Source organism: Syntrophorhabdaceae bacterium, from assembly GCA_035541755.1.
Classification (GTDB): domain Bacteria; phylum Desulfobacterota; class Syntrophorhabdia; order Syntrophorhabdales; family Syntrophorhabdaceae; genus PNOF01.
Genome location: DATKMQ010000080.1, coordinates 1 through 57,671, shown reverse-complemented (window position 1 = coordinate 57,671; position 57,671 = coordinate 1). Strand labels below are relative to the sequence as shown.

The 57,671-nt window shown below is 50.4% G+C and carries 49 protein-coding genes (1 of these 49 running past the window's edge); 19 read left to right on the top strand and 30 right to left on the bottom strand.

Annotation, left to right across the window (positions count from 1 at the left end):
* Positions 1-253, top strand: the 3' end of a protein-coding gene (locus VMT62_07960) for an iron ABC transporter permease (protein ID HVN96347.1). 758 nt of this gene lie to the left of the window's left edge; only the last 253 of its 1,011 coding nucleotides appear in the window; its start codon lies off the left edge, out of view; its stop codon occupies positions 251-253.
* Positions 253-1,050, top strand: coding sequence for an ABC transporter ATP-binding protein (locus VMT62_07955; protein HVN96346.1), 798 nt, complete (start codon positions 253-255; stop codon positions 1,048-1,050). The genes VMT62_07960 and VMT62_07955 overlap by 1 nt, the downstream gene beginning before the upstream one ends.
* Here VMT62_07955 and VMT62_07950 read toward each other — a convergent pair.
* Positions 1,047-1,238 carry a hypothetical protein gene (locus tag VMT62_07950; protein HVN96345.1) on the bottom strand — a complete coding sequence of 64 codons (192 nt, stop codon included), beginning with the start codon at positions 1,236-1,238 and terminating at the stop codon, positions 1,047-1,049. The two genes, VMT62_07955 and VMT62_07950, sit on opposite strands and share 4 nt — an antisense overlap.
* Before the next feature lie 309 nt (positions 1,239-1,547).
* On the opposite strand from VMT62_07950, the gene VMT62_07945 reads away from it, so the two are divergent.
* Complete coding sequence (locus VMT62_07945; GenBank protein HVN96344.1) at positions 1,548-1,883, top strand: energy transducer TonB; 336 nt, start codon at positions 1,548-1,550, stop codon at positions 1,881-1,883.
* A gap of 1,339 nt (positions 1,884-3,222) precedes the next feature.
* Here VMT62_07945 and VMT62_07940 read toward each other — a convergent pair.
* From VMT62_07940 to VMT62_07860, 17 genes are all read right to left on the bottom strand, one after another.
* On the bottom strand, positions 3,223-6,207 hold the full coding sequence (locus VMT62_07940; protein ID HVN96343.1) for a DEAD/DEAH box helicase family protein: 2,985 nt from the start codon (positions 6,205-6,207) through the stop codon (positions 3,223-3,225).
* A 175-nt stretch (positions 6,208-6,382) separates the two neighbouring features.
* Positions 6,383-8,275, bottom strand: coding sequence for a site-specific DNA-methyltransferase (locus tag VMT62_07935; GenBank protein ID HVN96342.1), 1,893 nt, complete (start codon positions 8,273-8,275; stop codon positions 6,383-6,385).
* Between the two features lie 517 nt (positions 8,276-8,792).
* Positions 8,793-9,560, bottom strand: a complete 768-nt coding sequence (locus tag VMT62_07930; GenBank protein HVN96341.1) for a pseudouridine synthase — start codon at positions 9,558-9,560, stop codon at positions 8,793-8,795.
* Positions 9,561-9,582: 22 nt separating this feature from the next.
* Positions 9,583-10,881, bottom strand: a complete 1,299-nt coding sequence (locus VMT62_07925) for a hypothetical protein (GenBank protein HVN96340.1) — start codon at positions 10,879-10,881, stop codon at positions 9,583-9,585.
* Positions 10,882-12,345 (bottom strand): type IV pilus secretin PilQ, encoded by a 1,464-nt coding sequence (gene pilQ / locus VMT62_07920; GenBank protein HVN96339.1) that lies wholly within the window; start codon positions 12,343-12,345, stop codon positions 10,882-10,884.
* A 13-nt stretch (positions 12,346-12,358) separates the two neighbouring features.
* On the bottom strand, positions 12,359-12,850 hold the full coding sequence (locus VMT62_07915) for a pilus assembly protein PilP (GenBank protein ID HVN96338.1): 492 nt from the start codon (positions 12,848-12,850) through the stop codon (positions 12,359-12,361).
* Complete coding sequence (gene pilO / locus VMT62_07910) at positions 12,837-13,484, bottom strand: type 4a pilus biogenesis protein PilO (GenBank protein HVN96337.1); 648 nt, start codon at positions 13,482-13,484, stop codon at positions 12,837-12,839. Before pilO ends, VMT62_07915 begins: the two co-directional genes overlap by 14 nt.
* Positions 13,481-14,017, bottom strand: coding sequence for a PilN domain-containing protein (locus VMT62_07905; protein HVN96336.1), 537 nt, complete (start codon positions 14,015-14,017; stop codon positions 13,481-13,483). The genes pilO and VMT62_07905 overlap by 4 nt, the downstream gene beginning before the upstream one ends.
* Positions 14,014-15,270 (bottom strand): type IV pilus assembly protein PilM, encoded by a 1,257-nt coding sequence (gene pilM, locus VMT62_07900; GenBank protein ID HVN96335.1) that lies wholly within the window; start codon positions 15,268-15,270, stop codon positions 14,014-14,016. Before pilM ends, VMT62_07905 begins: the two co-directional genes overlap by 4 nt.
* A gap of 330 nt (positions 15,271-15,600) precedes the next feature.
* The gene (locus VMT62_07895) at positions 15,601-16,392 is read right to left on the bottom strand and encodes an Ig domain-containing protein (GenBank protein ID HVN96334.1); all 792 of its coding nucleotides are present in this window, start codon (positions 16,390-16,392) and stop codon (positions 15,601-15,603) included.
* Positions 16,370-17,026, bottom strand: a complete 657-nt coding sequence (locus VMT62_07890) for a hypothetical protein (protein ID HVN96333.1) — start codon at positions 17,024-17,026, stop codon at positions 16,370-16,372. Before VMT62_07890 ends, VMT62_07895 begins: the two co-directional genes overlap by 23 nt.
* Position 17,027: 1 nt before the next feature.
* Entirely contained in the window at positions 17,028-18,170 is a 1,143-nt protein-coding gene (locus VMT62_07885) for a prepilin-type N-terminal cleavage/methylation domain-containing protein (GenBank protein ID HVN96332.1), read from the bottom strand.
* Position 18,171: 1 nt separating this feature from the next.
* Positions 18,172-18,561 (bottom strand): prepilin-type N-terminal cleavage/methylation domain-containing protein, encoded by a 390-nt coding sequence (locus VMT62_07880; protein HVN96331.1) that lies wholly within the window; start codon positions 18,559-18,561, stop codon positions 18,172-18,174.
* On the bottom strand, positions 18,539-19,090 hold the full coding sequence (locus VMT62_07875; protein HVN96330.1) for a prepilin-type N-terminal cleavage/methylation domain-containing protein: 552 nt from the start codon (positions 19,088-19,090) through the stop codon (positions 18,539-18,541). Before VMT62_07875 ends, VMT62_07880 begins: the two co-directional genes overlap by 23 nt.
* Entirely contained in the window at positions 19,087-22,962 is a 3,876-nt protein-coding gene (locus VMT62_07870) for a PilC/PilY family type IV pilus protein (protein ID HVN96329.1), read from the bottom strand. The genes VMT62_07875 and VMT62_07870 overlap by 4 nt, the downstream gene beginning before the upstream one ends.
* A gap of 38 nt (positions 22,963-23,000) precedes the next feature.
* On the bottom strand, positions 23,001-23,777 hold the full coding sequence (locus tag VMT62_07865; GenBank protein HVN96328.1) for a prepilin peptidase: 777 nt from the start codon (positions 23,775-23,777) through the stop codon (positions 23,001-23,003).
* Between the two features lie 163 nt (positions 23,778-23,940).
* Positions 23,941-24,402, bottom strand: coding sequence for a prepilin-type N-terminal cleavage/methylation domain-containing protein (locus VMT62_07860; GenBank protein HVN96327.1), 462 nt, complete (start codon positions 24,400-24,402; stop codon positions 23,941-23,943).
* A 496-nt stretch (positions 24,403-24,898) separates the two neighbouring features.
* Here VMT62_07860 and VMT62_07855 point away from each other — a divergent pair, with 496 nt between their 5' ends.
* The 8 genes from VMT62_07855 to VMT62_07820 all read left to right on the top strand — a co-directional run bounded on the left by VMT62_07855 (position 24,899) and on the right by VMT62_07820 (position 37,332).
* Positions 24,899-26,674 carry a tetratricopeptide repeat protein gene (locus tag VMT62_07855; protein ID HVN96326.1) on the top strand — a complete coding sequence of 592 codons (1,776 nt, stop codon included), beginning with the start codon at positions 24,899-24,901 and terminating at the stop codon, positions 26,672-26,674.
* Positions 26,675-26,810: 136 nt separating this feature from the next.
* Entirely contained in the window at positions 26,811-27,563 is a 753-nt protein-coding gene (locus tag VMT62_07850; GenBank protein HVN96325.1) for a glycosyltransferase family 2 protein, read from the top strand.
* A 305-nt stretch (positions 27,564-27,868) separates the two neighbouring features.
* Positions 27,869-29,344, top strand: a complete 1,476-nt coding sequence (guaB, locus tag VMT62_07845; GenBank protein ID HVN96324.1) for an IMP dehydrogenase — start codon at positions 27,869-27,871, stop codon at positions 29,342-29,344.
* 5 nt (positions 29,345-29,349) lie between these two features.
* Complete coding sequence (gene guaA / locus VMT62_07840; protein HVN96323.1) at positions 29,350-30,906, top strand: glutamine-hydrolyzing GMP synthase; 1,557 nt, start codon at positions 29,350-29,352, stop codon at positions 30,904-30,906.
* A gap of 3 nt (positions 30,907-30,909) precedes the next feature.
* The gene (dnaE, locus tag VMT62_07835) at positions 30,910-34,362 is read left to right on the top strand and encodes a DNA polymerase III subunit alpha (GenBank protein HVN96322.1); all 3,453 of its coding nucleotides are present in this window, start codon (positions 30,910-30,912) and stop codon (positions 34,360-34,362) included.
* The gene (locus VMT62_07830; protein ID HVN96321.1) at positions 34,346-35,305 is read left to right on the top strand and encodes an acetyl-CoA carboxylase carboxyltransferase subunit alpha; all 960 of its coding nucleotides are present in this window, start codon (positions 34,346-34,348) and stop codon (positions 35,303-35,305) included. The genes dnaE and VMT62_07830 overlap by 17 nt, the downstream gene beginning before the upstream one ends.
* Positions 35,302-36,663: a hypothetical protein gene (locus VMT62_07825; GenBank protein ID HVN96320.1), complete on the top strand. Its 1,362-nt coding sequence runs from the start codon at positions 35,302-35,304 to the stop codon at positions 36,661-36,663. Before VMT62_07830 ends, VMT62_07825 begins: the two co-directional genes overlap by 4 nt.
* 105 nt (positions 36,664-36,768) lie before the next feature.
* Entirely contained in the window at positions 36,769-37,332 is a 564-nt protein-coding gene (locus tag VMT62_07820) for a methylated-DNA--[protein]-cysteine S-methyltransferase (protein ID HVN96319.1), read from the top strand.
* Positions 37,333-37,383: 51 nt separating this feature from the next.
* Here VMT62_07820 and VMT62_07815 read toward each other — a convergent pair whose 3' ends face one another.
* Together VMT62_07815 and VMT62_07810 are read right to left on the bottom strand one after the other, a co-directional pair.
* Positions 37,384-38,670: a hemolysin family protein gene (locus tag VMT62_07815; protein ID HVN96318.1), complete on the bottom strand. Its 1,287-nt coding sequence runs from the start codon at positions 38,668-38,670 to the stop codon at positions 37,384-37,386.
* Entirely contained in the window at positions 38,663-42,814 is a 4,152-nt protein-coding gene (locus VMT62_07810) for an acyl-CoA dehydratase activase (GenBank protein ID HVN96317.1), read from the bottom strand. Before VMT62_07810 ends, VMT62_07815 begins: the two co-directional genes overlap by 8 nt.
* A 166-nt stretch (positions 42,815-42,980) precedes the next feature.
* On the opposite strand from VMT62_07810, the gene VMT62_07805 reads away from it, so the two are divergent.
* The 5 genes from VMT62_07805 (at position 42,981) to hemC (ending at position 46,954) form a co-directional block, all read left to right on the top strand.
* Positions 42,981-43,253 (top strand): acylphosphatase, encoded by a 273-nt coding sequence (locus tag VMT62_07805; protein HVN96316.1) that lies wholly within the window; start codon positions 42,981-42,983, stop codon positions 43,251-43,253.
* Positions 43,231-43,875: a bifunctional precorrin-2 dehydrogenase/sirohydrochlorin ferrochelatase gene (locus tag VMT62_07800; protein ID HVN96315.1), complete on the top strand. Its 645-nt coding sequence runs from the start codon at positions 43,231-43,233 to the stop codon at positions 43,873-43,875. The genes VMT62_07805 and VMT62_07800 overlap by 23 nt, the downstream gene beginning before the upstream one ends.
* The gene (gene ccsB, locus VMT62_07795) at positions 43,872-44,693 is read left to right on the top strand and encodes a c-type cytochrome biogenesis protein CcsB (GenBank protein ID HVN96314.1); all 822 of its coding nucleotides are present in this window, start codon (positions 43,872-43,874) and stop codon (positions 44,691-44,693) included. Before VMT62_07800 ends, ccsB begins: the two co-directional genes overlap by 4 nt.
* Before the next feature lie 103 nt (positions 44,694-44,796).
* Entirely contained in the window at positions 44,797-46,098 is a 1,302-nt protein-coding gene (gene hemA / locus VMT62_07790; GenBank protein HVN96313.1) for a glutamyl-tRNA reductase, read from the top strand.
* Positions 46,061-46,954, top strand: coding sequence for a hydroxymethylbilane synthase (gene hemC, locus VMT62_07785; protein ID HVN96312.1), 894 nt, complete (start codon positions 46,061-46,063; stop codon positions 46,952-46,954). Before hemA ends, hemC begins: the two co-directional genes overlap by 38 nt.
* 57 nt (positions 46,955-47,011) lie before the next feature.
* On the opposite strand, the gene VMT62_07780 is transcribed toward hemC, so the two are convergent.
* The 10 genes from VMT62_07780 to fliD form a co-directional block, all read right to left on the bottom strand.
* Positions 47,012-47,281: an HU family DNA-binding protein gene (locus VMT62_07780; GenBank protein ID HVN96311.1), complete on the bottom strand. Its 270-nt coding sequence runs from the start codon at positions 47,279-47,281 to the stop codon at positions 47,012-47,014.
* Positions 47,282-47,420: 139 nt separating this feature from the next.
* On the bottom strand, positions 47,421-47,777 hold the full coding sequence (locus tag VMT62_07775; GenBank protein ID HVN96310.1) for a phosphomannose isomerase type II C-terminal cupin domain: 357 nt from the start codon (positions 47,775-47,777) through the stop codon (positions 47,421-47,423).
* A gap of 123 nt (positions 47,778-47,900) precedes the next feature.
* Entirely contained in the window at positions 47,901-48,647 is a 747-nt protein-coding gene (locus VMT62_07770; GenBank protein ID HVN96309.1) for an OmpA family protein, read from the bottom strand.
* Positions 48,644-49,411, bottom strand: coding sequence for a flagellar motor protein (locus VMT62_07765; GenBank protein ID HVN96308.1), 768 nt, complete (start codon positions 49,409-49,411; stop codon positions 48,644-48,646). Before VMT62_07765 ends, VMT62_07770 begins: the two co-directional genes overlap by 4 nt.
* A 6-nt stretch (positions 49,412-49,417) precedes the next feature.
* On the bottom strand, positions 49,418-49,993 hold the full coding sequence (locus VMT62_07760; GenBank protein ID HVN96307.1) for a PilZ domain-containing protein: 576 nt from the start codon (positions 49,991-49,993) through the stop codon (positions 49,418-49,420).
* A 7-nt stretch (positions 49,994-50,000) separates the two neighbouring features.
* Positions 50,001-51,455, bottom strand: coding sequence for an HD domain-containing phosphohydrolase (locus VMT62_07755; protein HVN96306.1), 1,455 nt, complete (start codon positions 51,453-51,455; stop codon positions 50,001-50,003).
* Positions 51,456-51,494: 39 nt separating this feature from the next.
* Positions 51,495-52,094, bottom strand: a complete 600-nt coding sequence (locus tag VMT62_07750) for a response regulator (GenBank protein ID HVN96305.1) — start codon at positions 52,092-52,094, stop codon at positions 51,495-51,497.
* Positions 52,081-52,287: a hypothetical protein gene (locus tag VMT62_07745; GenBank protein ID HVN96304.1), complete on the bottom strand. Its 207-nt coding sequence runs from the start codon at positions 52,285-52,287 to the stop codon at positions 52,081-52,083. The genes VMT62_07750 and VMT62_07745 overlap by 14 nt, the downstream gene beginning before the upstream one ends.
* A gap of 57 nt (positions 52,288-52,344) precedes the next feature.
* On the bottom strand, positions 52,345-52,668 hold the full coding sequence (locus VMT62_07740) for a flagellar protein FliT (protein ID HVN96303.1): 324 nt from the start codon (positions 52,666-52,668) through the stop codon (positions 52,345-52,347).
* The gene (fliD, locus tag VMT62_07735; GenBank protein ID HVN96302.1) at positions 52,665-54,290 is read right to left on the bottom strand and encodes a flagellar filament capping protein FliD; all 1,626 of its coding nucleotides are present in this window, start codon (positions 54,288-54,290) and stop codon (positions 52,665-52,667) included. Before fliD ends, VMT62_07740 begins: the two co-directional genes overlap by 4 nt.
* Before the next feature lie 471 nt (positions 54,291-54,761).
* On the opposite strand from fliD, the gene VMT62_07730 reads away from it, so the two are divergent.
* From VMT62_07730 to VMT62_07720, 3 genes are all read left to right on the top strand, one after another.
* On the top strand, positions 54,762-55,859 hold the full coding sequence (locus VMT62_07730) for a DegT/DnrJ/EryC1/StrS family aminotransferase (GenBank protein HVN96301.1): 1,098 nt from the start codon (positions 54,762-54,764) through the stop codon (positions 55,857-55,859).
* Positions 55,849-56,766 carry a hypothetical protein gene (locus VMT62_07725; GenBank protein HVN96300.1) on the top strand — a complete coding sequence of 306 codons (918 nt, stop codon included), beginning with the start codon at positions 55,849-55,851 and terminating at the stop codon, positions 56,764-56,766. Before VMT62_07730 ends, VMT62_07725 begins: the two co-directional genes overlap by 11 nt.
* Before the next feature lie 9 nt (positions 56,767-56,775).
* Positions 56,776-57,671: NAD-dependent epimerase/dehydratase family protein (locus VMT62_07720; protein HVN96299.1), on the top strand; the 896-nt coding region annotated here is incomplete at its 3' end.

Here is a 57,671-nt window from a genome sequence, read left to right as displayed (position 1 = left end):
TTCCCTGGCGGGTGTCATCGGCTTCGTGGGTCTCGTGGTCCCCCACCTTCTCCGTCTTCTTGTGGGTCCGGACCACCGTATCCTCCTTGTGTCCTCCTTCCTCGCTGGAGCCGTCTTTCTCATTCTTTCGGATACCATCGCGAGGATGGTGGTTCTTCCGCTGGAGCTTCCCGTCGGCGTCGTCACGGGCATAGTGGGTGGGGTGCTCTTCATCTATGCCTTGAGCAAGAAAACCCACGCGGGAGGTCTATAGTGCTCGACCTTCGACAGGTAAGCTGCGGATATAACGGTCACATGGTCCTCAAGGACGTGAGCGTCACCGTACGCCAAGGAGAATTCGTGGGCCTCATAGGGCCCAACGGATCGGGCAAGACGACCCTCATGCGGGTAGCAACGAAGGTGATAACACCCGCTAACGGGCAGATCCTGCTCGAAGGAAAAGATATTGCAACGGTGAGTTACCGGAAACTTGCCACTCGAATGGCGGTCATAGGCTCGATCGACCATGCCCTCGGCATGCGGACCGAGGATCTCGTGCTCCTCGGCCGGATCCCCCTCAGAGAACCCTACCAGATTCTCGATGGGAAAAGAGACCTCATAGCAGCTCAGGAGGCTATGAGCGTTGCGGGCATTTTGCATCTTAAGGACAGGCCTGTCAACACTCTGAGTAGTGGCGAACGACAGCTTTCCTTTGTGGCCCGGGCCCTCGCTCAGGAACCGAGGCTCCTTTTTTTGGATGAACCTACAAGTCACCTTGACATTAGACACCAGGTAAGCCTCTTGGACCTGATGGCGCGGCTCAACGGGGAAAGACGACTCACCGTGGTCATGATACTCCATGACCTTAACCTGGCAAGTCAGTATTGCCACAGGCTTGTGCTCCTCGATAGAGGCGTTATCCACTCCGACGGTCCGCCAGAATCAGTTCTGACTAAGGAAACCATAGAAAGGGTCTATGAGACACCCGTCGATGTGCTTAACGGGCACTCGTCAACGAGGCCCTTCATTCGGCCCGTTTCACGGGAAGGAGGCTCACAATCGGATTGTTAGCCCATGAACCGCTGGATGGAAAGAATCCTGTCGTGAGGGCATTTCTTTTGTCTGTCTTCCTCCACTGCGTCCTCGTGGCTGTTCTGGTCTTCTTTGCCGGTGAACTGTTCAAACGCACGCACAATGAAGGGATCATCACGGTTTTCCTCGGTGCACAGGATCAAGGCGGCCCGACCGGTGGTCTTCATGGGCACGGTGCACCAAGCCAGTCGAAGGGAGCCGCCCGGCACCCAATCCAGCCCTACGCAGCACGGGCAGGTTCTGGAAGTCCAAGCCCAGCCGGGAAGGAAGGGAAAATTGGACACGGAGAGATCATCGGGTCCGTGATGGTTGACCCATCCGCTTTCCGATTGCCCGGATCATCTGCTCCGGCGGACACCGCATCCGACGGGAACCACATTGATGTTCCTGGTTCACGGAGCGAGGTCCGAACGAAGGCAGATACCGGCCAGGGGGGTGTGCTTCTTGCTGGCAGAAATGCAGCGAGTGGTGGCCGAGTGGGATCCAGCGCGGATGGAAATGACGGCCCTTGGGCGACTCCCGGCGACGCCCCTACCCGGTACGGAGCCGCACAGTTTGCCTACATCAGGACAGTCATTTTGAAGAATCTGGCGTATCCGCCCGGGGCAAAACGTATGGGCCTCAAGGGAATAGTCACGGTGGACTTCGTCATTCTCGAAAATGGGCTCGTCCAAAACGTGAAGATTATGGAAAGCTCCGGATATGACATGCTCGACAGGTCTGTGATCGAGACAATCAGGCGATCTCAGCCTTTTCCCAAGCCACCAGTCAAGGCTGAGTTAAAAATTCCCATTGTCTTTAGGTTGCAGTAAGCGTACCAAGGTTTCTGCGGTTTCAGGCAGGATAAGAGTACCCCGCGAATACTCCATTTCAAACCGTTATCTTCAATTCCCATCGAAAAGATAAAGTGAACAGTAGCAGGTGTACTAAACAACTTCAGAATGGTTGGACGTTATTTTTTCGGGCATCCGCAGGATATGAGCCTTTTTCCGCACCGGGGGCATCTCTCCATATAGCAGCCTTCGTGGTGGATACCGCCCGGCATTACGTGGCACACAGAACATGGTTCCTTTGTATCTTCCGGATAGGGCAAACGTTGAAAAGACATGTCGTCCTGGTACTCTATTGGTTGAGGAGAGCAGGTTACTGTCTTTGGATCTTCGCTATCTCTACTGCATCGTTTGCAATCTGTCATAAGGTTATTACAGTGGCACTAAACGGGCCAAGAGATAAAGATGAAATCCCTGAAGGTATCTGACCTTCCTGACGACAGACGGGCGTCTACATCGTTGCCTTGTTGGCAAACACCGACGCGAAAACCAAGGCTTTGCCCGAAGAATACTCGCGCAACACTTGGGGTGGAAACGATCGTAGGAGATTCCCTTCTCGCCGAATCATGGTGGTATAACATTTCTCACAAGCTCCTGATTTTGTCCCGTGTCCCACGCAAACTGTCCCAAAAGCTGTCGTTTTGTGAGGTTTAGCGCACCGTAAGCGATTCGTCCCCGGCGAAGGACCCGCTCTGTTTTTCTGATCCCGCCCTGCTCTACTGGTGCTAATATATCGGTTTGAGCAGGTGCGTGTGAGAGGTGCGAATCACGTGTGTATGAATAGCGGATAACCTTTGTAACTTCTCAGTAACACTTTCTACGATTAACAGATCTTGCTCTTCAACGCAGTAATAAAGCCCCTGTGTAGATAGAAGGTAACACCTGTAACACCAAAATGCATATATACCCCTCCAAGCGATCAACTCTTCGCATCTTCTGCGGGCGAAGAATATACATGATTCAGAGAAAATCAGACTAAAATCTTGTCCTAACTATTCGGTTAAATCGGATGGATTTCTTGGTTGATCTACGACCATTTAGTGCGAAATAGTGCCGAGTGAATTTTTGGACCGTTGACTATCAACGGTTTACAGCTTATAGAGGTGGGTTCTAATCCTACCCTCTCCGTTTATAACTAATTGATCTTATTGATCTATTTATTCAGTAGTCGATTCGCGTCTCCTCCGAATATCGGCCTCGAATTTCACCGAAGAAAATGCTCCGAATTGAGAACGCTTTGCCAATAGCGCTATTCATGACCTGCTTCCTATCTACCACCGCTTCGGTATATTGCGGCTCAAATCCACGTAATGCTTCATAATCAAGACGATGCCAATAGGTCTTCCAATTTGGTTGCCCTCTTAAATTCGACCGGATTATTATCGATAGCCAGTGCCTTAAAATGTGCTTCTCCGCAGGCTATCTTTGCACTCTCACGGTCACGAAGGTCGTCAGCAAACAAGCTGCTTTTGGTTTCCACGACAAAGTAAAGCCTTTCTGTACCATCCTTTTCTATCAGTACCGCCCAATCGGGATTGTAAGATCCAAGCGGCGTGGGCACTCTGAACCAGCCGGGTAACTTGGCGTAGACCTTGACAGCTTCATTGTTCTCCAACTGTTGAGCAAAATTGGCCTCTGTGCCCGAATCGCAGATCACATCCTCGAGCACGGATTTCCGCATGTCGATGAGCATATTTTTGAGGTATCCTGTCAGTTCCTCCTGGTCAAACAGCTCTTGCGCGTAATAATATTCGTCCCCCAGTCGTTGGTATTTGATCCCGTCAACAATGGCCATGCGCTTAGTACGATTGATGAGTTCTCCGGATACTTCGATGAACTGCTGGGGATTGGATTTGAAATCATTCAGCCGCCCACTCTCCACAAGAATGTGTGCGATTGTGCGCCGCGTAAGTTGAGTCCGGTCTTGCAAATCAGTCAGCAGGTCAGGAAGCTGGATGTCTTCTTCATCAAGTACCACCGTTGCCGCGCCTGCGCGTTCGGTGGCCTCGATCCCAGCCTTCCCGATAGCGATGTCGGCTTTACGCCATTGTAATCTGGTTTTCATGATAGGCGGACCTTGCCGCAACAAGTCAATACAGTTTTTTATGAGTTTTTCGTTGTCGAATTGCACGCGATAGATAGTCTTATGCTTTATTCGGTCCCAAAGGGCCTTGAATTCCGCGCTGTGAAGCTCAGCTTGTCTCGTTCGCACGTGCCTGCGCTCATCAGCGTTATTGATTTCCAGTTTACCTGCCAGTTTGTGCAGCACCTCCTTAATCTGCGGTAGCTGAGTGGCAAATGTTTCCGGCACCATCAGTGTGCCCGCTCTAAGCGCCTCTCTTAGCGAATCCTGTACTTTACCCTTGACGTCGACATATCCTTTGGTGCGCAGGTATTCCCACAGAGCCTTTGATTGATCGGCACCCATGGGCGAAATAGTGCCGTCGGCGCTCAGTACTCCTATCGCTGCAAACTGGTGCTGTTCTACAATGCCAAAACGGATGCCAGTATCTTCCTCGATCTCCTTCTGGAGGTTCTCGGCGAACTGCTCGTAGCCTTCGGTAGCGATGACGGTGAGCGTGTTGGTTTCAAATCCCCGAAGTCTCTCGCCATCCTGGTTTACGCATAAACGGAGACCTCTGCCGATCGTCTGACGGCGTTCCATCTCCGTCCGGATATCTCGCAGGCTACAAATCTGAAAAACGTTCGGGTTATCCCAGCCCTCTCGTAATGCCGAGTGCGAGAAGATGAATTTAAGAGGAGTTTCAAAACTCAAAAGCTTCTCCTTGTCTCTCATGATAAGGCTATACGTACCATCATCGGCTTTTGAATCGCCACGGGTGTCTTTAAGTACTTCCACAGTCTTTCCCCCGATATTCTTCCTGTCGATGGAAAAGTACCCATTGTGTACTTCTTCGGCGGCACGCCTCAAGTCCACCTCCTGAAAGAGGGTCTGGTAGTCGGGATGCCTGGCGAGCCGCTCATACTCCTCCTCAAAAATACGTGCATAATCGCCCTTGACGGGATTACCGTCCTGGTCATATTTGCGGTACTTCTCCACGACATCAATGAAGAAAAGGCTCAAGACTTTGATGCCTTGATGCCCGAGCCGTTTTTCCTTGTCCAGATGCTCTCTAATTGTTCGCCGGATCATCTCGCGGTGGATAGCGAGCGCATCTACGTCCCCATATGCTTCGCCCATGCGAAGATAGACCCGGGCTTGAGGCACGCGTAGTTCCATAAACTCATTACCTTTCTCGACACGGATTTCCCCAATATGACAATTCTCATAGACGGCACGACTTGTAGCCTGTTCCAGGTTGTCGCCATCCTGCACGATTTTTTCCTGACGTCGAACAGTAAGGCCTGCCTGCACGTCGATCTCAACTTTTGCCGTAATGACACCGCGCTTGTTGCCGACCGTCAGAAGACGCACATAAGGTTTGTTGAAGGCTTCCTCGATGGAAGCAGAGGCAACCTCGATCTGCTTCACGAGCTCGCGCTCATAAGCGTCAACCGCATCAAGACGAAAGACCATGTGGTGTTTGTCTACGTGCGTCGCAGAATAACGTAAGGTGCACAATGGATTCATAGCCCCGAGTGCCTCTTTGCCGCGCCCTGCAAGTCCCCCATCCACGCTCTGCGGTTCATCGACGATGAGGATGGGCCCTGTAGCTTTAATCAGGTCGATGGGCTTCTCACCACCCGTCTTTTCAGAGTCCTTGTAAAGGTTATTGACGTCTTTCTTGTTGATCGCACCGACTGTCACTATCATGATCTGTATCTGGTTACTGGTAGCGAAGTTGCGTACCTGGCCGAGTTTGGGCGAGTCATAGAGGAAATACTCGAAAGGAATGTTGGTATAGATGGCACGAAAGTGTTCTTCCATGATTTGAAGGGATTTGTAGACCCCTTCCTTGATGGCCACCGAGGGAACGACAACGACAAATTTAGTGAACCCGTACCGCTTGTTAAGCTCGAAGATGGTCCGGAGATAGACATAGGTTTTTCCGGTACCCGTTTCCATCTCCACCGTAAAGTCGCGCGATGCGAGTGATGTTGAAGGCATAAGTCCGTTCCGGAGCTGAATATCGTTCAGATTTTTCAGAATCTCATCTTCGAATAACGCAAGGCGGTTTCCGATACCCAGGTCGTACCGTGCGAAGGCGAAACGCATCTGGGGGTCCGTCGGACCGTGGGTGACAGTAAATTCTGTACGGCAGGTTTCCTGCCCGCGAAATAGATCGCAGACAGCATCTATAGCCTGTTTTTGGAAGTCCAGATTAGGATCAAAGTGGAGTTTCATAGGTAGCTCTCATCTCATGATCCAGCGTCTGCTCCCCACAAGTATCTGCCGTGTGCACCTACGAGTGGGGCGCGGTACCATGTTTGACGAATGTTTCCAGGCACTATTTGAAACGTGCCCGCGAGGAGGAGCACAAGCATATTCAATTTCCTGGTCCGAACGTTAGAACAGTGTACTACAAGCTCCGTACACTTTCTATGCCATGCTGCCCAAGGATTGCGGTAAGATTGGTTTTGGCCACGTCGTTACGGAAAGCACTGTCACGAAAGACAACGGTACTATCGCCGGCCGGGCTCGCCTCGTTGCGCCAGTTCACAATGCTCAAAGCCAGTGGTTCGACATCTTCACGGGCAATGCTCTCATCGAGACAAACAAATAGCGTGCCGTAACTTAATGAGTGGACCGACTTACCCACTATCACCCTCATCTCGATAGGCACGCAAAGATCAATGCCTAATTTGACAAGCAGTTCATAAAGGATGTCAGCCTGGCTACGATCCGTTTTTATGTGTTCGATATTTTCAAAAAGAGTCTTGCCAAGATCCTCTGGATCAGGCTCCCAGGATCGAATATTCGAGGTATCGAGTTTCAGAACCCGAAAACCAAGATCTCCTGCAGATAGTGACTCTTCCTTTTTGATCTTCTCGCTGACACGCCTCAAGCGCTCCTTTGTCAGCTCGACAATTGTGCGCGGTTTACCGAGGCTATCACAGAAGTCTTTAGCGGCCTTCTGTTGCCCATCTTCAGAATCTAACTGTTCGGGAAGTTGCACTAAGAAAGTCCGCAGCATGGTTTGTTTTTCCAGGTTGTGGCGCCACACGGCCTCGGCAGTTGTTCCTGAACCTGCGAAGAAATCGAGAACTATGTCTGAACCTTTTGCGCCGGAAAGGTTTATGAAATGTCTAACCAACCCAGTTGGTTTTGGAGTATCGAAAGGAACATTTCCGTCAAACAATTCTTTAATTTCGGCTGCTGCGTCCCGAGTAGTTCCAACATCTTTACCGAAAAGTATTGTTTCCGGGGTCCTGCCTTCGAGCTTGTTAAGGTATATTTTCCGGATAATGCGCGCCTCGTCTGAAGAGAAGACTATCTCCCCTGACTGAATTTTAGATGCCAACGTCTTTTTGCTCCATCTCCATCCGTTGGATGGTGGAGTAATCTTTTTCCCCGAGGGACTCGTTATTTCATATATGAGATTAGGACGATAGAGCGCATTCCGCACATCCCCGGGTCGCCACGGCCCGTTGGGATCGCCGTCCGGATTAGAGTAATTCTTATTATGCTCGTCTCTACGGTCAAGATTTGTCAACTCGAAATCTTCCCCTTTTTGGTAACACAAAACAAAGTTGTGGTGGACCGAAAAAGTCCCGGAGTACCCCTTGGGCTGAACACTATGTTGCCAAACGAGAATCGCAAGCCGGTTCTCCTCTCCAAAAACATCGTCGCACATACTCCTGAGCCCTGCCAATTCGTGGTCGTCAACGCTTATAAATATCACGCCATCCGTCCGCAACAGATTTCGGGCGAGCTTCAACCTCGGATACATCATGTTTAACCAGTCAGTATGAAACCGGCCGCTGGCCTCAGTGTTGGAGCTGATCTTCTTACCTCCCTCCACCTGGCCCGTCAGCTTAAGGTAGTTCTTGATGCTATCTTGAAAATCGTCAGGATACACAAAGTCCCTGCCCGTGTTATATGGAGGATCTATATATATGAGCTTCACTTTCCCGGCATACGATTTCTGTAACAGCTTTAAGACCTCAAGATTGTCGCCTTCGATCATAAGGTTCTGCGTGGTTTCCCAATCGACACTCTCCTCCGGACAGGGGCGCAGGGTCCCCGTGCTTGGCGTCAGGGCGAGTTGGCGTGCGCGTCGTTTGCCGTGCCAGTTGAGGCCATATTTTTCCTCCGGTTCCTCCACGGAACCGCCAAGAAGCTGTTTGAGCACCTCAAATTCGATTCTTCCCTCGGAAAAGGCTTCGGGAAAAAGTTCCTTTAGTTTCCCGATATTCTCGGTAATGATGCTGGCTGATTTGGTTTCGGGATCCTGAGTAGTTAACTTCTGCATCTTGCTCTCCGTAAATGTTTTGCTTCCGCCTCTTTTAGCGGAGCTTCAAGGCGTCTGATCTCAAGGTTACGCCCAGCCAGGCGGTTCGTCTGAGATTGAGACTCGGCCTCTCTCCGAAGGGAAACCATCCAGCGCGTTGAACCATCGTATCCTTAAAGCGTCTCACGCCGGATAAGGGCCGCTATACGGTTGAACTAGCTGATATATCCTCGACTGGCAAGATATATCGGCAAACAACCGAACTCTTTTTTAGCATATCGTACTCTCTAGCGAGGAAATAAACAAATAAAAAAGATGTCAACGGGACTCTACACTTTTAGATACGCACATATCATGAGAGCGCCTTACGCCTCACACCCGCCGGTCACTCCATGGAGCGGCAACACGACATCGTAGATTGGAGGGCGGGCATCTCTTAGAAGCAAAACAAAGAAAGAAACACGCATGAACAAGAGGCCAACTCATGATGGAATTGGCAGGGATTCCGTATATAGCCGGTCAGGCCTTGATTTCGATTTCACCGGTTCATCCGAGGATTCGAGTCCCATCCTCTCCGTTTCTTATCATGCCCAGCTTTTGTCTGCCGTCTCGGCGGGCCGAGCACTTCGTTCTTCTCGAAATATCGGTACTCACCAGGCTTCATGTCGCCTATGAGCAGATTTCCTATACGAATTCTCTTCAATTTCAGGACCTGGTGGCCTAACGCCTCCCCAATTTTACGTATCATGCGGTTCTTGCCTTCGTGAACCACCACACTGTACCAGGCGTTCTGTGTGGCCGAGCGCACAAACGTTATCCTGTGTGCCTTCAGTGTCCCGCCGTCCACCATCACCCCGTTTTCAATGCGTTTCATTTCGTCTTTCGTCAAAATCCCCTTGAATTTCACGAAATACTCCTTCTCAACCTCGTAGCGAGGATGCATGATCAGGTTGGCAAAATCACCATCATTGGTGAAGATCATCAGCCCCTCCGAATGGTAATCCAGCCTTCCCACAGGATAGAGCTTTACATCGAGTTTGATGAGGTCCCGGGCAATACCTCGACCTCTCGGGTCTGTAAGATCTGACATGTATCCGTCCGGCTTATAAAGGGCGATATATATTTTAACCGGCTCGGAGATGATCTCTCTGTTGTCGATCGAAATACGGTCGGTAGCCACAACCTCGCGGAACGGTTCGGTAACCACGGAGCCGTTTATTCTCACCCTTCCCGCCCGAATTATGTCTTCTGATTTACGTCTCGAGAACGCACTGACGTGTGCGACGAATTTAACTAGCCTTTCCATGTTGAGCGACTTCTCTCAACAGTTATTCCTTAAACGTCTCGGTTTGATCCACCAAATTTTTCTGCAACACCGGTTTTATAACCGGCTTATTCTGGACCGCCTTTTTGTATACCTTGAAATCTATATTCTCGCGTCCAGGCACGGGATTCGCTTCAATCTCGATCACAATGTCATCCGTTTTATCGAGAGACAGTTTAACATGCTTCTTGACTTCATTATCCACTGCGAGAAGAAGGGATTCGTTAAAAAAATAGCCTTTCTTGAAGGATGCGGTTATTTCGTGGTCGCCGGTCGTCAACAGGAGTTTGTAGCTTTTACCCTTATCGAACTTTATCTCGTTGGCATCGTTGTCTATTTTGAGCTTGAAGTCAACCGGGCTTACGATGTTAAAATCTATCCTCTTCATGCTATATTCCAGGAACGGATTGTTCCTTGTTTCCTGCTCGATGATATCGTTTCGCTCGTCCCTTGCCGTGGCTTTATAATAAACCGGCTCATAGTGAACGGTGCACGTAATGTTCTGTTCTTTTCTCTTTTCGACGTACGGTGCAGTCACCTTAGCAGCAAGCTCCGCGTACGGCGCGGCGATGAGACTTGCATCGAGGACTATATCTTCGTACTTCCTATCAATCTTGTAGAGCGACAACTCTATTTTGTCACCTGCTGTTCTATATGTACCCGTGACAACCACATCAACGTCGTCTTTCTTCATATATTCTTCGATTACGTCCTTCGACTTGGCGTACTCATTCGGAAGATACGCAAAGAAAGCCGGCGATATTTCCCCACGGGTCACAATCTTGATTCTTTTCTTCTGGGAAAACATGCTCCGTATCTCTCTCTGTACTCTCTCGGAGAACTCAGTGATATTGTTATGTTCGTCGTAAATGCTATGTACATATACTTTAATTTCTTTCTCAGGCTCGTATGGATCGACCGTTTTGGTCATCAATCCAAACACTGCGGGAAACAGATTCGCGTCGGTGTATCTTAACCATGGAATCGTCACCATGTCACTGCCAATCTCATTGCGCATTTTTATAATTTCGCAGATGTCGGCAGTCTCGTAAGTCTTGATGACAGCACATTTTCCCACAGCATCCATATGCTGTACATCAGCTTTGCCGTAAATCGTAAATATATCGCCCTTTATAATGCCGTCTCTCTGCCCGAGATTAACAAGCGCCTTGTCTCCGAGGAGCATCTTTACCTTACCCTCAAGGCTCGCGACAATCTGCCCCTGCAGTTCCTCTCCGGTCGCGAAACCCTTTACCGAAACAAGTATCAAGAAGCAAATGCCAATAATGGTTATTGTTTTCATCTAACCCTCAGCTTTATAAAGGTCTTTGACAATCCTCGGCGTTATGAATATAAGAAGCTCAGTCTTGTTATCACTGTCAGCCTTATGCTTGAACAGCCAGCCTAAGAGCGGAATATTCCTAAGCCCCGGCAACCCATTTTCGCTGGCGTTCTCCTGTCTCTCGTATATGCCACCGATCACAGCAGTCTCGCCGTCCTTCACATACAGAATCGTTGTCGCCTGTTTCTTATCGATCGTAGGGACTCCCTGGGATTGGTTGATGAAATCCGCCTGGTCCTTTTTTGCAAGAATATCGAGCTTTATATACCCGTCCTTGGTCACGGAAGGTGTTACCTCCAGACCCAGCACGGCTTCAGCAAACTGTGTCTGTGTGCCTGAAGTCGATACTGTTTGATACGGGATTGACTTGCCCTGCTGTATTATCGCTTTCATGTTATTGGACGTGATGACCTTGGGGTTGGACAATATTTTACCCTTCCCCTCAGCCTCAAGAGCCGATAACTGCAAATCAAGGGCAAAGGCGTCATCGGGACCACCCAAATACATACCGAGTATTCCTCCTGATCCTGCGCCCACCGAGGCCGGTAAGTTGACATTATAGGGGACGATCTGACCACCCGGCCTGAATCCAAGTGAGCCCACAGGAGACGTGAGCGTTCCAGTCCCACCTTCTGTCACGCTCGTCCAGGTCTTGCCGCCCCCTATCTCCACTGGCGTGTTGGTCAAACCGGAACTCGCACGAAAACGCGTGCCCCACTGCACTCCCAGTTCCTTAGAGAATGTGGACGTTGCCTGGACGATCTTACAGTCGATTTGTATTTGTGTCGGTTTTACGTCATGATCTTTCACAATCTGTATGATCGTCGCGACATTGTCTCTCGTGTCCTTCACGATGATTGCACGATCCCAGGGAACTTGGGTGATGGTCCCATACTCCGACAAGAAGCCCCTTGCGGCAGTGCTACCGGCGCCTGTGATGGTGACTCCGGCAGGGGGAATCCCTCTAATTACCCTTTCAACATCGATGGGATTCGCATAATTCAGGTAAATGGTCTGTGTTACGAATTCCTCGCCGGCCTTCTGCTTTTCGAGCTTCTCTTTTCTGAAGGCGTCTCTCTCAGTTTCCTTTCTCTTGGTTTCGTCCTCAAATTCCTTCTGTGTGACAATCCGGATTATGTTGTCAGAGGCTATGGCCTTTATGCCGCTCGTCCCCGCAATCATCTCCAACGCTTCGTCCCAGTACACATTCTCAAGCTTCATGGTAACTTTGCCCTTAACCGCGTCAGAAATAACAATATTCTTGCCAGATACCTCCGAGAGTATCCTTATGACATTCCTTATATCGGCATCTATGAAATCAAAGGATACTTTTACGATGGGTTTCTTCACGGATTGGCCGAAACACATCAGGGGTACGGTTAAGAGTACCAGGAGAAAAAGCGTTAGCATTATTTTCTTACTCATATTTCACCCTTTTTCATTTTGTCGCGGGGATGTCAACAACAACCTTCTTTATCTCCCCTTTTAGCTTATATGCTAAAATGACATTACTGCTTGAGATATCCGCCACCCACATATTCTGATTGAGATAGTCCCCTTTTCTAAAGAATATGCCTTTGCCCTGTGTATCCTCCATCATAGCTATCATGCCTTTGTCACTCTTCAGTATGCCAACGAGTTTAAGCTCCTCCAGTTCATACCCGAGCGCCTCAGAAGTTGCGGTCTTGTTCTTTGCCACTTTCACTTCCCTGCTACTCTTGGCCTTGAGCAGTAACACCGGCTCGAAGGGGTCCCTTCTTCCTTCCGATGTATAGACGAAATCGCCAAGATCGATCTTCTTTTCATCTTTCTTCTGTTGTATTTGCGCTTGGCTCGATCCAGCTTGCGGTGGCCTGGGTTCAGCACCGAAGACTGCGGTCCCGGCGAAGATAATGAGAAAGACTAACATGGAGTAGCTATTTTTTCCCACTCTGCCCGCCTTTATCCGTTTTGCTATCAATTTTCTTCCCCGGCCTTTGCTGATCCCTCGCGTATACATAAGCACTGGCCGTGCACGTGCCCTCAAGGAAAATATTCCTGGCCGTACCCTTGGCTTCTAACGAGAAATCTGTCACATTGACGATGCGGTCCATTCTTCTTATACCGTCAAAAAAATAGGCCACCGTGTGAAAGGGCCCGCTGAACTTGATCTCAAAAGGTAGCTCGGAATAAAATTCCTTAGTCTTCATTTCCTTGGGCTCAAAGTATTTAATTTTGAGTCTCGTCTCTTCGCTCACACTCGTCACGCTTCTCAACAAATTGGGTATGTCTTTTGACTCAGGTAGCTGCTTCAAAACATCCTGCAAGAGTTCCTGCATCTCCGCAAATTCCTTCCGGTGTTTTTCCATATCGTTTTTGAGTTGTCTTAAGTCGGCCAACTTCTTCTGAAGATCGCCATATTCTTTGGTCAGCTTGTTCCTCGTCTCGAGCTGGGGCAACATGATAAAGTAGACAAGCCCCGCCGCTATCACGCATACAAGGATTATCGTAGCTATAGCCTTATATATCGAGGGTATTTTCTCGATCTTTCTTACAAGTCCTTTGCTTTCGAAACCTACCTTCATATGGACATGTTCCCTGTAATTATAAACTTTTTGATAGTCAGGCCTTCTTCGTTCACATCCTGCACATTCTTCAATTCCACGTTACTCATGTAGGGCAGCTTGGAGAGAGATTCCATGAACTCGGATATGGATTCGTTCACAAACGAGCGTCCCTCCATCTCAAATTTGCCTTCCGTCTTCTTAAAAGTCTTGATCCACACCCCTTCTTTAATGAGAGACGACAGATCGTACAGCGACCTGGCTGTAAGCGCTCTGCCTGTTTTCAACTGCTCGAGCGTCTGTATCCTCTTTTGGATCTCTCTCTTGGCTTCCTGCATCTTCAGGTATTCACTGGAAAGCGGCTCAAGGCTCTGTATCTCCTTTTTTGCCGACGCGATATTCGACCTCGTATTTTCAATGTCACTATAAATACTCCGATCGATGAGGAAGAAGATTACGCATGCCAAGATAAGCAGCAACAGGAAATCCCGGAAATCCTTCCTTAGTGTGGAGGCCCTTTTTCTCTTGAACGGCAGGAGATTTATCTTTATCATAGCGTCAAATCCAGGACCCGCGTGGAGAGATATAATGGCACGGTCAGAAATTCTTTAAGGTTGTCATACATCTCATCGTTGGCATCTTTGCCCTGTACCAGTAAAAACGGGTTTATAACTTCCACCTGTATGCCCGTATCCTCTACTATCTTTTCTTTAAGTCCCGGGAGCAAAGAGGAACCGCCGGTGATGTATATTTTGCCGATGTTCTCCTTGGGCTTTGTCGCGAGATAGAATCGTACCGTCTTATTGATCTCTGAGGCAATATTAAAAATAAAGTCTTCAAAAAGATATACGATATTGGCGTCTGCTGACAATTTCTTTTCCTCAGCGCTTTTATAACTCAGCTTGGCTGACTTTTGTATGAGATTCGTCAGGTACTTGCCTCCCATTAATATTTCCCTGGTGAACTCTATACTCTCCCCGTTAAGAATCGCTATATTCGTCACGGACGCGCCTATATCAACTATTACCGCAGAGTGTTCCGTAGGATTGTAGACCTGTTCCACCAGGTTTGATATGTTGAAGATGTCTACATCCAGTATTTGTAAAGTCAGGTCTGCCATACTAAAAGCGGCAACGTAGGCATCGACAATCTCCTTCTTGGCCGCTACGATCTTAACATCCATCATGCCCTGTTTCTCGGGGTCTACGCCCATAACGTAGTAGCTATAGTAGATGTCCTTCAAGGGAAATGGAATGGCATTTTCCACTTCTATGCTGATCGTATTTTCAAGCTCTTCCTCTTGAAGAAAGGGAATCGTAATCTTTTTTGAAATCACAGAGTAGCTGGACAATGCACAGGCCACATTTCTGCACTTAATTTTGTTCTCTTCAAACAATGTCTTCAATTCGCCGGCAACAAGATCAATGTCTACGATGTGTCCGTCACTCAACAAATCCTGCTCGTACGTTTTCGAGATAACATGCTCGACTATGAAAAAACCTTTAACATTTTTCAGAGCGCAGAGCTTTATAGAAGTGGTCCCTATATCGACACCCACAAGCTCACTCACCTGCCTCGCTGTGAGACTCCCTATGACCGGCAGCGACTGAAATACTGAGCCGAGGCTCCTCTTAGGTTTGTATACCCTTTTACTCGCGCTCCTGGTCTTTGCCTCATTCTGGGCAGGCTCGAGTGGCGCTTCCTTACTTACGATCGTTTCCGGGCTACCCTGTTCAACAGAATCAAACGGGTGGTCCTGCCCTGTTTCCTTCTTTTGTTTGAAAAATGATGTCAACGGGATTTTCATATGCCCTTTAGCCTGATCTTTTCGGTCCTCAAATGCGCGAAGCTTCAGTCACGCTGAAAGCCATCTTTTGCAACATTTCTCACATCGTGTACACAAATTAGTAATAATCTATTTAATATGTTACGCATATTACCATAGACCATTTCTACCATTGTTGATTCTATCATATTGAAAACTTTAACAGAGCGGTATTTTGTTGTCAAGACTTTTTTGGGGTAGACAAAAGAAACATCTTGACATTCGTCAAGTATAATATTGAACGCTTTGATATTATTATTAACTCCCATCCCACCACACCAAAGTTACTGCTTTACTTCTTTACCGCTCGGATTAGTCCACCCGGCTTGCAGCCTTGTCGAGATCAATCTTCAAGGGGAAGACCACCTCGGATCCCTTGCTGCTCGTTATTCTTACCTTAACGGTATGCGAACCCTGGTCACCTTCCTTGATCTGCCAGTTCAGAATACCCGATGCGCTGTCAATCGTCATACCCCCGGGAGCATCAACCAGTGCATAGGAAAGAGCGTCTCCGTTCGGATCGGTGCCTTTCACCTGGTACGATAGAACCTTGCCGTCATATTTGAGTTGCTTGCCTTCAGCACTTATGGAGGTGGTGTTTTTCACTTCCATTGTGAATACACCCGGTTGTCCCGCCACATCACCATCAAAAGGGGTCACCTTAACAGCGATCCTATCTCCCCTTTTGAATCCGCTTGCGGCATCGTTGTTACCCCCAAAAGGCTCTCCATTCTTTGTCCATTGGTATGCATAGACAATCCTGTCCCCAAGATTCACGTCTTTTTCAACGATCACCCGGATGATGTCCTGGTTGTCCCTCGATTCGAACTGGAGTTTGGCCTTTGTTACGGCGAGAACTTTGCTCGCCCCCCGGGTGAGCTCACCAAATGGTGGTGCACCTATACCCGCCACGACTCTATCACTCGCAGGACTTTTCCGCGCAACCGATTGGGGTTTGTGGAAATAAGCACATACGCCCGCAACGATGAGGCAGAGGCAAACGGCGAAAACATACGCGAGTGATTTTCTGTATTTCGGTTTCTTCTTATGTGCCGGCCCTCTATTCCTGTAAACGCGACGCTCAGTACGCATAGAGGATTTCAAGGTCGACTCTTTCAACCGGGTTATTTACTCTCTGACCATGTGCTAGTATCGTATACAAGTAGGGATAGTGCTGCACCGTAATTACTCCACTTCCCGCCTCGGTAACCCCCTGACCGATTAGCGATGTGCCGCTTGTATTCGAATTTCCAGGTGTTGTACCCGCAATCTTCAGGTCCACTGTGTACGACGGTCCACCCGTCCCCTTAAGGGTAAAAACGAGATCGGTACTTTGGGTGGGATCCGTGGTCTGAGCGCTCGCAGGACATCCCGTCCAGTTCTGTGCATTGTTCGTATTACTCGGGTCGTAAAGCAGCTTACGGTTGAAACAGTCATCGGTAACACCTGTACCGGCTACCACGCTGGCTGAAGTGATAGTGCTATAACTCCCCAAGAGGTTGTGGAATGTGTATTTGTTAGCAAGCACTTGCGGCATAACGTCTTGCACAAGTACGCCGGCGGCCCCAAGGGATGCCTCACGTGCGCTTTCGTACTGCCTTTGAAGGCCTGAAATCTCGAGCCCCGTGTTTGAGAAGAACATGATAGCCGCAATGAGCCCGGCCGAGATGGTTACCAGAACTAATATGGTGAGCAGCGCTACACCCGCCCGACAATCTTTTACGCGTATCGTCCTCATTTTAGAACAGGCTCCTCGGCTTTACGGTCATGGTATAAACCTTCCATCTGTAGTTTCTCCAGCCCGCCCCTGTTGTTGAAAGATCGTATTGCCGCCCAAAAAACTGGGCTCCCACCGTCTCTCCCACATTCACAACCTGGTTTGCCAGGTCTCGTTGATACGAGGTATCAACCCCTCCTTCATGCGCCAAAATGTAAACTCTCACCTCTTTTACCTGCCTTTTGATATTATAGGCGGTCATGCCATTGGGGCTATTAGAGTAGGTATCCGGTAGACCATCTCCATCCGCATCGAGCCTGAAAAGGACCTGCAGGTCAGCCACACAATTCAAAAGAGGCATGAGGGTCAACTTACCGTCGGCCTGATTCACCACACCCTTGTACAATATTCCTGTCTTGGGTGAACAATTTGTCGGAGCATTGCCACCGGGCTGCAGGATATAATAATCCGCACGGTTAAAGGGCATGCGCAGGGTAGCAGCAGTTTCATCGACACCGTACGCGACATAGCGGTCATTTGCTGTAACAGGCTGGTACGCGGTTGGCAGATCCGTACTCGTGCTGTAGGCTGGGTAGAAGGTCGAATCGGTGTTGAGGAGCAAGGTGGAATTCCCGCCAATTGTCTGACTCGGTTTGAGAACAATCATACGGTTACCCGTATCCATATCTAGGTTAGAATCATTCCAGACGTGCGGACGGGCGCTATGAATGTATGTCCACTTGCCCGAAGCCGAGTTCTCGCCAACGGCTGTTGACTTGATCACAAGATAGTCTGAGCCGTTGTATCCAATACCGTCCCCGTTAAGGATGGCCCTCGGTACTCCATTGGGTGCATCATTGAATCCCGCTGGCACCACATCCACGGCCTCGCTATAGTTAATGGCCAAAGGGTTCCCAAAGATATCCTGGGTCGGAAATTCATCGGCAATCCCGAAGCCCGCGGCCTCGATGTCGGTTCTCAAAATTTCAAGCGTTAGAGCGCCTTCAAACTGGGTCGAGCTAATTGCTGCCTGTGTTGCGGAGCCTCTAATGAGCGACTGGAAAGTCTGCATATTCATGGCTACGATAATACTCAATATGGCTATGACAATCAGCATCTCTATAAGGCTGAAACCTTTCTCTCGTTTTTCCCGTAACTTCTGCATCCTACGCACCCTGACTCATAATCGTCGTGGCGTTGTGCTGATGGTTGGCATTCATGAAAGTCCAGGCTACCTGCACGCGGACTGCTCTATTGTTAACAGACAAGACGTCCACCCACCATGTCACCGCGAAGGTAACATTCTTGTTCCTGAATGTCCTCACCACATTTGCATTGCCTCCGGCTAAGGAAGTAAAATCACTGTTTCGCATCACTTCCATTTGCTGTTCCGCAATTCTCATGGCCTCAGTGCTAATCACATTCTCCATATTGAACTGGAGATATCGCCCCAGGCAATCGAGCATGGCCATCATGCTGATCGTAAGTATAGTCAGGGCCACCATAAGCTCGACGAGCGTGAAACCCCTTTTGTTATTGCGCACAATGGTTCGCATCACACACTCCTGCGGCCTGGCCGGTCCACTGACCTATCGCTATCCTCGTTCTTGTCACTGTGATACAGTTATGAACAACCTGCACATTCTGCGCGGCTATACAGATTGTCCCCGTGGATCCGGCAGACACAAGCCCCCTACCATCTATTTGAACGGGGACCGCGCCGCCGCTCCATATGATATTCTCATTTCCCGGGTTGTTGTTGAGGACCGAGTACGGCTCGACATCAGGTCCTTGTCTCATGAGCACCTGCGTGTCACCGGCGGGGGGTATATCGAGGGTCTTGTTAAGATTCGTATCCTGGTAAATTGCATACTGGTTGAGGCCGAAGTTCACAAAGTGCGTCATATTCGTATGCATCGCCCGGGTCCTTGCATTCATGAGATCGGAATATGTCCTCCTGATCTGGTTCTCTACACGGTACTTTCGCGACAAATCACGAAAACTCACCAACCCTATGGCGCACAGAATCGCCAGGATGGTTATCACAATAATTAGCTCTACAAGAGTAAACCCTTTTCTTCTCATCGTTCCCTGATATGCAAAATCCGTTTGATGGGCTTTGGAAGAATCTGTATCTGAGGTTGACCGCCCGCCTGACCTCCGCCCAGATCTGTTCTCAGGATATTACTGCCAACATCTGTTTGGATAATATTGCCCGTCGATAACTGGAGCATGACTTTGCTCGTACCTCCTGACGGGGCCGCACCGGAATTGTAGGTTGTAGTATAAAGATACGTCTCTCCCCCGAGAGAGCATACGTCAAGAGATGGGGCAAACGTAACGTAATAGACCACACCGTTGAAAGCCGCAAGCGGATCTACGAGGAGTCTCTCAGCCTTATAGTTCACTATCGTTCCATCAGACTGAGTCACGGATTGCGATGAGTTAAGATTAATATACCAGCCATAGCTGCTCGTACTGGGCGGGGTGGCAAGATCGCCCTTGCTGATGGCGACGCAGGTACTCTTAAATGCGGGAAGTGCCGATGCTGAATCATAACAGGGGTCTTTGATGCCATAAATTGATTGTACGGTATCGGGATCATCAATTGTGAGTCCGTCGTTATACTTAAAGAAGAGGCGTCCCGTTCCAAAGTAGATCCACAGTTCCTTCTTGGTCAGGTCCTGCAGTTTTGTGATGGAACGCGTGACAGGACCGATTCCGCTTATCAAGGTATTCACGGTCCAGTTCGCGGGATTGTCATCGTTCTTTATCATGAGCCTCAGAACACCCCCCTGAGTCCACGTTCCTGCCACGGTGTCCTTCTGGGTATAACCCACATAGACCACATCGTCGCTGTATCGGCCTGAACCAGTGGTGAGGCCTCTTTCGATGTCGATCGACGCATTACCGAGTGACCCTCCAAAAGCATTGCCTATGCCCGTGTCTATGGTCCTCAAAAGGGCGCCTGTGGCCAGATCAAGGATGAAGAGCTTGAGGTTCTGGTCCGATCTTCCCAGGAACTGGTTCTGCGTGGTTTCAATCGGTCCTGTGGGCCCCGAAGCTATTATGACAAACCATTTTCCGTTCTTCGTAGCATCACCGACCCTCACAATGACCGGCGTAGAAGTCGTGTAGCCGAGCGTGTTGTCGGAGAATTCCCATAGCAGGGTGGGGCTCGACGGGTTCGTGACGTCGAATGCAAAAAATGAGGAGAGTCCGACATTGGTGACGGGCGTCTCCACGCAATTGCTCGTACCGGCTGGACATGCGGTGGGCGTGGCCTTGTTCCTGCATGCGCCGCCGATTCCCATGGAACCCACAAGTACGGTCCGCCAGTTCGTGGCCCCTGTTTTAATAGCACTGTATCCGCCTGAAATGCTGGCGTCTGCGACAATGACCGGGTTATCTACGGAAAAAGTGTGGCAGTAGCTTGTGCTTGTCAGATAAGTAAGATAAGGAAGCGCATTCTTGGGGATAAAGGCCCAGCTCTCTTGGCCAAGACCCAGACTCACGGGGTCCAATTTCGCTTTCTGGTACGTGCCCTGACCGCTCCAGTGCTCAGAAAGCTTCCCAAGTTCAAAGGCGTGCAGCATACCATCGTTTGACCCCAGGTAGACCATGCCCCGCCCCGTATAGGTGCTGCTTGTAATATATGCCTGATACGTCAGGTCGGAATAGCCGTCCGGTGATCCGAGGTTATACGTTTGTGTAGGCACACTTGACTGTAACCGGGGCGTTGAGGTAACGACATCCCCCAGTTTCCAGACACCCGTTGTTGTGGTACCAGAATTATCCGTTACCGACACGGTCCTGTTACGGTATCCGCTCACATCGGTGCCGCTCACATACTGGATGATATTTGATGCCTCCGTTGTACTGGCTGCCTGCAAATAACTCTGCATGGTGGTGGGTGAAGCGGTCTGGAAGTTTATCAGGGTGGAACCATCGAGGCTCGTGTAAATCCGTCTCGAAGACGGGGACGTTTTCTGGAGAATCTGGCCCGCCTCCCAGAGGTTCTTGAGGTCGGCAAGATCGACCACGGTATCGGGCGTGCTATTGTCCGCCACACCGTCGCCGTTTGAGTCGGTGAAAAGCTTTACCCGCGTCTTGTTCTCGGTCGTGTCGAAGTAATATTGGAGAATGCGGTCCTGATTGAGGTCCAGTATTTTGTTCTGGTTCGAGTCTTCTCTAATGGAACTGGTCGTCAGATAAGGATCGATATAATACCAAAGGTTCTGCACCTCCCCGGTCCAGGCTACTTCAACATTTCCGAAGACCCTCTTGGGGTAATAGACCGCCTGCAGAAGGTTGGCGCCGCTTCCCTGCGCTGATGAGAGCACCGATGCCGCTGTCCCCGATGATGCGCGCCGGAGCATCTCGTTCAACGCATCGGTAAGACGCGCAGCCAGGTCTGCCGGATCGTCAGCCTCGAAGTAATTGTAAGGCAGACCGTCTGGTCCCGAATCGTGTTTGTCCCATCCCGCGCAGTTTATGTTCCAGTTCGTACATGGCGGGTTGGGACACGGCGGAGTGCATTGGCTCAGATAAGAGTAAGCGGTCCCGCTCGGCGTATACCTGCTGTTGCAGAAGGTATTGCTGTTAACATCCTTAATGTTGGTCTTCTGGGTTACATCCTCTGCGGGCGTGAGCACGGTAGAACAGTTGCTCGAACTCGCGTTGAAGCTCACGAATGGGTAGGGCCAGTCGCCGGTATTCTGGAAGTCATGCCCGCCGAAGAGCGCCGTCATGATCATGGCGTTCTTGCCCTGGATCTTGGTACCGGGATCAAGATCACCGAAGGCGTAAACCGTATAGACGGTCACATTCTGGACGCCTGCCAGGTCGCTCCTCAAGTCATTCACATGCATGGCCCTCGCCGGTATCACCGGATCCACGCTACCGTTCCATGCCCCATCCGAGACAAGCAGGACATAGCTCTTCCTGCAGGGCACCGCCCTCTTGCTGGAACCCGTGCCGTCATACCAGGGATCGCGGTCGTTCGAGGTGTTGCCTTTGTCCATAAATCCGTTATTGCCGCTCGGACCGCTGTGACCATCGGATTGGCTGAAAAAATCATAGGCCTCCCAGAGGGCCTCACCTGTAGGTGTCCCATTATAGGCCATCTGAGAATTAAAGGCCGTCTTCAGGGCGGTCAGGTCGGTAGTGGTGTTGAGCTGTTTTCCTTGCTTAATGAGACCAGCATTCCCCGAACTGCTATTGAATATCATAGCCTCAAAGGTTACAAGGTCATTGGGGGAGGGGCCGCCGAATTGATCGAGGATCCCCGTGGGCGTGGCCGGGATGGCGATGTTTATATTGGCCGCACTCTGTGTCCCATAGGCGCAGGTAAAGCCGGATTCACTGCTGATAGCAATCTGCCTGGTGGTTGGATCGCTATTGTCGGTATCGGCCAGAGTGAATTTGCAGTGCAGGGTATGCTCGGTATAGGTATACTCGGCGCCCTCATTATCGAAGGTCAACTGGCTGCTTATGGTTTTGGTCCTGCCGCCGGTCAGCATCTTCCGCATAACGTCAACCCTTGTAGCCGTGACGAAGTTGAGCAGGTTACCGGGCCAGCACCCACCCGACGTACTCGGGGTGCACGTGGTGTTGACCTGCCAATAGCCCGAAGCATTATAGGTGTAATTCTTCGTGCTGTCGAAATAAGCGTAGTACGTGTGTGCGCTGTTATACGAGGGCACGCCGGCCGTCGCACTCGTCGATGTCCCGCACTGGGCAGCGTTGGTCATGTATCCGCCCCAGGTGCAGGGCACATAGGCAGGAAACTGCATGCTGCCTGAGAAATCCGCTATGACCATGATATTGGGCTTCACGGCTGTACTGGAAAAGATGGGGTTGAGGCAGTAGTTGCTATTAGCCACTGCCGCCGCATGGGCCGCGCCTGCGTACATGGTTATCATTGCTACCAGGACAAAGACCACCAATTTTCTCATATATAGACCCCTATCATATTTATCTTTTAACATCTTCCTCATCTTTTTAAAAGGATCTCCGTGACCATGTATTCAAGACGACTCCCCCAGAACAGATAGATAACCGCGCTCAGGGAAAGAAAAGGCCCGAATGGAACAGCATATTTCGTGCCCTGGCCCTTGATAAGCATAAGGGGAATACCGACAATGGTTCCGATAACCGAACCGCCAACAAGCGAACAGATCACACCTTTAAAACCACTGAACGCGCCGATCATGGCAAGGAGCTTAATGTCGCCGCCTCCCATACCCTCGCGTTTGGTGATCAACTGATATCCATATGCGATAACGAAGAGAAGTCCGCCACCGAGCAGTATGCCGTAGAGTCCGTCGAGAAAACGGAAGCCGGGTCTCATGAAAGAAAAAATCATGCCGGCGACCAATCCGCCCAGACTCAGGATATCCGGGATAATTTGGAATTCATAATCGATGAAGGTAACCACGATTAAGAGGGCCACAAAGAATATTTCTACGAAAAATTCAAAGGTAAGCCCTGACCTTCTAAAACACATGAAGAAAAGCACGGCCGTAATCAGCTCAACCACGACGTATCGTATGGAAATAGGCGCTCCGCAATCTCTGCACCTGCCGCGAAGAAGCATGTAACTGATAAGAGGGATATTGTCGTAGAATCTGATAGGCCTGTCGCAGGCAGGGCAGGCAGAGCCCGGCCTCACGAGAGACTTGCTGCGCGGCAGCCGGTAAATACAGACATTAAGGAAACTCCCGATGACCGCGCCGAATACAAATACAAATGTCTTTACAAAGAATCCCACAGTTCACCGTCGTCGCTTTCTTTTCTTTCCATCTCGCCCATCCATGACCACCTCAACATCCTATCCCAATCTCCATCGCATGACAACCCACAATTTCTGTGCTCGCACTCCACAAAAGAGGGGGCGTATCGCCCCCTTTTTTGTTCCTGTCGCGTGCAAACCGTTAGTTCTTGGGCATAAACTTTGCCGGAAGGGTGCTTGTTGCGTCCCATGACCACGCTGCCAGATTAGCATCAGTGGATACGAGTACCAGTGTTGTACCGTCAATTGTTGCGTCTCCGATTCCGGTCAGGGTCGTGGTGATCGTCATAAACGGACTTGCCGCCGCTCCTGTAGCTGTCATCGCGTTAATATATCTTGCAGGGATAGCCACACCCGCGCCCGCGGTTACGGCTGCTGCGTTCGCATAGGCTATTGACGAGGGACCACCTGCGGCCTCAGAGGACACGGCAACGATGCCGGTTTTCACCGCACCGATCGTATTCGTCACTTCCGTGAGTCTGGCCCTCTTTGTATAGTCCATGTAGGCCGGCAGCGCTATGGCGGCTAAGATACCGATAATAGCGATAACGATGAGCAACTCAATCAACGTAAAACCTTTACTATTCCTTTGAACCTTTAACATAAAACACCTCCGTTTAGAAATATGTATGTATGATTACCATTATCGGTATTTTAGTTATATGACATTAGGATGTAAATGACATTTATCACACTTTTGCTAAGAAGTAATAGAATCTTTACCCGCATCTTCCCAAATTCAGGGGTCCTTTTCGTACCTGCGAAACAGCATACGGATGTGAAACGACGATCTCAGGCATGCAACATGGAGGCGCTGATTATCCCCCTGATTGCTCCATACAACGATCTGCGCGCAAAACCGCCCAAATAGTATTTTCATTTTTGTATCTTTTGGTATATAAATGTGAAAGACCTGATGAACGACAGATCTGCTCAACCTTCTATAAGGCTTACCGGAATTTTCAGGGGAAGATAACATCAGAACGGACAAACCATACCTTCAAATATCGCTTGCTCTCGGCATCATTATTGTCATAACCGCGTGCGCCTTTTTGCCCTGTTTAAAAAATGGATTTGTCTGGGACGATGAAGGCTACATCTTGAAGAACTATCACATCAAACAGATGTCATTGAGCCACCTGAAGTCAATCATGACCACCCCGATGATGGGAAACTATCATCCCCTCACCATCATTTCGTACTCATGGGAATATCTCTTCTTTCATCTGCATCCCTTACCCTATCACGTGGTCAACATCGTGATTCATCTTCTCAACTGTGTGCTTGTTTTTTATCTGATACTACGGCTGGGACGCAGCCTGCCGGTTGCCTTTCTCGTCGGGCTTTTCTTCGGCATACACCCTCTGCATGTTGAATCCGTGGCTTGGATTTCGGAGAGAAAAGACGTTCTGTACACATTCTTTTACCTGCTTTCTCTCATTACCTACCTGTCCTACCTGGACAAACAACATGCATATAAGCACTATGCGTTCGCTCTGTTCTTTTTTGTGTTGTCGCTATTTTCAAAGCCCATGGCCGTGACTCTTCCACTCGTGCTTTTTCTCATGGACTATTTTCGTAAAAGGCCATTCGCTTATCGCTCGATCATTGAGAAGGTACCCTTCCTGCTCTTGTCTTTGGGTTCGGGTATAGCCACCATCATCACTCAGAACCTGTCGGAACACTCGAACCCGGCGTTTTCTTTCCCTACAAGCATCCTTGTTGCATGTCATGGTCTGGTTTTCTACTTATGGAAAATGATTTGGCCGGTCAAACTCGCGGCTCTCTATCAGTATCCTTCGGGCGACAATCTTCTTTCGCATATCGAATACCTGATCTCTCCGGCGCTCGTTCTTTTTATTGCGGCCGCAGTGTTCTATTCAAGAAAATTTTCGCGGAAGGCTGTCTGGGGAGGACTATTCTATTTAGTTACGCTATTGCCAGTCATTCAACTATTGCCCATAGGTTTTGCTTTGGCGTCAGACCGCTACACCTATGTGCCTCTGATCGGAATTTTCTATGTTATATCGGAGTTCGTTGTGTGGCTGTGGTCGCAGAAACTTAAGGACCGCCTTTTACCCAAGGTGATCATGGCAATCCTTTTTGCCGCCATCACAGCACAACTGCTGTTCCTGACGGCCGGCCTCTGCAGGGTGTGGAATAACAGCATTACGCTGTGGACCAACGTAATAAAGCTCTATCCCAACACCGATATTGCTTACAATAACAGGGGCAACATGTATTTTCAACTGGGAGATTTCGACAGGGCTCTTGGGGATTTTCTTAAGGCCGCCGATATTAATCCTCAGTTTGCCTCCGCTTACAACAATATATGTAATACCTATTTTGCAAAGAAAGAAAATGAAAAGGCGGTCGAGTATTGCACAAGAGCGCTCAAGATCAATCCACGTCAACCCAATACCTACGCGATACTCGGTGATATATACTGGGCAAGCGACAAACCTCTGGCCCTTGAAATGTATCGGAAGTCGACCGCTCTCGGTTCATACCTCTATGACGCCGGCTACGGTAAATTGTGCGACGCATATCTGTTGCTTCAGAAATACGACGAAGCCTATCCGGTTTGCAACGCGGCCACAAGATTTCGTCCCGATGACACGTGGCTCTATGAACGCCTCGGCGACGCCTATCTGAAAGCCAAGCAGTACGACAGGGCGCTTTTCTTTTACTCGAGGGCCATACTGATCGATCCGAATCTGCCGGCAGTTCATAACAATCTCGCTGTAATCTATTACTACATGAACAACTACGCTTTGTCCGTAAAACATTTTGACGCGGCGGTTTCACTCGGATACAAAGTTGACCCCGAATTCAGGGACCTCATTGAAAAATCCAGAACCCTGCAAACAAATTAGGTTACAAAGGGCAGTAAGCCGCCTTGTCTTGGTGCTAGGCAGCATTTGCAGCCACTATGGAAATTGCGGCGAACGTCCGTTTGGATCACAAAAAAGTGTTGACGGATAATTCGATAATTAGGTAAAAGAATCAAATATGTATAAAGATAAGAAGATAGTCGTGGTGATGCCCGCCTATAACGCGGCAAGTACCTTGCGCAAGACCTACGAGGAGGTAATGGAACAGGGCATTGTCGATCTCGTTATCATAGTGGATGACGGCAGCGGAGACGATACGACCTCCGTGGCAGCCGGCTTGCCGAATACCCGGGTCTATTTGCACCGCAAGAATCTCGGGTACGGGGCCAATCAGAAATCATGCTATCGACTCGCACTTGAAGAATCCGGTGACATCATCATTATGGTGCATCCTGACTATCAGTACACGCCGCAGCTCATCCCTGCCATGGCTTCTCTCATCGGAAACGGACTGTATCACTGTGTACTCGCGTCGAGAATCCTTGGGGGATACGCGCTCAAGGGGGGCATGCCCCTGTGGAGATATATCTCGAACAGATTTTTGACGCTTGCAGAGAATATTATGTTCGGGGCCAAGGTTTCGGAATACCACACGGGTTACCGGGCCTTTTCACGCGAGCTGTTGGAAAGAATACCCTTCGAAATCAATTCCTATGACTTTATCTTCGACAATCAGATGCTCGCTCAGATCATCTGGTACGGCTATACCATAGCGGAGGTAAGCTGCCCGACCAAGTATTCCGGCGATTCTTCCTCCATCAATTTCACCAGGAGTGTAAAATATGGCTTCGGCTGCCTGTGGACCGCCTTTATCTTCCGTCTGACCAGGATGAAAATGGTCCGTTCCAAACGCTTTCCCCCTCTGACCTGAATTTCTGCACGAATAAGCCGGTCTATGAAGCGACCCACGCTTCAAAAACGTTTTGATTATTTGGCCTGTATGCTTTATACTAATCCCCATAGAGATGGGCAAGCCATTATGTGTATGAAAGCCCTTTCCGAGAGGGTGTTCACGCATACTACAACATATGAGACGGACGACAGGACAAGACAGACAATTCGAGCAATTTGTTTCCTGAGACGGCCTTTGTCAGCGCGAACAGATAGTGCATGAAATGTGGAACAGCATACACCGTGACAAGAGCTCTCTCAATACACAAACTTATGAGGTGAAAGATGCCGGGTAAAGATCCCCAGGAATTCCGTGAAGGACTTACATTCGACGACGTACTTCTCGTGCCTTCCATGAGCCAGATCATGCCTTCAGAGGTTGACGTCTCAACCTGGCTCACCCCCTCTATAAAACTCCACATTCCTATGCTCAGCGCAGCCATGGACACGGTCACGGAGTCGAAGACCGCCATCTGTCTCGCCCAGGAAGGCGGCATCGGCATCATCCACAGGAACATGGGGGTAGCAGAACAGGCCCAGGAAGTGGAAAAGGTCAAAAAGTCCGAAAGTGGCACGATCGTTGACCCCATCACCATCTCGCCGGACCAAAAGATCAAGCACACCTTAGACCTCATGGCCAGATACCACATATCCGGTATACCGGTGACCAAAGGGAAAAAACTGGTCGGCATCATTACGAACAGGGACCTGCGCTTCGAAACGAATCTCGAAGAAAAGGTCAAGAATGTCATGACCAAAGAAAACCTGGTGACCGTCAAGGAAGGGATCAACCTCGAAGATTCAAAAAAAATCCTTCATAAACACCGGATCGAGAAGCTCCTCGTAGTAGATAAAGACTTCAACTTGAGAGGGCTCATCACCATTAAAGACATCGAGAAAATGCGAAAGTACCCCCATTCTTCCAAGGACCAGTTTGGCAGACTCCGCGTGGGCGCCGCCGTGGGGGTCTCAGCTGACCGCGATCAGAGGGTGGATGCGCTCCTCAAAGCGGGCTGTGACGTGATCGTCGTCGATACGGCGCACGGCCATTCGAAAAACGTGATCGAGTCCATCAAAGAAATAAAGAAAAACTTCAAAGACGTTCAGATTGTCGCCGGCAACGTGGCGACTAAAGAAGGCGCGCTGGCGCTCATCAAGGCAGGGTGCGACGCGGTCAAGATCGGCGTGGGGCCGGGATCGATCTGCACGACCAGGATCGTGGCCGGCGTGGGCGTGCCGCAGATCACGGCGATCATGGAAGCGGCAAAGGTGGCAAGACAGCGCCATGTGCCTATCATCGCTGACGGCGGCATCAAATTCTCCGGAGACATCACCAAGGCCATGGCAGCCGGGGCAGACGCGGTCATGATCGGCAACCTCTTTGCGGGTACCGACGAAACCCCGGGTGAGATGGTCCTCTATCAGGGACGTACCTACAAGGTCTACCGCGGAATGGGCTCTCTGGAGGTCATGAAAGAGGGAAAATCCCGTGACAGATACAGTATCGCAGAGGACGAAGTGGAGGCAAAGATCGTGCCGGAGGGTATCGAAGGGCGTGTGCCCTACCGGGGCTCTCTTTCCATCTGTATCAACCAGCTCGTAGGCGGGCTCAAGGCGGGCATGGGTTATGTGGGGGCGTCCTCCATTACTGAGCTCAGAAACAGGCGGGTCTTTATGCGCATCACCCCGGCGGCGCTCAGGGAAAGCCACGTCCATGACGTGATCATCACCAAAGAAGCGCCCAATTACAGGATCGAGTAAGGGCCATGACCGTGACCAGAGACTATCACAAAGAACTTATCCTGATTCTCGACTTCGGCTCCCAGTATACACAGCTCATCGCACGCAAAACCAGAGAGCTCGGCGTCTACTGCGAGATATATCCGTACAATATCGACATGGAAAAGATTACCGCCCTGTCCCCCAAGGGCATTATCCTGTCCGGCGGTCCAAAAAGTGTGAACGAGGAAGACGCCCCTATCTGCGACCAGAGGGTGTTTGGTCTTAACGTGCCCATCCTCGGCATTTGCTACGGCCTCCAGCTTACGGCCCGATGCTTTAAAGGCAAGGTCGAAAAATCACCCAAAAGAGAATACGGCAAAGCCCACGTCTATATCGATAAGAAGGACAAGTTCCTGGAGGGTGTCAAGGACGGCGATATCGTGTGGATGAGCCATCAGGATAAAGTCCTCAAGATGCCTAAAGGTTTTGTGACCCTCGCCCATTCCGACAATTCGCCTCACGCAGCCGTCAGGAATGAGACCGGTACGATTTACGGGGTGCAGTTCCATCCCGAGGTGCACCACACACCCAAAGGAAAGACGATACTCAAAAACTTTCTCTATAAAATATGCGGGGTCAGGGGACTCTTCTCCCCCAAATCCTTTATTGAAATAGCGGTGGAAAAGATTAAGGCTGAGGCGGGAGACGAGATCGTTGTCTGCGCCCTCTCCGGCGGCGTGGATTCCTCTGTTGTTGCAGCCCTCATCCATAAGGCCATCGGCAATAAGCTCCGCTGTGTGTTCGTAAACAACGGCGTGCTCCGCAAAGACGAGGGACAGGAAGTGCTTAAGCTTTTCAAAGACAGACTGCACATGAACCTCAAATACGTAAACGCCGAGGAGATCTTTCTCAAGGCTCTACGCGGCGTAAAGGACCCGGAAAAGAAGCGCAAGATCATCGGTCGGCTCTTTATCAGGGTATTTGAAAAAGAGGCCCGAGCCATAGGGAAGGTGCGCTTTCTTGCCCAGGGCACCCTCTATCCGGACGTGATCGAGAGCGTCTCGCATAAAGGGCCTTCAGCCACGATCAAGAGCCACCATAACGTGGGCGGCCTCCCCAAAGCCATGAAACTCTCGCTCATCGAGCCGCTTCGTGAGCTCTTCAAGGATGAGGTGCGTATCGTCGGCAAGGAGCTCGGTCTTCCCGACCACATCATCCATCGCCAGCCCTTTCCCGGCCCCGGCCTTGCCATACGCATCATCGGCGATGTAACCAGAGAGCGGGTTGCCATTCTCCAGGAAGCAGATAGTATCATTCGCGACGAGGTCGAACGCAACCCCCGGTTCAAACATATCTGGCAGTCTTTTGCCATCCTCATACCGGTCAAGACCGTTGGCGTCATGGGCGACGAACGCACTTACGCTAATGTGATCGCGCTGCGCATCGTGGAGAGTGAGGACGCCATGACTGCAGATTGGGCGCGCATTCCTTATGATACCCTCGATATTACGGCGAGAAGGATCATCAATGAAGTACCGGGAGTGAACCGGGTCGTATACGACATCTCATCCAAGCCGCCAAGCACTATCGAATGGGAATGATCCATGAAAGATTTCGTTCATCTCCATCTCCACACGCAATTTAGCCTCCTCGACGGCGCCATACGCAACGACCGGCTCTTTGCCCTTGCCAACACCATGGGAATGAAGGCCTGCGCCATTACCGATCACGGCAACATGTTCGGCGTGGTCGATTTCTATTTTGAGGCAAAAAAGGCGGGGATCAAACCGATCGTGGGGTGCGAGGCGTATCTGGCGCCGAAATCCCGGCTCGACCAGAAAAAAATCAAAGGCGAAGATAACGCATACCACGTGCTGCTTCTCGCCATGAACGAAACGGGTTATAAAAACCTTCTCAAGCTTATAAGCCTCGCGCATACCGAAGGCTTCTATTACGTACCCCGCATCGACAAAGAGATATTGCGTGCGCACAATGACGGGCTCATCTGCCTCACGGCATGTCTCAAAGGTGAAATACCCAACGCCATTCTTAAGTCAGACAAGGCGCGCGTGCATACGCTCGTCGACGAATACCTCTCGATCTTTGGCGACAGACTCTATTTTGAGCTTCAGGACAACGGCATCGCCGAGCAACGGATCATCAACGAAACGCTCATCGATCTGTCCCGCCATTACAATGTGCCCATCGTGGCCACGAACGATTGTCACTACCTGCTGCGCGAAGAGTCCCGGGCCCACGAGCTCTTGCTCTGCATCCAGACAGGCAAGACCATGAACGACAAGGACCGCCTGAGCTTCTCAAGCGACCACTTTTACTTCAAATCGCCTGACGAGATCGATATGGCCTTCTCACAATATCCTGAAGCGCTCTCCAACACGGTCGCCATAGCTGAACGGTGCAACCTTTCGATCGATACGAGCACCTATCACTTCCCTGAATTCAGGCCTCCGGAAGGCATGACGCTCAACGACTATTTTGAGCAGCTTTCCCGCGAAGGCTTCGAAAAGCGCGTTCCGGCAATCCGCGCGCTTTACAGCGAATTCGGTGAAACGCTTCTCTCGAAATACAAGGAGCGACTCGATTACGAAATCGGCGTTATCAAGAAGACGGGTTTCTCCGGCTACTTTCTCATCGTGGCCGATTTTATCAACTACGCCAAGTCCCACGATATTCCCGTGGGCCCTGGTCGCGGCTCGGCTGCGGGCAGCCTCATCGCCTTCTCACTCGGAATCACCGATATCGACCCTATCAAATACGATCTTACCTTCGAACGTTTCCTCAATCCCGAACGGATCAGCATGCCTGATATCGACGTGGACTTCTGCAGGAACAAACGGGACGAGGTCATTCGCTACGTCACAGAAAAATACGGCAGAGACAACGTAGCTCAGATCATCACCTTCGGGACTATGAAGTCAAAGGCCGCCGTGAGAGACGTTGGCCGGGCGCTCGGCATGCCATACGCCGAGGTGGACAAGATCGCTAAACTCATCGTGTCCGTGGATCGCGGCATAGAAAAGGCCATCAACGAAGAGCCGCAGATCAGTGAGATGTATCAGACGAACGGACAGGTTAAGGAACTGCTAGACAACGCCATCGTTGTCGAAGGGCTCGCGCGGCATGCGTCTACCCATGCGGCTGGTATCGTCATCGCCAACAAGCACCTCTCCGAATATGTACCCCTGTATCGAGGGCAGCACGACGAAACCGTGACCCAGTACCACATGAAGATTATCGAAAAGATCGGTCTCATCAAGATCGACTTTCTCGGCCTTGAAACCCTCACCTTGATCGACAGCGTGGTCAAGCTCTTGAAAAATGAAGGGATCGAGATCGACATGGCCAACATTCCGCTCAACGATAAGAAGACATTCCAGCTCCTCTCATCGGGCGACACCTCGGGCGTGTTCCAGGTCGAAAGCCGCGGAATGAAAGACCTGCTCACGAGGCTCAAGCCTTCCAAGTTTGATGATATTATGCCGCTCATCGCCCTGTACAGGCCGGGCCCCTTAAACAGCGGCATGGTGGATGAGTTCATCAAGCGAAAAAATAATCCTGACAAAGCGACCTATGAAACGCCGCTTCTCGAGGGTATCCTTAAAGACACATATGGTGTCATCATCTATCAGGAACAGATCATGAAGATCGCCATGGTGCTCGCCAATTTCTCTCTCAAGGATGCCGACATCTTGAGAAAGGCCATGAGTAAGAAGATACCCGAGGAGCTCGCCAAATACAGGGAGCAGTTTATCGAAGGCGCAAAGGCGAACCGCATATCTCGCGGCGTGGCGGAAAAAATTTACGACGTGATCGTCCGTTTCGGCGAGTACGGATTTAACAAATCACACAGTACCGCATACGGGCTTATCACCTATCAAACCGCCTATCTCAAGGCACATTATCCGGTCCATTACTTCGCTGCCATGCTTACCAACGAGGTCAACGATACGGATAAAATGATCAAATATATCACTGAATGTCGGGATGCGGGCATCGAGATTCTCCCTCCTGACATCAACCGCAGCGCCAAGGCGTTTACCATCGTGGACGGTAAAATACGTTTCGGACTCTCGGGGGTAAAGAACGTGGGTGACGCCGCCATAGACAACATCCTTGAGGTGCGCGAGACAATCAGCGAATTCAACTCCTTTGCCCACTTCATGAATGCCGTGGATTCCAGAAAGGCAAACAAGAAGGTGCTGGAAAGCCTGGCCAAGGGCGGCTGCTTCGATTCACTGGGGCTCAAGCGATCCCAGATTCTCCATCTCATACGGGAGAAATCGGACAAGCTCGCAAGAAAGGAAAACAAGAATGGCCTTTTCCAGATGGATATGTTCGGCGGGTCCTCCGAAACCATGGTCTCTCTGGAGATACCCGACATGGAGGAGCTAGCCCATGACGAAATCTTGAATGGGGAAAAGGAATCGCTCGGTTTCTATTTCAGCAAACACCCGCTTAAGCCATACGAGGATCTCATCCGGCAGCTTACCCCTTACGACAGCCAGAACTTAAGAGAGACAGAAACGTCCGAGGATGTGAGCATCGCGGGCATCGTCAACTCAGCCAAAGAAATCACCACGAAACGCGGTGACAGGATGGCCTATCTCACTCTCGAGGATACCAAAGGCATCGTGGAGATCATTGTGTTCCCCGATTTGTTCGCCAAGCATTTCGTGACCGTCAAAAGCGGCAAGCCTCTTTTGATCACGGGCATGCTGGAGAAAAACGAGGAGGGAAGCGCAAAGATAAAGGCGAAGAACGTGGCCCTTCTCGAAGACTTTACGGGTGAATTCGGAAAGACCGTTAAGATCATGATACAATGTGAGGTGTTTAAGAAGGATGATCTCAAGAAACTGCGCGATGTGATTTACAGCGTCAAAGGAAATTCCGCCGTGCTCCTGGAGTTTCGAGTCAACGGGGAAAAACAAACATTTCGTGTGCCGAACGTGAAAATCGACTACAGGAAAAAAGAGATCTTTTCGAAGCATTTCACGTCCGGTATAGATATAGAGGTGCTTGATGAGACACTATCTTAATTTCGAGGAGAAATTAAAACCACTCGAAATGAGAATCGACGAAATAGAGAGGTTTTATAGCAGCCGCGACCTCCACTACGTGAGAGAGGTCGAGTTTCTCCGTAAGAGGATCGCAAAACTGGAAAAGGAAATCTACAGCGATCTCACGAACTGGCAGAGGTCTCAGCTTTCCCGCCATCTCAATAGACCCCATACCCTCGACTATATCAACGCTTTGTTCAGCAATTTCGTCGAACTCCACGGCGACAGAAAGTTCAAAGACGATTTCGCCATCGTTGCCGGGTTCGCTCGGTACGAAAACACGAATGTTGCCGTAATCGGCCACCAGAAAGGCAAAGATGTGAGGGAAATGGCGCACAGGAACTTCGGTATGGCCCATCCCGATGGATACCGGAAGGCGATGCGGGTCATGGACATGGCGAATAGATGGCAAAAACCCATCATTACGTTCATTGACACGCCGGGCGCCTACCCGGGCATCGGCGCGGAAGAAAGAGGACAGGCAGAGGCCATCGCAACGAACATCGAGTTCATGTTCTCCCTCAACGTCCCCGTCATCTCCATCGTCATAGGAGAAGGGGGCAGCGGCGGTGCACTCGGTATTGGGGTCGGAAACAGGCTGCTCATGCTTGAAAATGCGACCTACGCGGTAATCTCGCCCGAGGGCTGCGCGGCGATCCTCTGGAGGGACGGCGCCAAAGGAGCCCTGGCTGCTGACGCCATGAAACCCACCTCTTACGATCTGCTGGAGCTCAAGGTCATCGACGAAATCATCAAGGAGCCTTTGGGCGGAGCCCACCGGAACTGGAAACAAACATTCGTCAATACAAAAAATACCCTGAGCAAACACCTGAAGGACTTGACGGAGATGCCTGCGGAGACGCTCAAACAAAGGCGATATGAGAAATTCAGGAACATGGGTATATTTGAGGAGAGGCGATGAAAACTATGATACTGGATGCGAGCAACGTTTTCTCCGATAGGATTGGAGTGAACGGCCTTGACCACAAGGTCTTCACTGACACAGTCCTCGCCCTCGACACACAAAATGCGGATCTCTGGGCGTCGCCCTATCCTTTCATGAAACTTCCGGAAACACGATTCCAGTTCGACAGGATAAAAAGCCTCGTGGGAACTATAATGAAAGAGGGGATCTCAAACCTAGTTTTACTGGGCATTGGCGGATCGGCGCTCGGAACCGAGACGATCTTTCACGCCCTGCTTCATCCTTTTCACAACTACGACAGACAGATCAGGGGAGGAAAGCCCCGCTATTTTATCGTAGACAATATCGATCCCCACAAGATCAATGCGCTCATCGAGATCATCGAACCGGAAATAGACAAAACGCTCCTCGTGGTAATCAGCAAGTCAGGCGAAACGCCTGAAACGCTCTCACAATTCATGATCTTTAAGGACCTCATGAAAAGACGGGGCGGCGACTTTGAAAAGAGGATAGTCCTCATCACGGATAAAGATCGGGGACTTTTGAACGAGATTGCGCGCAAGGAAGGTTATGTTACGCTCAATCTCCCCGAAGGGGTCGGCGGTCGCTTTTCAGTACTCACTCCGGTAGGCATGTTTCCCGCCCTTATCATGGGTCTTGATATCGACGACATGGCGCAAGGAGCTCTGTCAATGGCGTCTCACATTGCCGGCGCAAAGGGCCCGAAGAACATGGCAATGACGCTCGCAGCAATACTCTATCATATGGACAGAAACGGCAAACATCTCCACGTGGTTATGCCTTACTGCGAGCGACTTGCGGCTTTCGCCGACTGGTTCAGGCAGCTTGAGGCGGAAAGCCTCGGCAAGGGCGGCCTGGGACCCACTCCCACAAAGGCAGTGGGCGTCACTGATCAGCATTCTCAGCTTCAGCTCTATGTGGACGGCCCCAAGGACAAATGTATCATCCTCTTCTACTCTGCACAAGATAAGAGACCTATTCCTGACAGTTTTACCTATCTTGACGATGTGGCATACCTCGCAGGCAAAGACATGAAAGACCTCTTTCAAGCTGAATTTGAGGGCACAAGTCTCTCCCTTGCCGAGGCGGGCGCGCCTAACCTTGCCTTTTTTGTCGATGACATCGGCGCTTACACGCTGGGCGCGCTGTTCTACCTCTTCGAAATGGTCATCCTCTATTTGGGTCTCCTTTACAAGATCAACGCCTTCGACCAGCCCGGCGTGGAGCAGGGGAAGATCTACACCAAGGCCATCATGGGGAAAAAGGGATTTGAAAAAGAGGCTTTGAAGATCGAGAAATACGCATCACAATCCAGGATGACCATTACCTTTTGATCATGCCCTTCATGAACACAGGGTACGCACGCACCGCATGCCATTCAGCCGGATGAAGCCGCTCGCGGCATTGATCGCGCGTCCGTGAGGCGCGTTGTACGACCTATGAAACTGACAGACCATTTCTATAAACTGATCTCTACGGTCTTCGGCACTATCGGCGTTGTCTGGTGGAATAGTGAGGCAAGCCCGAGGGTGAGACAGATGTTTTTGTCCGCAGGACAGACTCCGGTAGAGAGCGTTATTCAAGAAAGCTATGCCGGCGCCCGGCCGTTTACCTCTCCTGATATTGACAGACTTGGGGCCCAAATTCAGGGTTATTTAATAGGGCAGCCCGTGGTCTTCGACCTGAATATGATGGCGCTTGAGGACTTAGGAGAGTTTGCTCGCAGGGTTCTCACCGCGGAGTACGGCATTCCCCGAGGCTGGGTGAGTACCTATGGAAGAATTGCAAAACATGTGGGGGCAGCCGGCGCAAGCAGGGCAGTCGGGGGCGCCCTGGCACGCAATCGGTTCCCGATCGTGATCCCCTGTCATCGAGCCGTGAGGTCAGATGGACACATAGGAGGTTATCAAGGCGGGGGCAAAATGAAGCGCGCGCTCCTCACCATGGAGGGGGTAAAGTTCACCGCCACCGGAGCAGTATCCATGGATAAAGTTTACTACTAAAAGGAAATTCGGACGGTCGCGAGATGGAGCTTTGCGAACCGCAAGTGCAGCTCACTTTCTTTCTACTTTTATCTTGGTGATTCTTCTACCATCTATCCCCACAACGGTAAACTTATAGGCGCCGTAATAGATGATTTCTCCGCCCCGCGCCATGCCCTGTAACTTCGTGAGGATGAAACCGCCTAAGGTCTCGTACTCAGTCGACTCGGGGATGTCGAGCTGCTGGCGGCTATTTAAGTCCCTCACCGAATACGACGCGTCGACGATTAAGGAGCCATCCCTCAGCTTTTCGATTTTGTCTTCTGTATCGGTCTCATCCATGATCTCGCCAAATATTTCCTCCATGATATCTTCGAGCGTGACAATCCCCACCGCTGTACCGTATTCATCGACCACCACGGCGAGATGCCGGTGGGTCCTCTGCATCTGCCTCAAGAGAACGCTGATCTCCATGGTCTCCGGCACAAAGAGCGGCTTTTTAAGAATCCTTTCGAGTTGAAAAGGCTCCGTTTCAAGCCAGATATAGCGCGCAATATCTTTGTGATGCACGATGCCGATGATGTTGTCGAAATTGTCTCTGTACACGGGATACCGTGAAAACTCGTTCTCGATGATATAGCCCAGGATCCTGTCTTTGCTGTCATTAATGTTAATGGCGTACACGTTGGGCTTGGGGACCATCACGTCTTTGACAGAGCGGTCAGCAAAACGAAAAACACCGTGGATGAGTTCCTCCTCGGTACGGTCGAAAATGCCTTTGCGCGTCCCCTCTTCTATGAGAACTTTAATCTCTCCCTCGCCTACATGTTCCTCTCCCTTTTTTAGCTTCAGCGCTTTCACAATGAGCATTGTGCTCATGGAAAGAAAATCGACGAGGATAAAGAGCGCCCGTGAGATAAAATCAAAGAGCGGTGCGATAAAGAAGGAGACTTTCTCCCTGTTGCTGATACCGATGTACTTGGGGACAAGCTCGCCGAATACGAGAAACAGGTAGGTCATAATCACAACCACGATTATGAGTGAAAAGGTGTCGGAAAACGGTTTGAGAACGGACACCTTGCTTAAGAGCGGCGATAGATATTGTACGGCAAGGATACCGCCGATGGCCGAGGCAAGGGTCCCGAAGAGAGTAATGCCGATCTGAACCGCGGAGAGGAACCTCTCAGGGTTCTCCTTCATGCGCAGAAGCGTCTCGGCCTTCTTGTCCTTTCTTTCCTTGAGTAGTTCCTTGAGCTTACTCTTCCTGAAGGAAACGATGGCTGTCTCGCCGGCGGAAAATACTCCGTTCAAGACCATGAGAATGAAGATGCATACAATCGACAGTGTCAGGCTATCCATCGCCTTTAAAGCCCTCTTTGACCTGGTGCATGAATGCTTCAAGGCGTGTCAACGTATTGGTCGCACCCTGTCCGTCATAGGCAATATTCATGACCGGAACATCGTGGTTCTTCTGAATAAGCCTCATGATGGCGCTCGATATGGTACCCGGCATGCAGGTGAAGGGCATGGCGTTTATTATACCGGCCACTCCCTTGTGCACGAAATCGACGCTCTTGCCCACACTCAATATGGCCTCTCCTTCGAAGCTTTCGTGGATGTAAGGTCCTGCCTTGGCAAGTATGTCCTCCACCCTGGGTTCCTTTCCGTATTTAAGATAAGGCCCGAAGACCCTTTCCAGCACGTGTTCTTCCTTATGCTGAATATGCTCGGTAAGGATGAGACTGAAAAGACCGAGCAGGCTATCCTTCTTCCTGCTCTTCTTCTTGCTCGTATAATTCACATAGGATATCCATTCCGTGACCGGAGCGAGCCATACCGATCCGCCGAACTCCTCGATCTTTCTTACAAGATCATTATTGCTGAACCGGTTGGAGCGGATATAGATCTCGCCTACCACGCCAACTACCGGTTTTTTCCTATGCGTCCTGGGTACGGCAAGGAACTTCTTTGTGACGGCGCCGAGAACGGGGAGGATATCTTCCCCGCCCCCTTCTATGGAGCGCGACATAGCCCTCAGCGCTTCTCCATACACGCGGTCGGTCTCCCCGGGATTTTTCTCGTAGGGGCGTATTTCGTGCAGCATCTTGATGATAAGATCGGTCGCAACAAGGGCCCGCCATCCGAGCCGCGAGAACTTGCCCCCTAAAATGCTCAAGTCTTTATAAAGACGATGGTCCTGATTGGGCGCATAGATAGGCACATTCTGAAAACCGGCTTCATTAAGAACCATTCTGTGAAACCGGTGATACTGCCCGAAACGGCAGGGTCCGTCTCCTGAGGGCATGAAGAAGGCGCTCCTGTCAGGATCAAAATCCTGCTTTTGAACGGTCTTGAGCATGTCACCCGTGGTGAGGATGCAAGGGTAGCACTCCTTGCCCGTCGTAAACTTTCTGCCAAGTACTACTGTGGACTCATCGGATTCTTCCATAACCTGCGCATCGACACCGCAGGATCGAAACGTGCTCGCAAGGGCCACGGCATGATCCGACATGTAGGGGATGAAGATCTTTCTTTTTCTGCCGTTAAATTCGTATTCCCTTACTCGCTGTTCCATCTGTCCGGCTATCGGTCTCGCGTTCTTGATACTGTCGAGAAATGCCTCGAGTCTCGTTACGATGCCCGCGTCCGCGCTGTGTTCATCGATCTCCAATTGAAGATATGGCTTGCTCCCCATGATTCTCTTAAAGAAATGCGTAATGAAAGAATCGGGACCGCAACCGAAACTCGTCAAATATATGGCATAAAAATTTTTCCGGTCTCTCACAAGCCTGGCAGCTCTGAGTATCTTCTGGCCGTATCCCCAGTACATGTTTTCGAGCTCCGAATCGTCGTCGGCGACCCGGGTAAGCGGCAGCATATCCATGGGTATGGGGTAGACACCGAGGTTGATCAGTTTTTTGTGAACATTCAGATTCGCCCCCGCATCAGCACTGTTGTATGGCCTTCCGACGATCACCATGGCTCTGTCATGGTCCTTTAACGAGGAGAGGAACTCTTCTCCGGCTTGAGCGCACTTGAGGTAGAATGTATCCTGAACGTCTGCTGCTACGTCAAATGCCCTCTCAAAGCGCGACCGGGAGATCCCAAACTCTTCGAAGTGACGAGCGAGGCTACGCGCCACCGATTTTCTGTCATCGCTGAAATGTACGATGGGAGAGTGGACACGGACCCCCATGCTCCGAAAGTTGATCGATGCCCTGGTAGTATACGGTATGGACTGAGCGTAAGGACAGGCAAAAGCATTCTGAGAGTTTTCAGATACCTTTTTCACGTTAATGATACTGGGCATGAAAATCTCTTTCACGCCTTTCTCTATCAGGTTAAGGACGTGCCCGTGGGCGAGCTTGATAGGAAAACAGGTCTCAACGATAATATTCTCAACGCCGCTCCGGATGGTCTTCTTGTTGGTGCCGTCAGACAGATGCACGGAATAACCGAGTTCGGTAAGGAGGCTCTTCCAGAACGGAAGAAATTCGTGCATGTGAAGTATCCTTGGGATGCCGATGGGTATACCGTCTGTGACCGCTTTATCGTAAATATTGTCGAGAAGCTCTTCCCTTATCTTGAAGAGATCGACCACGTCCTTTTTCTGTACGTTTCTCATCACATCGTATTTTTCGCACCTGCTCCCGTAGTACAGGGGGGCTTCCTTCTCCACGGAAACCCGTCTGATCTCGCAGAGATTCTCGCAGCCCTTGCATTCGAAGGTGTCGATAGTGTAAGGGCGCTTGCTCAGATCGAAACCTTTGAATGTGCTCTTCTCCCACGTCCTTTCTTTCATGGCAAGAATCGCCACTCCTATGGCGCCGGTCACGTCATGGTGAGGCGGGACTTTTATCGGCTTTCCGAGCACCTTTTCAAAGGCAGCCACCACTCCCTTATTGAAGGCGGTTCCACCCTGAAAGAATATTTTCTTCCCAATTCGCCGGTCGGCTACCACTTTGTTCAAATAATTCTGCACGATGGAATAAGCGAGACCGGCAACGATATCCTCCGTCTGTACACCTTTCTGCTGGTGATGCACCACATCCGATTCGATGAAAACCGTGCACCTCTCACCCATCTTGACGGGTTTTTTGGATGAGAGCGCAAGATCACCGAACTCATCTTTGATGGAAATGCCAAGCCGTTCGGCCTGTTCCTCGAGAAAGGAACCGGTACCGGCGGCGCAGGCCTTATTCATTTCAAAATCAATGATAACACCGTTCTCTACGCTGATATACTTCGAGTCCTGACCGCCGATCTCGAAAATTGTGTCCACACCGGGATCGATATCGATGGCGGCTTCAGCCTGGGCGGTAATCTCGTTTCTCACGATGTCGGCGCCGATGAAATCGGCGGTGAGATACCTGCCGGAACCCGTAGTGCCCGCGCCGATGATCTCTACCATATGGCCCACTTCTTCACCGATCTCTGCAAGGCCACGTTTAACGGCCTCTAGCGGTCTCCCCTCTGTCATCAGATACCGTTTAGCGATGACACGTTTGTCTTCATCGATAACCACAAGGTTGGTACTGATGGAACCTACGTCCACGCCGAGATAGACCCTGGTTCTTTGGCCGACGGACCTCGTTTCGTAAGACACATGAAGGTTATCCGGCGAGATGGTAAGGGGGGAAAGAGAGATCTGTTCCTTCTCTTCCATGAGGTACTCGTTGAGCCGGGCGTTGCCCGTAAACTTCTCCCTCAATGAAGCATCCTCGATCACTGCATAAACAGCTCCGATGGCGCCTATAGCGGTAAAATACTCGGGTACAAAGAACTCCTCTCCTTTCAGATCAAAGACTTCCCTGAGCGCCTTCCTCATACCGGTGTTGGCGGCAACACCACCGATGAACGCTACGGGTGTCCTTATATCACGTCCCTTGGCGATGTTGCCTCTGAAGTTGCGCGCCAGAGCGTAACAAAGTCCCGCAACGATTTCGTAGTCAGGCGTTGCTATCTGTTGCAGGTGGATCATGTCTGATTTCGCGAAGACCGTGCACCTGCCCGCTATCCTCGGGACATTATCCGATTTGAGTGCAACCTCGCTGAATTCTTCGATGGTGAAACGGAGCCTTGTCGCCTGTTGATCGAGAAAGGAACCGGTGCCGGCGGCGCAAAGGGCGTTCATGGAAAAATCCTTCACCCTGAGGCCACCGTTGTTGCTCGCGGCGTCAAAGACGATGAGTTTCGAATCTTCCCCGCCGATATCGATGACGCTACCCGCATGAGGATAGAGTCTATTCATGCCCTTGGCCACGGCCACTATCTCGTTGATACAGGTCGCGCCTACCAACGAGGAAAAAAGCTTCGCGCCGGTGCCTGTGGCCGCGACAAACTCGATGCCGTAGCTTTCAGTCCCTTCCCGCAAAATATCGCGGGCCACTTCAAAGGGCCTGCCTTTATGTCGGATATACCGTGTCGTAACAATCTCGCCCTGTTCACTGATAACGGCAAGGTTCACGCTCACGGAACCGATGTCGATGCCAACCCTGTACATTATGTCCCCCGTAACGTACTTACGCCTTTGATTTCATGGTATAATTGTGTTACTTATGTTAAGCGCAATGCGTTCCAATACAGATAACATATGCATAATCGCTTTGAAAATCAAGGCAAAAACTCGAGATTACGGGCGTCTAACTGGCTAAAGGATAGAACCGAACATGAAAAGAATGCACATCTTCGTGAAAGGGATCGTACAGGGCGTCAATTTCCGGTACAACACGCGGAAGAAGGCCGGCGAGTACGGCCTCACGGGCTTTACAAAAAACATTACCGACGGACGGGTGGAGATAGTCTGCGAAGGCGCCGAAGCGGATATCAGGGCGCTTGTTGAATGGTGCAGACAGGGACCCCAAGGCGCTTATGTAGAAAACGTCGAGACTAAGTGGGAAGAATATACCGGCGAATTCAATGACTTCACGATTAGATATTAACCCGCGTACCTACTATCCTCTCTTTCTCGATATCACCGAAAGAAAATGCCTTGTTGTGGGTGGAGGGAAGGTAGCTTTGAGGAAGGTCGAAATGCTTCTTAAGTTCGGCGCCCGGGTCACCGTCGTAGGCCCGATGCTCTCACCTGAGCTTCTTGAACTCGGCGAGAAAGGCGCCATCGAATGCCTTGAACGAATATATGAGAAGAGAGACCTTGACCGGGTGGCACTCGTTTTTGCCTGCACCGACAACCACGCTGTAAATGAGCAGGTTAAAAAAGAGGCGTCCCGGAAGCGCCTCCCCGTCAACGTGGCCGATAGTCCCGGTATCTGCGACTTTATCGTCCCGTCTATCGTCAAGAAAGGGGATATCACCATCGCTATTTCAACCTCCGGAGAGTTGCCGCTGCTTTCGAAGAAGTTGAGGGAGAAAATCGAAGAGGCTGTGGGTGACGATTATCTCGCATATCTCCGTGTGATCGGAACCGTAAGAGGGCACCTCATGAGGACCGTAAAAGATCCGCGCGCGAGGAGTGCGATCATGAAAAGGATCGATCGCATGACTGTTGAAGATGTCATCACAAAAGGAGTTACAAAAATCAAAGAGGAGCTCAATCTCCCATGAGCGTAAACGTGTGCTTGCTTTACGTTGCCCTTCTGCTGTACCTCATATCTACTGCGTTTTACTTTCTTGTCCTTGTCACAAACAGGCTAAGATTCGATAAACCTGCAGGGTGGTGCCTTGTCTTTGGGTTTGGCGTTCATCTTATGTCCCTCATTGCACGGTACTTTGCTGCAGGTTACACACCCATCACGAACATTCACGAGTCTTTTTCATTCCTCGCACTTTGCGTCGCGTGTTTCTACCTGTATATCAAAAGGGCTTACCCTGTCCGTGCCTTGGGTAGCATCATCCTTCCTCTCATCTGCCTGCTTCTATTCTGGGCGCTCCTGTCTCCTTCAGAGATACGACCGCTGGCTCCCTCTCTGCAAAGCTGGTGGCTGCCTGTGCATGCCACGTTCTCCTTTTTCGGAAATGCACTGTTCTTCATTGCCTTCTTTGTGTCGCTTTTGTATCTCCTTATGGAAAGAGAGATCAAGAAAAAGAAGAGGTTGATCGTATCGGAACGGTTTCCTTCCCTTGAAGTCCTTGATAGGATCAATTACCGGTGCATTTCGTACGGATTTCCGTTTCTCACCGTGGGCATCGTTACCGGCTCAATCTGGGCCGGATTCGCGTGGGGATCTTACTGGAGTTGGGACCCCAAAGAAACCTGGTCGCTCATCACATGGATCGTCTACGCCATCCTGATCCATAATAGACTCGCCATAGGGTGGCGCGGGAGGAGAACCGCCTATATGATGATACTCGGTTTTTGTTCGGTGCTCTTCACCTTCCTCGGCGTCAATTTTCTCATAAAGGGGCTCCATTCTTATGTTTGAAATCAGGGGCCGGGGAACGCCTCGATCGGGGCAAGGTATCCGCGCACCGCGCGTTGTCTGCGGTTTCATATCGCCGGGACACACCATAGAGGGCGCATAAGGAATGGATACCGTATATCTCACCGTACTGGGCTTAAACCACAATACCGCCCCAGTGGAAATACGCGAAAAGATTTTTGTTCACGAATCGGATATTCCCGGACTACTCGATAGAATGAAGCAAAAGGGCATAGACGAATCGGTCATTCTTTCCACGTGCAACAGAACGGAAGTATATTTCCATTCCACGCTGAGCCAGCAAGAAGCCCTCAAGAATATTCAGGAGATCCTTATTCAGACGATGGGTGTACAACCGGACTGGTTCCATGATTTCATGTATGTTTTCAGAAACGAAGACGTTTACAAGCATCTCTTTCTCGTGGCTTCAGGCTTGGACTCGCTCGTCATCGGTGAGCCCGAGATCTTAGGCCAGGTTAAGGACGCATACAGGATTGCCACATTCAGTAACACCACGGGTTTTTTCCTGAACAAAGTCTTTCATAAGACGTTCAATGTGGCGAAAAAGATACGGACCGAGACGAGGATAGGATATAACCCCCTGTCCATAAGCTCCATGGCCATAGAGCTTGCCAAGAAGATCTTCGGCAATCTCGATGAAAAAAAGATACTCGTCATCGGCGCCGGTGAGATGTGTCAAACCGCCCTCAAATATTTTAAAAAAGAGGGGCTTAAGGAAATCCTCATTACCAACAGAACGTATGAGAAGGCCCATTACCTTGCGGAAGAGATTACCGGCACGGCCTATCCTTTCCAGGAACTGCCGGAACTGATTGCGAAGGTGGATGTGGTCCTCACCTCCACAGGTTCGGAGAGGCCCTTCATAGATAAACCGCTCATTCAGGGCATCATGAAGAAAAGAAAGAACCGAGCCATCTTTATCATTGATATAGCCGTGCCCCGTGATGTCGCCTCCGAGGTGAATGCGATGGAAAACGTTTATCTCTACGATATCGATGATCTCAGAGAACTCTCCCAGCAGCATCTTACCGACAGGCTCAAGGAATCCGACAAAGCGCGTCTTATCGTTCAACAAGAGGCGGCAGAATTTACAAAAGTTTTACAGGAGCTCGACGTGGCACCCCTCATCGCGCACATCGTGGGCAAGGTAGAGGAAATCCGCTTGAAAGAGGTGAGGAAGGCCCTGCGAAAACTCAAAAACGCCGACCAAGATACGGTGCGCACCATCGAGGTCCTCACGAGAACCATTGCAAATAAGGTGGTGCATCCCCACATTACCCTCATTAAAGAGAACGGCAGCGAAGCCATAGTAGAAATCCTGAAGAAATGTTTCCAATTTGAGGAGATTGATGAAGAAGAAATGGATAATCGGGACGAGGGGAAGTAAACTCGCCCTGACACAAACGCAGATTGTCGTTCACGAGCTCCGGTCTCACTACCCTGCCCACGAGTTTGTGATCAAAACAATAAAGACTACCGGGGATACCGTCTGGAACAAGCCGCTCCATCTTGTAGGAGGAAAAGGACTTTTCGTAAAAGAGATAGAAGAACAACTGCTGGAAGGAAGCATTGACATGGCGGTTCACAGCGTAAAGGACCTTCCAGCTCAACTGGAGAAAGGGCTCATCCTCGGAGCTGTGTTGAAAAGAGAGAACCCGCGGGACGCCTTTGTCTCGCTTACACACGATTCCCTGGATAAGCTCGAGGCCGGCTCCCGAATCGGCACAAGCAGCCTCCGCAGAAGGGCGCAGCTTCTTCATTACAACAGTGCCCTTAAGATAGTAACCCTACGGGGAAACATCGACACCCGCATAAAGAAACTTAAGACCGAGGCGCTCGACGCCGTAATCCTCGCCTATGCGGGGCTTACGCGCATGGGTCTTGAAGATTGTGTCAAAGAGATTCTCCCCTTCAGCGTCATGATTCCGGCCTGTGGCCAGGGCGCTATCGGTATCGAGGTGAAAGACCGGGAGGAGACGAGGGAGTTCTTGCGACCGGTGAGTCATGAACGAAGTTTTCAGGAAATATCGATTGAGCGACAGTTGCTCGCACAGATTGGCGGCGGTTGTCACCTGCCGCTCGGCATACATGCAGCGATTGAAGGCGACGTGGTAACGCTTTCCGTTTCGATGGGTACTGAAGATGGACGGCTCTTCGTCCATGAACAACACTCGGCCCGCACAAAAAATACAGACACCCTCATCCGTGAAGCGTATGAGGCGATAAGAGAGAGCCTCCCATAAAAATTAAATGCCTCCCCGACATCGGGAGGCATTTATGCGTTCATTAAGTACAACAAATCAGATAGCGTCTTTGAGGGCTTTTCCTGCGGTGAATTTCGGCACTTTCCGCGCGGGAATCTTGATCTCTTTGCCGGTTCTCGGGTTTCTTCCCTTTCTGGCTTTCCTTTTTGAAACGGAGAAGGTTCCAAAACCAACAAGCGTTACCCTGTCGTCTTTCTTGAGAGACGCTTTTACGCCATCAAGAAAAGCTTCCAGAGCCTTTCCGGCTGCAGCTTTGGAAATTTTTGCTGATGCAGCCATTTTACCGATCAATTCTGCCTTTGTCATACGTGCCCCTCCTTTAGAGTTTTATTTTCCGGTAGTTCCCACAACAACCACCTCATGGATAGTTTATACTCCTTAATCTACGCAATATGCAACATTTTTTTTCACTTTTTTTGAAAACTGTTTTGTCTCTCAAAACTTTTCAGAGCCGCCCGTAATCATCATCTATACGCTCTATATCATCTTCACCGAAATAATCGCCGAGCTGAACCTCTATAAATACAAGCGCTTCAGAACTGTGGTTGGCGATTCTGTGAAAACAACCCTGCGGTATGTCAATGGCCTCTCCCGCCATCACACGTCTTTCCTGTTTATCGAGTGTCACGACAGATTCCCCCTGGATAACAAACCAGTGCTCCTTTCTGCGGCCGTGTCTTTGCAGGCTCAAGCGGGAGCCAGGATTGACGGTGATCCGTTTTACCTTATGGTCGCTTACGTCGGAGAGCACTTCAAAAAATCCCCACGGACGAAAATCTTTTTCTTGTGTTGTCTTTTTCATCGCGGTCTCACACCTCCCATTATGCGATGAGCTAACAATATCACAGCAGGAGCATACGGGGCAATAAAAAGAGAGCGTGACGACCGGTCCTAAAGCGGAGAGGCGGCAAGCACTGCGGTCAGCCTACAGCTTGTCACCTATGAGTTGTATCCTCGACTCATTCGGTGATTTGATGACAATGATTTCAATCCTTCTATTTAACGCCCGGCTCTCTGCACTGTCATTCGAAGCAACCGGTTTGTACTCGGCGTAACCCACCGCGGATATGCGTTGCGGCGGGAAGTCATGTTTTTCCACGAAGTATCTCACTACCTCCGTTGCTCTCCGCGCCGAAAGCTCCCAGTTTGACTTGAACTCGTCATTACTGATGGGCACGTTATCGGTGTGGCCCTCGATCCTGATGCTGTTCTCGATCTTTGTAATGACGGGTACTATTCCGTCAAGGGCGCTCCGTGCCCGCTCCTTTAGATCTGCCTTGCCCTCATCAAAGAAGGCCTTATCGAGGATTCGAATCACGACCCCTCTTTCATCGGTAAATATGGAGATGCTCTTCTGCATGGCCTCGCTGCCTGCAAGATTCTTAATCTGCTCTTCCAGCTTCTTCTGGATTTCCTTATCTGCGCTATCCACCGCTTTAACCGGTAAATCAAGAGGGAGGGAGCTCGTCTGATTGCCCTGGCTGATCACACCAGCTCCGCCGGTAAATATCGTTTTGAGGCGGCCTATAACTTCTTCGTATTTATTCGCATCTTGCTTCGAAAACACGTACATCATGATAAAGAAGGCAAGCAGCAGCGTGATAAGATCGGCGTAGGTGATAAGCCACCGTTCCAGATTCTCATGCTCATCTTCCCGTCGTCTTCTCCTCAATACCCCTCCTCTCTCCTTTTGTCAGGAAGCAGGAAGGAAACGAGCTTCATCCGAATAACCCGTGGGTTATCACCCATGGCCAGCGAGATTACGCCTTCCGTGATAATCTCGAAGAACAAGGCCTCATCCTGATGCTTGAATTTCAATTTGTCGGAAATGGGGAGATAGATAAGGTTAGCCATGGCAACTCCCCAGAGAGTCGCGATAAAGGCGCTCGCAATGGCCGAGGCCATATTTGAGCTGTTTTCCATACTCCCTAACGCATGGATCAATCCAAGCACCGTACCCATGATGCCGAGTGTCGGCGAAAAACCTCCGAGTTTGCCGAAGAACATGGCCCCTGCTTTGTGTCTTTCTTCCATGTAGGCCATTTCAATCTCAAGAATCTCTCGGATCTTGTTCGTCTCAAAACCGTCTATTGCAAGTTGGATAGCCTTTCTTAAGAAAGGCTCATCGATGCTATCGAGTTCCTTCTCCAGGCTCAAGAGTCCGTTTTTTCTGGCCTTCTGGGAAAGGCCGAAGATGAGTTCTATCAGATCCTGTGTATCCATCTTCTTTTCAAACATCGCAACTTTTATGAGGGTCGGAAGATTAAAGAGCTGCTTGACGGAGGTGGTGATGGTGGCCGCCCCGAAGGTTCCGAAAATGACCAGAACCATGGCGGGGATCTGGATGAGAGCGGAAAGATGACCTCCTTCCATCACAAAGGAAACAATAAGTGAGCCCACACCCAGGAGGAGACCAAGTATCGTTGCTATATCCATATTTCATCAACTCGCCGTTTCTTTTTTTTGTCTCAGGTACTCTCTTTCCTTCACAAATATATAATTGATCAGAAGATCTCTATCGTTTTCATTGATGGCGATGAATTTCAAAGCGGTTCTGATACGGTTTCCTGAGTCGTCTTCGATGCGCTCGGTTCTCATCACTTCGCATAGGGCGGTAATCTTGGGATAGGGAAACAAAGGTATGATAATCTTCAGTTCGGTAAGATCGGCCTCCTTGAGAGAGACGTCGCTTTCGAATTGTACCCCGGCTCCACTCACATTGATGTTGGTCTGAACTGTCCTGTATATGTCACCCTGCTTACTTCTATAGAGAAAGTCCATAATCATGTCGAGCTTCTTATTGAGCACCTGCATGTACGCGTGAAGCTCACTATTCTCGCCTTTAAGGTCTCCTTCTTCTAGCAGATAGAACTCGTTTATCTTATCCACGACCTGCGTTGAATTGTAGCGGATGAAATCCTTCAGTTTGGTAAATTCTTCTGTGCTGATCTGTCTGAACTCTATGGGCAGGCGGTCACGAATTCTGAAAAATTCTCTCCTCTCACGGTTCCGTATCATAGTCTTCTCATATCATGTTGACAAAGTTATCGGCTACCAAAGGATCAAATTGACTTCCCCTGCATCGCTTTATCTCGTCGCGTATTTCCGCACGCGTTGCCGCCCTCCGGTATGGCCTATCAGTCACCATGGCATCGTACGCATCGCAGACCGCGATGATCCGAGAACACAGCGGAATAGTCTCACCCGAGAGATTATCCGGGTACCCTCGCCCGTCATATCTTTCATGATGATGGCGTATGATCTTCGCTTCAGTGGACAGTATCTCGAACCTGCTCATGATTTCCTCTCCGTAAATAGAGTGGCCTTTCATGATGGAATACTCATCGTCGGTCAATCCTTCTGGCTTCAACAATATGGAGTCGGGAATGCCTATCTTGCCCAGGTCATGGACGGGTCCCACAACCTTAATCACGTCCCGCTCGTAATCATCGATGCCCATGCGTCTGCCTAACTCAAGGCTCATCTCGGTGACTCGTTTGCAATGGCCCTCCGTGTATAAGTCCCTCTTGTTGATGGCTACGATAAGGGATTTCAATGTGTGAAGTATGTTCTCGAAGAGACTTTCATAAAGCATCCTATTTTCAATGTGGGTGCAGGCCTTGTCCGCGATCAGTCTCAGAAAAATCGTCTCGCCTTCGTAAGAGCGCTTTTGCTTCCCACCGTTCATCCCGAATTCGGCCATAATAAATCCGATACATTCACCTTTGATAACCAGAGGAAAATAGATTTTGTCCTCTATCAACAGGTGTTTTCTCAAGGTAGAGGCTTCTTTGAAAAGGTCTTCTCTCACGGTAATCTTTTGCCTGCCCTCAAGCGGAGCGTGCTTGGTAAGTCCCGTATATAGGATGAGCTCTTTGTTATCACTGTCAGAGATGTAGTAGCCGCACGATTTTACGTCAAGGAGTTCGCCTACCATACCGACTACCTTTTCATACACGTCATCGTATATATTGAGGGAGTTGAATTTGTTGGAGATGTGATACATAGTGGTCAATTCTTTTATCTTTTTTTGTAGCTCCCTGTTCAATAACTCTATCTTCTTCTTATCTTCCAGGTTGTGGAGGATATTTTCTTTTTCGATGAGCAGGTTTCTCTCCCTGACAACCCTCATCATGACGAGCATCAATTTGTCGAGCTCAAAAGGCTTGAGAAGGAAGTCGGAGGCCCCTTTTCTCATGGCGTCGATCACGAAGTTAGGATCGTAATAGCCCGTCACCATGATGACAGCAATGGTTGGCTTATTTACTTTGATCGTGTCGAGCAGGGATATACCGCTGATATCAGGCAGTTTTACATCGAGGATGGCAATCTCCACATCCTGGCCTTCGAGAAGATCAAGTGCTTCGCGGCCTGTGGTCGCCCTGTAGATCTCGCAGTCATTGAGACCCAAAAAGTCCGCAAGTATGTCGACAATCTCAGGATTATCATCGACAATAAGAATCTTTGAACCGGCAATCATTGGCGTACACTGTCCCCATTTTTCCTTAGCGGCTAAAGTCTAATCGATGAGTAGCCGCCCTTTTCCCAACTTACCAAGGTCGTTTATCTCTTTCACAATCTTTTCCGTATCGCCTAAGGGCCCGGACGCGACTTCCTTTGGCTCGCCGTTCGACCTTGCGCCGCTCTCTGCGTTATCCTGGGTCCTCGGGCGGTATCTGCCGATTTCATTGTAAAAACCTTTGAGGGTTTCCAGAAGTCGTGCATTCAATTTCTTGAGCTTTACCTTGTCCCGAGCGTTTCTCACTACGACCCTCAGCTCTTCCATTCTGAAAGGCTTGACAATATAGTCAAACGCCCCGATCTTTACCGCTTCGACGGCAGTATCCATGGAGGCGTATCCTGTTACGATGATAAACTCGGTGATCTCATTCTCCCCCTTAACAGTCTTTATGAGGTCCATGCCCGTCATTTCGGGCATGTTTAAGTCGGTAATAATGAGATCGTAAAAGCGTTCCTTGTGTTTATCGAGGGCCTCTCTCCCATTTTGAGCCCCCTCCACGACATCGCCTTCCCCCCTGAGATACTCCTCCAGGATTTCGCGTAATTCTCTGCTGTCGTCGACTACGAGGATTCTGAAATCTTCATCATTCTTGGTCATACTTTTTCAGCTTCTCGGCCATCTGCTCCCCTATCCGGTCGTACAGCATCTTCTTCATGCCTTCCCTGGAGATATTTACCTCATCCTCTCTGGTCAAACCCTCATGATTCTTCTCAACCTGACCCACCCTCACCTTCATGTTCTTGAGGTAGGTTCTGATTACGCTACTTATCTGATAATCGGATATGGTCATTGCATCGCCCTATAGAGTTATCGGATATAGCGTGAAATACTTAAGTGTTGTGCACGATCAGCCGGTCACCTTGAAGAAAGCCGGCATAGGAGGCAAGGGAAACCGGGGAGAATAAGCTCGAAACGCCCTTTTCTTAATCGACAGATCGTCGAGTGCTTGGACAATCCTCTTCTTCTCTGCCTCGAGTCTATTGAGTATTTCCCTTTCTTTTTGGAGACATGCTTCTATCTCACCACCGAATACGTGAGGACCGTCCTCAAGCAAAGAGCCGATGTAACTCTCTCTTTTGAGCAGGCACTCTACGAATCTGTCCGGATCTTCCTCGCGCAAGGCCCTTACGGTCAACGAAACAAACTCTTCTCTCCGTTCGAAATCCTTCATGGCGTCTCCACAACAGTGCCCTGCCTGTCCGGGTTCACAGGCTCTGTGAACCAATCTGTCAGAAGAGCTGAGCGCCCGATCAGGAGGTTTAGCTCATTGAGCCTCTTTTGTAGACCATCCTGCTCCGTATTGAGCTGCCTGTTAAATAGTGATGTTCCCTGGTTCTTCTGGCTCGCTTTCAACTCGCGAACATTCGAGTCGTCGAGATACATTCCGCCATACGGGTTCGCCAGATAACTGATCCTTTCGGAGAGTGTATTGCCAAACCCTTTGATCACGTTAAGGGTTTCCTCTTTCCTCATGGTGAGCTGAGATGCGAGAAGGGTGGTGTCAAGATGGAGGGAGCCGTTCTTTCCCGTAGAAAGGCCTATAGATTCGGCGTTAAGATTGTCTTCGGACTGGCTCAAACCCCTATTGACAGCGCTCTGAATCGCGCTTCTTAACTCCGGCGCCATCCTCCGCACGCAATCCAGCTTGTCCGCACAAACCCCGGGGGAAGAGGCGGCGTCGGCATTCACCTCATCGGCCCCTTCACTATCAGGCGCAGCCTCGCTCACAAGAAGATTCATTCTGTTCACAAATTCGATGGTCAACTTCAGAATCGCATGGTTGTCAGGGGAAGTCATCGTTTGATCGGGGGTTGTGCCCACAGTCTTCGATTCGATCTGCCCGGGCTCATGAGCAAGGCGAACTGTGCCAGCTACCCCGCCCTTTTCGGGCCCCGTAGACCCTCTGACTTGTTCATGGGAATTATCCTGGGCACGCGCTATGGCGTGGCTAACATGCGACGTGTCGAGAGTAACAACGACCGGGTTTTCGTCGCCTTCCGGTTTGAGAGAGACATCCGGACTTACCTTTTCCGAGGCTAAGGTGCCTTCAGAGGTCTTCCTCTCCATCATTGCGTCGCCGGTCGCTTGAGGTCTGGCACTGGTTTCAGTGCTATCCATCCGTGGTATGGGAGTACTCGCCTTAAAACCGGCCTGCCATCTCTTTTGCACGATTTTACCCGCTTCATCCCAAGCCGATTGGACTTGATACCGCTCGCCATCCGAAATCGTTTGCGAAACCTCACCGGGTATCGTTGGATCGTATACGGCCCGCCCGCTACCCTCAAATCCCGACGAAGCATCCGCGGCCCTGTCCAAAGGGAAGAGATCTTTGCCGCGGGCGCCCGATGAATTCGGAAGGCCCCCGTGAGTGGCAAGCTCAAAGTGTACATTCGACCCATCGCTTGTTGCACCCTCAGCCTGCGAGATTTGTCCTCTCTGCCCAAAGACACTTCCAGGCTGTACCGCTTCCCGGTCCTGTCCTAACTCGAGTTCGATGCTCACAGGCGGCGTTTGTCGCGAAGATCTGTCATTTTCATAGGCGGGGAGGACATTTTGCCCACTTGGTATCGCCAGATGGTTCCCGGAACAAAAGGAGGAAGGATCATTGCCCGGGGAAACGGCCTCGTGAGCAGTGGCGGCGGCAGGCGTGCTTACGCTTGTCGGAGCGGGCTCCTGGCTACGGACTGACAGTGCTTGCACGGTGCTGGCAAACTCATCGATTATGGTCCTCGCTATCTCTACGATCCGTTCCCTGCTTAAGCCTGATGCCTGCGGCACATAGACATCTGCCATATTTGCCGACTGTCCCGCGGAAGACAAATCGTCCCTTTGAGCACGATTCGTGGGCTGAAGAACAGGTTCTTGATATGGTGAGCCCTGGATTTTCACGATCGCGATGGACCTTTCGCCTGTGTCCTCTCATATTATCGGATACATTTGGAAAAACTTTAGCAACCAATGCGCTCTTGTCAATTATCTGACGATTAGGATTCTACATTGCTTTTCTATCGCCCCGGAATGGACCGATCCTCACAACGAGGATAAGCCCACAAATGGCTTTCTTCGCAGAATCGCTTCTCTTCAGGTTCTATGAGCAGGGATACAGGCATAGATATTGCATATCGGTATTCAGAAACATGTATTCGAAGCGGAATAGACACGTATTACGGTAATTGTTTAAAGATATTAGCGTGACCCATAGAAACGAAATACCTCCGGCATAAGGCACCAAGGGCGGTAGCCTGCCGTTAAAACGTCATGGCCATGGAATTCTTCGATACCCATATCTCTTCCCAAGCCGTTGAAATGGCGTCGTCCGTTCTTAAATCCACATGGATCAGCGAAGGTAAACTGGTAAAGGACTTCGAGACGGCACTCACTCGCCTCCTCGGCTTAAAGAACCCAGTCGCGGTCAACAGCGGCACTTCGGCCCTTCATTTAGCCCTGGTTTTGAGCGGCGTAGGTCCGGGTGACGAGGTCATCCTCCCCGCACAGACGTTCATTGCTACAGGACTCGCCGTGCTTATGCAGGGCGCACAACCGGTTTTCGCCGACATCGATCTTCATACCGCCAATATAGATCCCGCCTCCATCCGCGCAAAACTCACATCCAGGACCAAGGCGATCATGGTTGTCCACTGGGGAGGCTACCCCTGTCCAATGGATGAAATTTCTGCTATCGCGGGCGAACGAGGTCTCCCCGTGATAGAAGACGCCGCGCATGCCCTCGGAGCCACTTACAAAGAAAGGACCGTGGGCTCAATATCGAGATTCACCGCCTTTTCATTTCAGGCCATAAAGCATCTTACGACCGGCGACGGAGGGGCCCTGTGCTCGATTGACGATGAGGATTATCGGCAGTGCAAAATCAGGCGCTGGTTCGGAATAGACCGCGAGAACTCAGTGCCGAGCGTGCTCGGCGAACGCAGCTACGATGTGGCGAACGTAGGGTACAAGTATCACATGAACGATCTCTCCGCAGCGGTGGGTTTAGGCAACCTGGAAGACATTTTCGAAAACCTCGCTCGCAGAAGAGAGATCGCTGCCCGTTATCGCGACGAATTGTCAGCCGTGCCTGGGCTCACGCTAATCCAATGCGACAAAGAAAGCCAAAGCGCCTGCTGGCTCTTCACGATGCTCGTTGAGCAAAGAGACGATTTCATACAAACATTAAAGGAACATGGCATTCCCGCATCCGTTGTGCACCAGAGAATTGACCGGAACAGCGTGTTCGGCGGCATGACTGAGGGACTCACGAGCCAGGATCTCTTCGAGAAAAAACAGATATCTATCCCTGTCCACGGGCATTTAAACGACGATCATGTTGATCTCATCATTAAGACAATCAGAAATGGGTGGTAACACCCAAATCATGCCCCACGCGATCAGTTTCAGGCCTGTAGACGGGCAGTACGCCCCTTCTTTTATCGACATGATGAACAATGAGTATAACCGAAAGAAGAAGATCGATTATTACTTCTGGCAATACGCGGAGGCGGCCGAACCCTCCGTCCTGATGGGCGCTTTTGTAAACGATGGGTTGGCCGGGGTCTTGGGTCTCAAGATGCGTCGCCTGAATAGCGGCGCAGTTGCAGCCCAGATTGTTGATATGCTGATCGCGCCGCGGTTCAGACACGAGGGTCTTTTTGCACGCATTTACGAGTCGGCGCTACTCTCATGCGGCGTCAGACCGGACCTGGTTTGTGTTTTCCCCAATGCCCGCGGAAGAGAGGCAATCGAAAGGTTGCCTGGATGGAAGACGGTGGGTGCTATTCAAACCCTTTTTCGTCCGGCAAACAAGCCTATCCCCCCTCTTCGCACGGACTACGCTATGAGCCGGCAAGAAACGTCGCGAAGCTGCTTTGAAAAAGCGGATGATTACCGAAGTTGGAGATTCGAAAAGAATCCGGAGTACCGCTATTTCACCGTGAATGTTGACGAGGGTTACAGTACCGCCAAGCTCTTCACAGACCCCATAACCGGGGTCATCTACGGCGATATCGTCGATCTCACCCTTGCACATAGGACGGGCAGCACGCTTTTTTCGCTCCTCTCTCTCACCTGCGATCAATTGAAAAGAAGAGGTGCGCAATGGATCACGACCTGGGCAATGCCTGAGACGCTAGGCTCTGATGTGGCGGAAGCGCTCGGCTTTGTGCAGCACGATCAGGAACGATATTTCTGTGTCAGGGTCTTAAACTGTGCTTATGGCGATCTCTATGAGTTTTCTCGGTGGGACGTAGTCCAGGCCGACACAGAGGTTTATTGAGGTGATTTCGTGAAAATCCTTATCCTCGGCGGTCACGGGTTTGTGGGAACCAACGTCGCGCAAGTCTTGAGAGAAGGCGGCCATGAAGTAATACCCATTTCTCGAGCGGACGGCGTAGATCTCATTGACTTTGAATCAGCGAAGGCTTGCTTCAAGAGCGTTGCGCCCGACGTCACCGTGAACTGTGCCGCAAAAGTAGGAAGTCTCAATCTGGTGACCGAGCAGGCAGCTGACATCGTGGATATGAATATGAGAATGCTTGTCAACATTTACCGGGCGGCCCACGAGAGCGCCCCGGGTACATGTCTCATCAATCCGGTGGCAAATTGCGCCTTTCCCGGTCATCTCGAGAGTTATACCGAAGATCGTCTCTGGGATGGCAACATTCATCGCTCGGTCCTGTCTTACGGAAGCACCAGAAGGATGATGCTCATTCTCAGCGAGTGTTACCTGATGCAATACGGATTCAAAACAGTCAGTTTCTTCGTACCCAATATGTACGGCCCCTATGACTCTACGGACCCCAACAAAGCCCACGCCCTAAACGCCTTAATCAGCAAGGTCGTCAGGATTCAGGCTGAGGACGGAAATCGCATCGAGGTCTGGGGCAGCGGCGTAGCCATTAGAGAATGGCTATTCGCGCGGGATTTCGGCCGGATCGTCCTGGAAACCATCGATCGATTGGGGAGTTACGGATTTGCTGAGCCCGTGAACGTGGGCCAAAATTTCGGTTTAAGCGTAAGGGAGCTCGTGGATATGATTCTCGGCAAGATGGGATGTAACTGTAAGGTCACCTGGAATCGGGCCATGCCCGATGGGGCTCCGAGAAAGGTCATGGATGATACCCGCTTCAGGAAGATATTCCCTGCCTTCCAGTTTACCGACCTCAAACAGGGGATCTCGGA

Bases quoted from the DNA above. Each gene is read 5' to 3' on its own strand.
- VMT62_07950 (HVN96345.1), bottom strand. From the start codon at position 1,238: ATGAAGACCACCGGTCGGGCCGCCTTGATCCTGTGCACCGAGGAAAAC.
- VMT62_07940 (HVN96343.1), bottom strand. From the start codon at position 6,207: ATGAAACTCCACTTTGATCCTAATCTGGACTTCCAAAAACAGGCTATA.
- VMT62_07935 (HVN96342.1), bottom strand. From the start codon at position 8,275: ATGCAGAAGTTAACTACTCAGGATCCCGAAACCAAATCAGCCAGCATC.
- VMT62_07930 (HVN96341.1), bottom strand. From the start codon at position 9,560: ATGGAAAGGCTAGTTAAATTCGTCGCACACGTCAGTGCGTTCTCGAGA.
- VMT62_07925 (HVN96340.1), bottom strand. From the start codon at position 10,881: ATGAAAACAATAACCATTATTGGCATTTGCTTCTTGATACTTGTTTCG.
- pilQ (HVN96339.1), bottom strand. From the start codon at position 12,345: ATGAGTAAGAAAATAATGCTAACGCTTTTTCTCCTGGTACTCTTAACC.
- pilO (HVN96337.1), bottom strand. From the start codon at position 13,484: ATGAAGGTAGGTTTCGAAAGCAAAGGACTTGTAAGAAAGATCGAGAAA.
- VMT62_07905 (HVN96336.1), bottom strand. From the start codon at position 14,017: ATGATAAAGATAAATCTCCTGCCGTTCAAGAGAAAAAGGGCCTCCACA.
- pilM (HVN96335.1), bottom strand. From the start codon at position 15,270: ATGAAAATCCCGTTGACATCATTTTTCAAACAAAAGAAGGAAACAGGG.
- VMT62_07890 (HVN96333.1), bottom strand. From the start codon at position 17,026: ATGAGGACGATACGCGTAAAAGATTGTCGGGCGGGTGTAGCGCTGCTC.
- VMT62_07885 (HVN96332.1), bottom strand. From the start codon at position 18,170: ATGCAGAAGTTACGGGAAAAACGAGAGAAAGGTTTCAGCCTTATAGAG.
- VMT62_07880 (HVN96331.1), bottom strand. From the start codon at position 18,561: ATGCGAACCATTGTGCGCAATAACAAAAGGGGTTTCACGCTCGTCGAG.
- VMT62_07875 (HVN96330.1), bottom strand. From the start codon at position 19,090: ATGAGAAGAAAAGGGTTTACTCTTGTAGAGCTAATTATTGTGATAACC.
- VMT62_07870 (HVN96329.1), bottom strand. From the start codon at position 22,962: ATGAGAAAATTGGTGGTCTTTGTCCTGGTAGCAATGATAACCATGTAC.
- VMT62_07860 (HVN96327.1), bottom strand. From the start codon at position 24,402: ATGTTAAAGGTTCAAAGGAATAGTAAAGGTTTTACGTTGATTGAGTTG.
- VMT62_07850 (HVN96325.1), top strand. From the start codon at position 26,811: ATGTATAAAGATAAGAAGATAGTCGTGGTGATGCCCGCCTATAACGCG.
- guaB (HVN96324.1), top strand. From the start codon at position 27,869: ATGCCGGGTAAAGATCCCCAGGAATTCCGTGAAGGACTTACATTCGAC.
- guaA (HVN96323.1), top strand. From the start codon at position 29,350: ATGACCGTGACCAGAGACTATCACAAAGAACTTATCCTGATTCTCGAC.
- dnaE (HVN96322.1), top strand. From the start codon at position 30,910: ATGAAAGATTTCGTTCATCTCCATCTCCACACGCAATTTAGCCTCCTC.
- VMT62_07830 (HVN96321.1), top strand. From the start codon at position 34,346: ATGAGACACTATCTTAATTTCGAGGAGAAATTAAAACCACTCGAAATG.
- VMT62_07825 (HVN96320.1), top strand. From the start codon at position 35,302: ATGAAAACTATGATACTGGATGCGAGCAACGTTTTCTCCGATAGGATT.
- VMT62_07820 (HVN96319.1), top strand. From the start codon at position 36,769: ATGAAACTGACAGACCATTTCTATAAACTGATCTCTACGGTCTTCGGC.
- VMT62_07815 (HVN96318.1), bottom strand. From the start codon at position 38,670: ATGGATAGCCTGACACTGTCGATTGTATGCATCTTCATTCTCATGGTC.
- VMT62_07810 (HVN96317.1), bottom strand. From the start codon at position 42,814: ATGTACAGGGTTGGCATCGACATCGGTTCCGTGAGCGTGAACCTTGCC.
- VMT62_07805 (HVN96316.1), top strand. From the start codon at position 42,981: ATGAAAAGAATGCACATCTTCGTGAAAGGGATCGTACAGGGCGTCAAT.
- VMT62_07800 (HVN96315.1), top strand. From the start codon at position 43,231: ATGACTTCACGATTAGATATTAACCCGCGTACCTACTATCCTCTCTTT.
- ccsB (HVN96314.1), top strand. From the start codon at position 43,872: ATGAGCGTAAACGTGTGCTTGCTTTACGTTGCCCTTCTGCTGTACCTC.
- hemA (HVN96313.1), top strand. From the start codon at position 44,797: ATGGATACCGTATATCTCACCGTACTGGGCTTAAACCACAATACCGCC.
- hemC (HVN96312.1), top strand. From the start codon at position 46,061: ATGAAGAAGAAATGGATAATCGGGACGAGGGGAAGTAAACTCGCCCTG.
- VMT62_07780 (HVN96311.1), bottom strand. From the start codon at position 47,281: ATGACAAAGGCAGAATTGATCGGTAAAATGGCTGCATCAGCAAAAATT.
- VMT62_07775 (HVN96310.1), bottom strand. From the start codon at position 47,777: ATGAAAAAGACAACACAAGAAAAAGATTTTCGTCCGTGGGGATTTTTT.
- VMT62_07765 (HVN96308.1), bottom strand. From the start codon at position 49,411: ATGGATATAGCAACGATACTTGGTCTCCTCCTGGGTGTGGGCTCACTT.
- VMT62_07760 (HVN96307.1), bottom strand. From the start codon at position 49,993: ATGATACGGAACCGTGAGAGGAGAGAATTTTTCAGAATTCGTGACCGC.
- VMT62_07755 (HVN96306.1), bottom strand. From the start codon at position 51,455: ATGATTGCCGGTTCAAAGATTCTTATTGTCGATGATAATCCTGAGATT.
- VMT62_07750 (HVN96305.1), bottom strand. From the start codon at position 52,094: ATGACCAAGAATGATGAAGATTTCAGAATCCTCGTAGTCGACGACAGC.
- VMT62_07745 (HVN96304.1), bottom strand. From the start codon at position 52,287: ATGACCATATCCGATTATCAGATAAGTAGCGTAATCAGAACCTACCTC.
- VMT62_07740 (HVN96303.1), bottom strand. From the start codon at position 52,668: ATGAAGGATTTCGAACGGAGAGAAGAGTTTGTTTCGTTGACCGTAAGG.
- fliD (HVN96302.1), bottom strand. From the start codon at position 54,290: ATGGCAGATGTCTATGTGCCGCAGGCATCAGGCTTAAGCAGGGAACGG.
- VMT62_07730 (HVN96301.1), top strand. From the start codon at position 54,762: ATGGAATTCTTCGATACCCATATCTCTTCCCAAGCCGTTGAAATGGCG.
- VMT62_07725 (HVN96300.1), top strand. From the start codon at position 55,849: ATGGGTGGTAACACCCAAATCATGCCCCACGCGATCAGTTTCAGGCCT.